Raw genomic sequence first — 57671 nt, 5'->3', positions numbered from 1 at the left:
GCCCATACAGGTAAATCACGTCCATATACATTACACTTAACTTCGCTAGCTTGTAGTAATTCCAAAAATTTTAATCGGCGACGATGGTTAACAGTCCGGCTAATACCAGAAGTTATCCAACTGCAAGGAAAGACTTTTTCGGGGACAGGCATTTCATTTAGTTCCCGAAATGAGTTGTTGTGATACCAAATTGCCGGCATATAATCAGGCGTAGGGGCAAAATCATCAGGGCCAGAAATATAACCGCAATACTTTTTTGCTTCTTGATAGTAGCGTTTATTTTTTTCTACAATCTCATCTAGGGGAGGTTCGCGTAATAGATAAATAATTTTTTCTTTGGGAACATTCCTGAGTAGAGATTCAACACTGATTTGTGGATTTTGTAGTTTGCGCTTTAGCTTATCTATCAAAGATGTTTGCTGATTATCTTTAGGAAAATCAAATTGATACATTAACAGAAAATCTGGTTTTTCCGAAAGTGCTTGTATTTGAATATTTTGCCAAATACCAAATTGTTGGGGTGTTTGTTGCCACAGCCAATCTGCTCTTTTTGCCAGATTGCGGTAGCTGGTAATCATGCCAATTTTCTGTATGTGCATAGAGCCAATATTCATTATTTATAATGTAATTTTAAATTTAAGCTATGAGTGGCGGACGAAAAGATTCATCTACATAACTGAGGATTTTTTCGGCTCTATTTTCCCAAGAAAATGGTTTAGCTAATGCAATATTATTTGTGTAACCTTCTATTTGTCTCGGATAAATTTCTAATGCTTGTTTCAGTGCTTTAGCCAGTTGGTAAGGATTATCCGGTTCACACCATACAGCAGCTAAAGGCATATCTTTAAAAAGCATTAACGGAGGGATTTCTGTAATTACTATGGGAGTTCCAGAAGCCATGTATTGGAAAAATTTCACTGGATTGGTGAAATTAGCGGATTTGCCAGAACAGTGGGGATGAACCAAAATATCAGCAGCTTGAAATAGACTAACTAAGCGTTGGCGAGGCAATATCCAACCTAGAAACTTGACATTTTCTACTTGTTTATCTTTAGCCAATTGTTGATAAGCTGTCACTTGTTCTGTCTTACCGCCTGTAATAGCAAACTGAACTTGTGGTAATTCTTTGGCTGCATCAATTAAAACATCAATACCTTTAAAAGGGTATAAAGCACCAGAATAAACCACTAGGGACTGATGTTCATCTTTGAGTAATTCTTTGCGCCATGCTGTGGCTTGTTCTGATTGTCGTAGTAAAAATGATTGATCAAATCCGTTATGTACCCAAACAACTTTTTCTGGGGGAAATCCCTGTTCAATCAAACTTTGTCTAATAATTTCTGATTGGGTGACAGCAACTTGTAGAAATGGGCTTTCAACAATGGCTTTGGGAACTTTTTCCTTTTGGAAGTAGTGTCGTTCGTAGATAGTGGGAATGCGATTTTTGATTGCTGCTTGGACAAAGTTCCAGTCTCTAGTGTGAACGATTTTTGTATATTTTAGGAGATGAAATGGTAAATAATATCGCGTTACCACTGTACTAGAGGCTGTAAATTTACCCCCTACACAATCAATCGGCCAGGGCATTGGTAAAGATGCCACTTTTAGCTTATCTTGCACATCGTAAAAATCTACAAAATTCTGATCGGGCTGTTTTGGTTGGAAAGGATTAAGTAAATCTAATGTATTCCCTGAACCTCGGTTAGGTTCTGGATATACTAAAACAGAGGCATATCCTAAATTAGCTGCGCCATTAGCACAAAGAACATCATGAATTTCGTGAGCCGTATCTGGTTTCTGGGAGATTATTCTACTATAGAAAATATATTTATTTTTCATTGTTTACTTTAGGGCAAATAATTCTGTGAGCGTTTTAGAAGATGCCTGTTTCAACATTTTCTAAACAATCGAGTAAATTCATCGATACATTTAGAGATTCTTTTAACAATAAATACTCACTTTGTTCTAACTCTCCTGTGCTATCAGTTAATGACCGCAGGGAGACTAATATATTGTTGAACTGTATCCGAAATTCATTGATATTTTTCAGGTGTACGATTAGGGTATTGTTATTTTGATTATCCTCCAATAGTGACGTAGATAAATAATGGACTTGCTGTTGTAGACTATCTTCAAAAATGTCTAAAGTATTAATGATTTTGAATGCTGACTTATATGAGTCTTGAATCAATTCTTGGTGTTCTTGGCTATTGTTTGTAACATCATCCAATAACAAGCGTAAGACACCAATCATGGAGTGGAGGCGTGTACGGATTTCATGGGAAATTCGTAATAAGCTTTGATTGGTTTTATTTGTCGTTTCAGAATTATTGCTAAACTGCATTCCATAAAGGCGTGAATAGTAACCACCTTTTTGTAATAACTCTTCATGGGTTCCCACCTCTACAACTTTTCCTTGCTCCAAGACAGCGATTTGGTCGGCTTTGCGGACTGTAGACAGACGGTGAGCAATAACTAGAGTTGTCCTGTCGCGGCTGAGTTCTTCTAGCGCTGCTTGTACTAAACGTTCAGAAACGGTGTCTAAAGCGCTAGTTGCTTCGTCGAGAATCAGAATATCAGGGTTTTGTAAAAGAGCGCGAGCGATCGCTAATCTTTGTCTTTGTCCTCCCGATAACATGACACCGCGATCGCCAATCATCGTATCAAATTGTTGGGGCAGTTTACTAATAAATTCGTAGGCATTTGCCCGTTTAGCAGCTGCTACAACCTCTTCTTCTGTGGCTTCTTGTTTGCCATAGGCAATATTATTTCGCACTGAATTATTGAAGAGAAAAGTATCTTGGCTGACAACTCCCATACACTTACGTATAGAAGTGATATCAAACTCACGCAAGTCTACATCATCTAAAGTTATACAGCCACCAGTTGGGTCATAAAATCTGGGTAACAAGTCTGCCAAGGTAGATTTCCCTGCACCTGACCCTCCTACCAGTGCTAATGTTGTGCCACGGGGTAGTGTTAAAGTTACATCTTTGAGTACCTGTTTATCATGACCAGGGTAAGTGAAGGAAACAGATTTAAAATTAATTCCTGTTTGTAAGCCGTTGTAGGCAATTTTTCCATTTATTAAAAATGGTTTATCATCTAACCTCAGCAGTTCAGTTACTGAATCCACACTAGCATTCATACCAGCAAAGCCACTCCGGAGGCTATTGAGTTGAGAAACTAGGGGTAGCAGACGTAATAATATTAATAGATATGTTAAAAGAACAGCCGAAAGTGTACTGATTTGATCAGCGAAAAAAGTTTTACTTAACAGCACAATTATCAGCAAAGATGTAACTCCCAAAAATTCACTTAAGGGAGTGATGGCGTTGGAGTTCATTTGAGCTTTAAAATCTGCGGATTCGCGCTCACGAATTAGTCGTTGAATTCTATTAAATTCTTTTCTTTCATTCGCTGTGGTCTTGACAAGACGAATGCCATTGAGAGTTTCTAGCACAGCTATAGAGTAGGCTTTCGACATTTCACTCAATATCTTGCCAAACTTACGAGAACGGCTAATTGCAAATTGATTAACTAATGTTACTAGCGACAGCAAGATTGTCGCCATGATAGTTAATTGCCAAGAAATTGATAGTAATAGACAGACAAAAACGGAAATTGTAACGCTGACAATAACTAATTTGATGATATTACCTACATAACTAGCGGCACGGCCAATTTCACCTCCCAAACGATTGATTAAATCACCAACTTTGGTTTTGGCGTAATAGTCTATATCAATATTGAGTAATAAATCGATGCCTGCCTCTCGCATATCCGCAGTCAGCCTGCGAGTTAGAGAACTTGATGATAGTGTGCTGGTATATGTGGCTAAATTTTTTAAGGCAATTGTCAAGATGATTGCTCCTGCCATTGCGGCAATCCGATAATTTTCTGGCACATTATCGAATGGAGTCATAATCGCTTTGAGCAACCCCGGAGCGCCTTTTAAGTCTACTGGTTGTCCTACTATTCTTAAAATTACTGGTACAATCAGTGCTGTACTAATCCCGTTAAATAAAGCTCCAGAAAATCCTAATATTATCGTCAGTAGAATTAATCCTGGGTAGGGTTTCGCAAATTTTAGTAAGATGCGTCTGGTAGGCATTTAGTTTATGAGGGTAACACTAGAGTCATTTTTAACATAAAGCATCAAGGCATTCACTAATTTCTTATTATATTTGCTAGCAATTATCCCCCTTTATCTATTTATACTTACAAGTTAGCAATAACCGACTGTAGAGTAGTTGCCATAGCAGATATACTGTACTTTTCTATACATCTTATTCTAGCTTGGCGACCGCGATCGCTGGCTCCATCCAAATCTGCAAATATCAACTTAATTTGCGTTGCTATTTCTTCAGGACAAGCCGGTTCAACTAAATAAGCTGTTTCCCCAACGATTTCGGGAATATCCCCTACTTTTGTCGCTAAAATTGGCTTGGCCATCGCCATCCCATCGGTTAATTTTAAGGGAAACTGTGCTAAAGCTGCTGGTGTATTCCTTTGGGGAACAACAATAATGTGAGCAGCAGCCACAATTTTCGGCATTTCTGTTGGTGGAGATTTTGGTAACTGGATAATCCAACGTCCCCATTTTTCCCTAAGTTGAGCATCATAGTCATCATAAGGGCTACCACCAACAATCACTAGTCTCAAATCAGGCTCATTGAGAATGTCTAATGCCATTAAGACATCTTCCACACCTTTATATGGTCTGGGTGCGCCAGGAAACATTAAAATTCTGTAGTCCGATAACCCATAACAAACTCGGCTTTCTTCTGCATCGTAGTGAATAGGATTAAATAAATCAGTATCTTTACCATTAGGTATATATACACCACCGAAGCGTTCTTGTAAAAATTTAGTATGAATAGTAACTACATTAGCTTTTGGCGCAATTCCTTCCACAAATTTTAAATACAAAGGATGATCAGGATTGCGTAATGCTCCATCCGGCTTGAAAATATCTCGATAAAGTTGTTTTAATGAAGGGCGATATTGCCAATTTTCTCCACCATGCCAACCTAGTTCCCAATCATCTATATCTAAAATTACTGGCTGACGAGTACTGATTTTTTTCCATAAAGATAGACCTAATGTTGTAGGTTTAGGCCGCATCGCATAAATAATATCACCATCAATTTTTTTTAAGAGTTGATTGGCTGAAACTAAAAATTTTGGATAATTATGACCTATGAATTGATTAATCTGAATTTCTGATTGGGGAAATACTGCTGCTTCACCAAAGACAAATCCTAAAATTTCGACTTGATAGTTTAGCTTTTGCAGCGCTTGAGCTAAAAGAAAGGAACGTACAGAACCACCTCCCCATCTTCCTGCTCCAGCACTGGATAAGTCGCTGACAACTATGGAAACTTTTAGCTTGGATTTGTTAGCCTGTAGATTCACGATGCAATTTTGTTGTGATAATTTAACTAAGTCCTGGTACTAATGATAAATCTTGATCTGGGATTTATACTTTATGTTTGAAATATATCTAGGGTAGGCAATAGCCATCAAGATAATCATATAGGGAAACATTGCCCACCCTTATGAAGATACTACTAATAAATTTTTATACTACCAGTTAATTAGCTTTAATTGCCCTGTCTGAATATGGTCAAAAATCCGATTAATTTGGCGGCGTTCTTGTTCATCAATATCATGATGATTAAAAACGGCAGATGTTAGTAAAGCATGGTCTTGGGGACTCATTTTACCGGAACGTAAGATTCGATCTACGATTTGCTTAACTGAAGTTTCTGTTTGACTATAAACACTGGTGTAAGTGTATCTGTAGTCAGTAGTCATATATGCTCCTATATTGGTGAACTTATCTGGAAACGAGACTCTAATCCTCTGGCTAAAAAGTAGATACGTAGAAAATATTGCAACTTCATCAAAACTTATAATTAAAGATAGAAGTTAATATCTGTATATTTATAGATTTTCGGCATTTTAGGATAAAAAAAGAACACATTTAATCTAACTTTACAGTTATACTTCCTCCCTGAGAATTATCACTGATAAATAATGGGTATACTTATGATTTTCGAGTACACATCCAGTATAATTACGGTTGTATAATATCATGGTTTATCAAGAGTGAAACGGCAAAAATAAAATCCTAGTATTTTATATGGCTTTTCTCAAGCTGAAGTTAATGACCAAATAACCAGAGTTAGCGATCGCTAGTAGACTAAAAATATTGACTGGCTACGGAGATCAAGATTATGCAGGTGATTCGCTTGGCCGCACTTTCAGACAATTACATCTTCTTATTACACGACAGCCAAAAAAATATTGCAGCCGTTGTTGACCCAGCAGAAGCCGAGCCAGTACTTAAGCAACTTGCACAGCTAAACGCAGAATTAGTGGCAATTTTTAACACACACCACCACAATGATCATGTAGGTGGCAACCAGCAATTAATCCAAAACTTTCCTCAAGTGAAAGTTTATGGCGGCGCTAAGGATAAAGGCAGAATCCCTGGACAACAGGTGTTTTTAGAACCAGGCGATCGCGTCCCATTTGCTGATAGAGTAGCTAAAGTTATCTTTGTACCCGGACATACCCGCGCTCACATCGCTTACTACTTTCCTCCCCAAACAGCCGATACACCAGGAGAATTATTCTGTGGCGATACTCTGTTTGCCGGTGGTTGCGGCCGTTTATTTGAAGGTACACCGGCGCAAATGGTGGAATCTTTAACTAAGCTGCGTTCCTTACCAGAAAATACCCGTGTCTGGTGCGCTCACGAATACACCTTAAAAAATTTACAATTTGCACTCAGTGTAGATAGTGAGAACACCGAATTACAAAAACGCTTTGACGAAGTTAAGACAAAGCGCAGTCAAGGAATAGCCACAGTCCCTTCCTTATTGGGAGTAGAAAAGCTCACCAATCCCTTCCTCCGTTGGGAACAACCCTCATTACAGTCAGCAGTTAATAGTAATGACCCTGTGCAAACTTTTGCCCGCATTCGCGGATTGAAAGATAAGTTTATTTGATTAATTAAAGTTTGTCGAACAATTCAGAAGCACTACGTCCCCAGTCTGCACCCTGCCCTAAACACCAAGTATATACATAACAAGGAAAATGCCCTTTAGGTGCATCATATCCTTGCTTGAGTTTATGATATTCAACATACTTATCATCTACACGCCAGCCGACTTTATCACAAAACTTAAACCAAGTTTCAAAATCAGCTTCACGGTTACCACCTATACTTCTCCAGATCCATTTCTGTACACTAAAACCAAACCGTTTATTACTATGAGTCATCCACATTTTATCTATAGTCGATAACTCTGTAGTGGAACACTTGCGGATAGATTCAATATCTAGCCATCGTTCCCTTTGTCTCCCAGCTATTTTGAGTAAAACCTTGATAGTTTTTTGATCTGCTTCTAGCCATTTTCGAGCTTTGAGCGCATTCTCAAGTTGGAGATAATCTGTTTTTATATCTATTTCCATACTAGAGGAAGGCGCTTGAATCACAGATGAATTCAAATGAGCCTGTGTACTTTGAGGTTTGTCTTGTGGCTCTGGTGCTATCTCTTGTAAAATTACCTCATTGAGTTTATTGTTCAGGGTCGGAACAATAACTTCTGGAGGAACTAATTCTTCATGATCATGGTGGGCAAAATCTTCCTCTAGTGCGGAAAAAGATTCTTGAATAGATAATAAATTCAACCAATCCTGCATGGTTTGAGGCCTATCTTCTGGCTTGAATGCCATACCTTGAAGAATTGCTTCGTTGAGTGCATCGTTGAGAGTCGGGACAATTAATTTTGGCGGTACCAATTCTTCACCATCACTACGGTCAAAGGCTTTGGTAGGACATTTGCCTGTGATTGCATAGTATAAAGATCCAGCTAAACAGTAAACATCGACTGTTGGGTGACGAGTTCCTTTGCGAATTAATTCATAAGGTGCAAATGTTTTGTTACCAAAAGTTCTAGATAGGGTACTAGGTGGAGACATATCGCCAGCAATACCAAAATCTATCAATACGGCTTTGGCAACTTGAGGAACCCCCTCATCAAAATTAAGCATAATATTAGGGGGAGTTACATCAAGGTGAAATACACCTTTTTTATGTACATATACCAAAGCTGAACCGATTTGGTATATGTATTTTACAGCTTCAGTTTCCTGTAAAACACCTTCACGTTGTACATAATGCCATAAAGTCTCACCAGGTATATACTGCATTTCTAAGTAGCAGCACCCATCATCTTGAAAAAAATTAAAGATTTGCACAATGTAAGGATGGAAATCTGCACAGCACATTGCTAACATCTGTGCTTCTTTTTTAAAGCGTTCTACATACTTTGGATACTCTGGGTCGCGTTGGATGCTAATATTAGGAGTTTTAATTACAACTCGGCGTTTCAACTGGGTGTGGAACGCCTGATAGGTTACGGCAAAACCACCACCACCCAAGTATTTTTCTATTCTATATTGACCCTTATATATTAAATCTCCTTCTTGCCAAAACATATAATTTTTCTAATAACTAATGTTAGTTTGTTTATATTTTTTGATTATTATACGGCTTATACGGTTGAGTTGGAGACAGTGGAGTATTGCGTTGATTGGGGTTGTTAGGAAAAATATCTTTCCACAAATCAAAACCGTCCTTAAATCCTGATATTAAAGCAGCGAATAAAGCTAAGACACCCATAATTTCTAATATCCATATCCAAAGGGGTTGTATAATAAGTAGTCTTGAAAAAGGTGACCAAGAGGTTTTAAGTCCTAACTCCCTTAGCCATGCTGCTACAGTTTGAGGGCGTTGGTCTGTTTCTAGCTCCATTGCATGAATAATTGCATCATTGACACGCTTACTGATTTGATGATTCAATTCCTGAGGTGGAATTAATCGCTCATTTTTATCTTTACGATCAATAGCACAGACAGGCTGTTGCCCTGTTAATAACACATATAAAGTAGCGGCAAGAGAATAAACATCAGTATAAGGCCCACGCTCTGCCTTTTTTACCGCAGAGTTGGAATAAAGCTCTATTGGTGTAAATCCATGATTTTGCCGGCCACGACTTGTTAAAGGGTTATCAAATTCTCTAGCTAGATCAAAGTCAATTAAAACGGTTTCATGTTTACCCGCCCTAATCATAATATTTTCTGGTTTGATATCTCGATGCAAAAATCTCTGTTTGTGTACTTCTATTAAAGCTTGCCCAATTTGTTGGATGTAATTTAGGGCTTCTTTTTCTGGTAGAACTCGATTTACTAAACTAGCTAAATTGGTTCCTTGAATGTACTCCATCACCATACACAGTAATTCACCTTCATGGAAAGTTTCAAATACTTCGACAATATGAGGGTGTTTGCATATAGTCAGTTTACGAGATTCATCAGCAAAACCTGATTTTAAGTGATCGCGTTCCTCGTTTCTTAATTGATTAAGTATAGAGGGATTTAATGTTTTAATTACTACTTTTTTTCCATTCCTATCCTGTGCAAGATAAGTAATAGCAAATTGTCCACGTCCCAGTTCCTGTTTAATTTCGTATTTATCACGATATAACTTATGTCCAGATTGCCAAATCATAGATTAGTCATTTTAGAGAGTATTGAAAAAATCGTACATATTATAAAAATAGTTATTAATAGAAGCTGAAGCTATAGGAATCCGACTTGATTTATGAAAAATTCTCAGTATCTGTGGGGTGGGCAATGCCCACCGGCTCATGGTTTTGGTGGGCATTGCCCACCCTACGCGTATTTCCAAAATCAAGTATGAGTCCTATATTAAAGTTTGACTTATCTGCTCCATTAGCACCAATCAAAATGTTCGCTCTAGAGATTTTCAGTCTACACTTGGCAATCTACTTGAAGCCTTTTATAGCTATTATCGACAGTTGTTTGTCTTTGGTGTGCGACTAGACAAGTTTTTCGTCCTGAATTTTTCACACGTAAGGTGGCAAGGGTGAGAAGTCAAGAAAATATAATTCTTTTCCTCCCTCTCCCAGCACATCCCCTACATTCGCCCTTATTTTCACTTGTGAGAATAAGAGGTTGATCTGCTAGTGTCATTATCTATGTTTGTATGTTGAGTTTCCGTTGCTCCCCTCTGCCTATTTCCAATGCCCATTACCTCTTATCCTCAGTCCCGCTAAAAAATTTATAGTAAAGAGTTGCGATCGCCCCCGGCAGTTCGCTAGGATCTGTAAGCTTTAGGGTATAGAAATGCTGGGAATAAGGCTACACTAACGTGAGCGCTCCTGCTGCAACCCAAGTTAATGAGATTTTACAGGAAAAATAGAAAACATGGTGAAACGCGTACAATTAGTTTTAACTAAGGATGTCAGCAAGCTAGGCAGATCCGGCGACTTAGTAGACGTAGCTCCTGGTTATGCTCGGAATTATTTGATTCCTCAGAGTTTGGCAACTCATGCCACCCCTGGTATTCTCAAGCAAGTAGAACGCCGCCGCGAACAAGAACGGCAACGTCAATTAGAACTCAGACAACAAGCATTAGAGCAGAAAGAAGCTTTAGAAAAAGTTGGCAGCTTGAAAATTGCCAAGCAAGTTGGTGAAAACGAAGCGATTTTTGGTACAGTTACCAGCCAAGATGTTGCAGATGCTATCCAAGCAGCTACAAGTCAAGAAGTAGACCGCCGTGGCATTACCATTCCCGACATTGGCAAACTGGGTACTTACAAAGCTGAAATCAAGCTATTCTCTGACGTTACAGCACAAATTGATATTGAAGTTGTAGCAAGCTAAAGGAAGCAGGGGAGCAGAGGAGCAGGGGAGCAGGGGAGCAGAGGAGACTTAAACTTACTACACCCCTACACCCCTACACCCCTACACCCCAAGCCTGGTTTTTCTGCTCAAAGTGTAAAAAACCTACACACTGAGACTCCCCACTCCCCACCCTTATGGCTGAAGAATTGAGTTTTCAAGGCGACGGTAGTAACCGCCTTCCACCCCAAAACATCGAGGCAGAGGAAGCAATTTTAGGGGGCATTCTACTAGATCCAGAAGCGATTGGTCGAGTAAGCGAAGTTCTGATTACCGAAGCTTTCTATATTAGCGCCCACAGGGATATCTATCAAGCCGCATTGCGCCTCCACGCCCAAGGTAAACCCACAGATTTGCTGTCAGTCACAAGTTGGCTCACTGATAATGACTTACTGACCCGCATTGGTGGCAGGAACAAATTAGCCACCTTGGTAGACCGCACAGTTTCAGCTGTAAATATCGATGCCTTAGCAGGGTTAGTGATGGAAAAATACCTGCGACGGCAATTAATTAAAGCTGGCAATGAAATTGTCCATCTCGGTTACGAGACAGAAAAAGAATTACCTATAGTACTAGACCAAGCAGAACAGAAAGTTTTTGGCGTTACTCAAGAACGACCCCAATCAGGTTTAGTTCACATCGCAGACACCCTAATTAACAACTTCCAAGAAATTGAGGAGCGCAATCAAGGTATTGCTTTACCTGGTATTCCCTGCGGCTTTTATGATTTAGATGCTATGACCAGTGGCTTTCAGCGTTCTGATTTAATTATCGTCGCTGGGAGACCGTCAATGGGAAAAACAGCATTTTGTTTGAACCTAGCTCATAATATCGCTGCTTCCATGAAGCTACCTGTTGCCGTTTTCAGTTTAGAAATGTCAAAAGAGCAACTGGTACAACGCCTACTTGCTAGTGAAGCCCAAATCGAAAGCGGCTATCTGCGGAGTGGTCGCCTCAGCCAAACACAATGGGAACCATTAAGCCGGGCGATTAGTATGCTGTCTGAGATGCCCATTTTTATCGATGACACGCCGAATATTACTGTCACCCAAATGCGCTCTCAAGCTAGAAGACTACAAGCCGAACAGGGTGTAGAACTAGGTTTGATAGTGATAGATTACCTGCAATTAATGGAAGGGGGTGGTGATAATCGCGTCCAAGAGTTATCGAAAATTACCCGTTCTCTCAAAGGTTTAGCTAGAGAATTATCTGTACCTGTAATAGCTCTATCTCAGCTAAGTCGTGGCGTAGAAGCGCGTACCAACAAGCGCCCTATGTTGTCTGACTTAAGAGAATCAGGTTGTCTGACTGGTGATAGTTTAGTAACTTTAGCTCCGGACGGTTTACAAATACCAATTAAGGAATTAGTAGGTAAGTCTGGTTTTGCTATTTGGGCTTTAAATCAAGCAACACTAAAATTAGAAAAAGCAATAGTTAGCCATGCCTTTTCTACAGGTGTAAAGCCTGTATTTACCTTAACAACTCGTAAGGGGTGCAAAATTCGTGCTACAGCTAATCACAAATTCCTGACAATTCATGGCTGGCATAGATTAGATGAGTTAAGTGTTAGACAACATCTATGTTTATCAATGAAATCTGTGCAATTAACAACAAGAGAATTGCATTCAAATATTGGTACATCTTATTGTGGCTTGGCACTTTACAAAGCAAATTTGAGTCGAGAAAGAGCGTTGAAAGTTGCTGAAGTTGTTCAATCTAGTGAATTACTTACTCTTTCCAAGAGTGATGTTTATTGGGACGAAATAGTTTCAATTGAATATAGTGGCGAGGAAGAAGTATTTGATTTGACAGTTCCTGGGCTACATAATTTTATTGCTAATAACATCGTTGTTCATAACTCCATTGAACAAGATGCGGATTTAGTTATTATGTTATACCGTGATGATTACTATAACAGTGATACACCCGATCGCGGTCTGGCGGAAGTAATTATAGCGAAACATCGCAACGGCCCCACAGGCACAGTAAAACTCTTATTTGATCCACAGTTTACCAAATTTAAAAACTTAGCCAGATCAGGCTATTAAATGATGAAGACAGTCAACAGTCAACAGTCATTAGTTTTTACTATTGACTATGGACTATTGACTATAGACTATTCCCCTACTTCACCTCTAGCAATTCCACATCAAATAGTAGGGTTGAGTAAGGTGGAATCACCCCACCAGCACCACGAGCGCCATAACCCAATTCTGAAGGGATGATTAATTGACGACGACCACCTACTTTCATGGTGCTAAGTCCTTCATCCCAACCTTTAATTACTTGTCCAACGCCGATGGTAAAGCTGAAGGGACGATTGCGATCGCGTGAACTATCAAACTTGGTACCATCTTCTAGAGTACCAGTGTAGTGAACTACAACGGTTTGTCCACTTTTGGGAGTCACACCAGTCCCCTCTTTTATTTCCACATATTTGAGGCCAGAATCGGTAGTGACAGTCGGCTTAGAGGCATCAGACATAATATTGCTCTTGATTGGAGTATTGTTTTCAGTAACGCTAATGGTGGCTAGTGGAGTTTGAGGTAGATTAGCAGCAATAGCAGAGTCCTGTTTATTCCCTACTTGTGCCAACACCAAAACCACAACACAGACCAGCATCAAACCTATGCTGAGTAAAATTGCTTTCAAAATTAGCCCTCCCCACTGAGGTAGTTTGGCAATGAAAATTACCAACAGGACACAATTAGTTTAAATCAGTAGCTTATCCTAACGCCAAAGCTTATTTTCTAAATCACGTACTTGACGTTCTAAACGGTCAATTCTCCCTCGTAATTCATCCACTTCCGACTGACGCGCTACCCCTAAATCCTGCATCATATTTCGCATTTGTCTTTGCATTTGGGCATCCCATGTTCCCTGCTCGGTCTTTAACTGCTGTACAATGTCATCCATGACAGCTTTGGCTTGCTCTGGATTGAGCTTACCGTCCTTGACCAATTCATCACTAACCTCCTTGAGTTTTTCTGCCACCAAAGAAGTTGTACCAATACCAAGCATCATTATTTGTTGCAACCAGTTGTTGCTGTCCATACTCTTTCCCTATTCCTTATTTCAAACCAGCCGACCCTTGCTCCTGAGTGTATGCAATCAAGCTATGCTGGAAGCGTAGTTATTCTAGCCTACAGTTCTATTTTGGCAGATTGGCAAACACAAGGGATGAATGGGTGTGGTTATAGAATTTCTGAGGTTTAAAGTTGAAGCTAGCCTGCGAGAGAGTTATATCCAAAAGGATGCAGAGATTTGGACAGCAGCATTGGCAGAGTATCCGGGGTTTTTAGGTAAGGAAGTTTGGATAAATCCCCTAGAATCGACAGAAGTAATTTTTATCATTCATTGGGAAACTAGAGAACACTGGAAAACCATACCAGCAGCAGATTTAGAGACTATTGAGCAACGGTTTAGGCAAGCTGTGGGGGATATTTATGAGTTAGTGGAATCTGGGGAGTATCAAGTACGGAAATTTCTCCATAACTAGCAATAGCCCCACAGCGTCAGAAATCAGCAACTAAGCAGACATAATGTAATGTCTAGTATTTTTGACTTTACTACCATAAATGATGAATTTGTGTCGTACATTTCATCTACAATATGTATACCCAATCTGCCTAAAATCCTACCCAGACAATTTAGAGCAACCCTCCATGCACAATAAATTAACTAACGCAAATATTGAAAATTATCACGTTCTCTTAACTCCAAACGAAGTAAAAGAAAAATTACCGTTAACAGAAACTGCGGCAGAAATAGTTTTACAGTTTAGATGCGAAATAGAAAAAATATTAGATTTTCAAGATAGGCGCAAATTTATAGTAGTTGGGCCTTGTTCTATTCACGACCCCAATGCAGCATTGGAATATGCCCATAAATTGAAAAAATTAGCTGAACGTGTCCAGGATAAACTACTGTTAATTATGCGGGTTTATTTTGAAAAGCCTCGCACAACTGTAGGCTGGAAAGGATTAATTAATGATCCAGAAATGGATGATTCCTTTCATGTGGAAAATGGTTTATTACTGGCCAGAGATTTACTGATCAAGCTAACAGAGTTAGGGTTACCCACCGCTACAGAGGCTCTAGACCCTATCGTACCGCAATATATTGGTGAATTGATCACATGGGCGGCGATCGGCGCACGCACAACAGAATCCCAAACTCACAGAGAAATGGCTAGCGGTCTATCTATGCCTGTGGGTTTTAAAAATGGCACTGATGGTAATATTCAAGTAGCTTTAAATGCTTTACATTCTGCCAGAATGGCTCATAATTTTTTGGGCATTAATCCTGAGGGACAGGTAAGTGTATTTGAAACGAAGGGTAATGCCTACGGTCATGTTATTTTGCGTGGAGGAAATCAACCTAATTTTGATTCTGAAAGTGTTAAACAAGTAGAAGAAAAATTAAAGCAGGCTAAATTACCTCCGAGAATTGTCATTGATTGTAGTCATGGTAATACTAATAAAAATTACAGGTTACAATCTGATGTTTTAGAAAACGTTGTGCAGCAAATTGTTGATGGTAATACATCGATTGTGGGGATGATGCTGGAATCAAATTTATATGAAGGTAATCAACCCATTAACTGCAAACGGGAAGAGTTGAAATATGGGGTTTCTGTAACTGACCCCTGTATTGGTTGGGAGCAAACGGAAAAAATTATCTTGGCTGCTTACGAAAAACTTAATTGAGGAGCTTCCAGATAAAAAAATATCCAAAATGTAGTGTGCGTCAATAGGAATAATTTCTGAGCATAGTTAGGTTCTATGGCACTGACGCACCCTACTAAATCATGAATTGCGGATAATTTATTTTTTGTTGTTCCCTGATGTAATTTTGTGGAGATGTTGCACTATAACGTCTCCACGATGTTTTTATAGGACGGTGCCAATTTCTTTGAGATAAACTCGTGTGAATGGTTCATCTTCACCTAATGAGTAGTCTTCTATTAGGCCTTTGCGGCGAATGGAAACATCTTTTTCTTTTTTAATGACGATGGTAGAACCATCGAACACATCCCGCGCCAACATCATTTCTGTTTCGCTGGGATTATCCAAAACTACCAAGTTACTCCCTTGATAAAACATTCCGTCTTCTTCTAGGGTATCTTCTGGATATTCGGCAATTAATAAATCGAGTTTGGGATGACGTAGCAAACTTTGAATGTTGCTATTGTAATCGTCGCGCAGTACCTTTTGCGATCGGTTGACAAAAACGGCATCACGACAAACAGCGCCTATTGTCCATTCTGGATGTTGTAACAAAATGTGGTCAATTGTAGTTTGCAATTCCTCCACGGAGATTTTATTAAAGGTAATAATTGGGATTCTGGCATCTAAACCAGACTGAAAAAATGTTTCTAAAATGTGAGAAGGTACGTCAACACTTTCACCTACAGCTGGGTTAAGGTGCATCATTACACCTGGTGCGGCGTTGATTTCGATGATGGCAAAGTTACCAGCTTTCCAAGACTCAGAAAGGTCTTCAGTTATGACATCAATTCCCAGACAAGTCAAACGGAAATATTGAGCAATATCTTGCGCCAAGATAATGTTGTCATCATGGATAGTATGAGTAGCATTGATACTCATCCCTCCGGCTGAAAGATTAGCAACTTTTCGTAAGTGAACAGTTTCACCTTTGTCCAGTACTGTTTTTAATGACAAGCGCTGTTCTTCTAGGTAATGTTCCATTGCGTCATCAACGATAATCTTACTCATCGGTGAAGTTGGAGTGTCTAAACGCGCTGCTTTGCGGTTTTCTTTCTGAATTAATTCCCCAATTGTTGAGTCACCATCACCCACTACCGATGCAGGATGACGTTCTGTGGCGGCGACAAATCGACCGTTAACACACAGCAAGCGGAAATCTTTGCCTTTGATACTTTTTTCAACAATTATCCGTGCGGGTTCGTTTTCAGGAATCGCTTCTAATGCTCTATCATAAGCAACTTCAAGTTCGTCTACCTCTTTGACATCTGCGGTGACACCAATTCCTTTGTGACCTACCACTGGCTTGACTGCTACTGGATAGCCGATTTTTTTGGCTACTTGTCGCGCTTCTTTTTGCGAATAGACGATTTCACCTTGTGGTACTGGAAAACCTAAGGTGTGGAGAAAAGCTTTGCAGTCATCTTTACGAGTGGTGAAGTCAGAATCAATATGGCTGTCACAATTAAAGGTGGTGGCTACACCCCGGATATGTTTTTTTCCCCAGCCGTATTGCATTAATCCTTCGTCCCACAGATAAAAGGTAGGAATACCTTTTTCGTAGGCTGTTCGCAATAAGGCGTAAACTGTGGGGCCTCCGTATACAGATTGACGAAACCGATTTTGCAAGGTGACAAGCTGGTCATCCCAGAAAAAGTCGTCATCTTGGTTAATGGCTTCAAACCAGTCCCACACTAGATAAACTACTGATCTGATTGTACGTTCGTGCAGTGCTTGAACAGCTATTTTTGTATATTCACCATACGATTTTACACTCCAGCGATGGAAGTGTAAATTCATGTCTAGTTTGCCCACTTCTGATACAGTTTGGGCAAATAAATGGGCGTAAGATTCGTAGTTTTGCTCTCGTAGATGGGGATAGCGATCGCTTACTCTAGTAACATAATCTTGGATAGGTAAAGGCTTTCTATCTTCCACCACAGCAAAGTCAAACACTAATGCCCCTGTATCTAGATAAGGATTTGAACCAACATAATACCGACAGTTGAAGAGATCAAATACATCTGTCTTTCTGGCATTAATTCGGACTAAATCGGTGCTTGTTTCCTGAACCATTGATGCTAAACCTCTGGCTAAACACCCAATAAATGTAACGTTTAATTTCCAGCAATGAGTCTTAATAATTTTAGATGATCTTCTTACATAATAATTTTGCAAGTTTTAAATCTACAGTTGCTCTGGCTGAATCTAACTTTAATTATAGGTTTCTGCACCTATCCCAAGACATAATTAAATTAATACCTAACCCAGTATATAGCCGTTCTATAGAACCAGCGTTTGATTTCTAAAATACACTCATAAATATTGGTAGATTAGGCAATACTCACCACAACTATCATACGGTGGACATTGTCTACCCTATAGATACTTAGATATTTCTAATCATCAAATTGGACTCGTAGATGTGATTTATAACTAATATAGTTGGGTAATGATTAATGGGTAATATATTATTGAATATTGGCTGATTAAGCATAAAAAATCTAACCTTTGAAGGGTGTAATATCCTCAAAAAGTTGGTAAAAAAGAAGGGATGGTTACGCGAGATAATCAAGATATGAATAGCACACAAGCTGATCTAAGGGACGAAGTTAGACAACTTGCAGAGGAAGCTTTTCACCTAAAACTCATTTCTGGACACGGGGACGGGCCAGATATGGAAGAGTATCAAATTGTCTATCAAGGTAAACCTAGACATTTGCCATTAGAACAGGCAAGGTTGTTTCTCACAAACTTACTCTACAGGAATCTTATTCACTAAAAGTCTTTAATTAACTCAGCACTTTGCATAATTTTTAAATCTTTGTTAACAGAATTTCAACCAAATAAAACACCTTAGTAACATCGCATTACTAAACTGCTGGTGAGATATATAACATCCCTAAGTTATACAATAATTTGGGGATGTTGCACATTTAGATTTAATTGCATATCAGGGAATATATTATTCGTTAATAACGATAATTTGGGTAATACTTCCTAAGAGATAATTAAGTTATTTTTTAAAGTACTTTAATCAGTCTTATGGGCGATTTTATACATACGAATGTCATGCTTTATTGATATTACATAAATAAATCTATGGTAGGAGATATTATGACTGCAAGTGAAGACAAACGGCAGTTGGTAATTATTGGTGGTGCAGAAGATAAAGATGGTGACTCGCAAATATTGCGGGAATTTGTGCGGCGTTCTGGTGGTACAAAAGCCTACATTGTAATTATGACGGCAGCGACAGAACTACCCAGAGATGTGGGAGAGAATTATATTAGAGTGTTTGAACGTTTGGGTGCGGAAAATGTTCGCATAATTGATACAGAAACCCGTGAAGATGCGTCTTCATCAACTGCACTAGAAGCGATCGCCAAAGCAACTGGTATATTCTTCACTGGGGGAGATCAAGCTCGCATTACCAGCATCATCAAAGATACCGAAATTGATGCAGCAATTCACAAACGCTTCTCTGAAGGTATCGTTGTTGGTGGTACAAGTGCTGGTGCGGCAGTCATGCCAGATAAAATGATTGTGGAAGGTGACTCAGAAACCAATCCCCGTTTAGAGATTGTGGAAATGGGGCCAGGTTTGGGTTTTCTCCCTGGGGTAGTCATTGACCAGCATTTTTCTGAACGCGGACGCTTGGGACGCTTAATTACAGCATTGATTAGAGAACCAGCCGTACTAGGGTTTGGGATTGATGAGAATACTGCTATGGTCGTGACTGACAGCCAAATTGAAATCATTGGCCAAGGTTCGGTCACAATTGTGGACGAGTCAGATTCTACATACAACAATATGGATGAAATCCTCAGAGATGAAGCTTTAGCAATTTGTGGCGCAAAACTGCACATTTTGCCACATGGCTACAAATTTGATCTGAAAACTCGCAAGCCTATTTTAACTAATGGTGCTGCGGTGGATGCTGCTGTACCAGTTGGTTCTGCAACTATTTCTGCGGCTGTTTAACTAGCCATTATCAGATACGCTCATTAAGACAGATTAAATAGGGGTTAGAGAAGCATCAATTCCAGATCAAAGCATCTCTTTCCCCTATTCCCATTACCTAATTCACCACTTGACTACCATGACTGCGAGGATCGTCTTGACTACCGATAGGTGCAACTGGTGCGGAGACCTGAGAAACTTGTCCACTAGTTTGAGCATGAGGTAAAGGGGAACCAGTCACCAAGGCTTCTAAATTACTTGCCATAATGGTATGGGGTTGATCGCCGATCGCCTGGGCTAGACTTTCCCCTTCTTTGTTTAAAAATACAAAGTGAGGAATACCATCTACCCGATATTTCAGCATTTCTGGCAACCACTTGGTATTATCTACATTAAGCATGACAAAATTCACCTTGCCAGCATACTGTTGTTCAAATTCGGCAATATCTGGAGCCATTTTTTGACAGACAGTACACCAGTTAGCGTAAAATTCCACCATAGAAGGCTTACCGTTGCTGATAGCTACTTCTAGAGGAGTAGAAGCTGCATATAATTTATCCAGAGATACAGCAGCCGTTTCCGTCCGTAGCCCTAAGACTAAGGCAACAGTAAGAGCGATCGCCACAATTGCAACTAAAAAGTTTCGCAACCGCTCTCCCGCAGTAGTTTCCGGCTTAATAGGTGAATCAGTACTCATAACACAATTTATTAAATCTTATTAAGTAATCTTATTTTTAGTGTAACTGACTGTTGACTGTTGATTGATGACTGATGACTGTTGACTAATACTTTACGCTAGAACAGAGAAATAAAGACTCTGCTAAATCTGTGAAAAAACGAGTTACCCTCACTTTTCCCAAACGTGCTATACAAATGCCTGTGACTTATGTGCTGGCCAAAGAGTTCAATGTGGCTGCTAATATCATCCGCGCTCAGGTTGCGCCTAATCAAATTGGCAAACTGGTAGTGGAACTATCGGGAGATATTGATCAGTTAGATGCAGCTATTGAATGGATGCGATCGCGCCATATTAATGTTTCTCTAACTTTAGGGGAAATTGTTGTTGATGAAGATGTATGTGTCCACTGTGGTTTATGTACTGGGGTTTGTCCTACTGAAGCCCTAACCTTGCACCCAGAAACATATAAACTAACATTCACGCGATCGCGCTGCATTGTCTGTGAGCAGTGTATTCCTACTTGTCCAGTACAAGCAATATCTACGAATCTTTAACCTAGTGGAAACACATCAGCGATAACGCTAGCATCACCCACTAGCCTAGTCTTGGCTGGAGAGTCATACACTACCAATATGGAAGGTACACCGGATACATCCTCAAATAATGTTATACCTTCAGCATGATCATTGCGATCGCTATAGGGAATTTTTTGGACTAATTCTGGTCTATTGAGAATATTTTCTTGTAAATTTACACCATTTTCTAGTCGATAAATTTGTACAGGCCCATCTAAATCCATAGTTGGCCCAGCTAAAATTAACAAGTCTTTTCCAGCCAGACATAAGTCACGAATTCCTAAGCCATTTAACCAAACAAAATGTTTTTTGTAAGTCTTTCCACCTTTTTCAGACTCCCATAGTCTCATCAAACCTGGCTGGGAATCTTGTAGTGCAATTTCCAAAATAATCGCCCAACCTCGCAACACAGGCCCACGTAAACCCAAGAAAATTTTGTTTTCGTACACAGCTAAACCTTCAATATCAAAGCCATTATCTTTACCAGGTATTGCAGCTTTGACAAAGAAACCTAAATGCGGATCATCAGCCAAAGCTGACATCAAAACATTTCCTTGCTTGATTAACTCTAACTTCGCAGCCACTAACTGCTTATTTGCATCTTGTGGATCAGGGCAAGATTGTAATAATTGACCATTTACAAGCGGAATTCGTCCTAATATGTAGCGATTATCTTCCGATGTAACTTTGGCTAACCGAGAAATATTTTTTTCATCTGTATTGTCTGATTTAATATTTTTACGCTTGTAGCTATGAGAACCTGTGAACCACAGGTAATTATCAGCATAAGCTAATCCTTCAATATCAATTTCTTCATCTTCTGGTGCTGGTAAATCAATAAATTCAGCCACTCGAAATTGTTTGTGATCACTAAATTTATCTCCATCAACCAAATATAAACGCTCAATTGTGGCAGTTTCATCCGACCCAAGCCATAAATGCTTTTCTTGAGTCAGTAATACAGCCGAGATATCTTCCCTGTGTTGCTGAAAAGTATTATTAAATGTCAAGTTGACTTGTTGAAGCAGATGGAAGTTTACCATGTAGCCCAGCCTCCCAGGTTAAGGATAAGTTAATAAGTTGTTTTCTGGACTGATTCCATACGCAGCAAGAAACCAGTCCCCAAGATTTTCCCTATTTTTCTTTGAGTCCAGTTAATATGCAGTGTAATTTTATCTATCCAGCAATTCATGGATTTTATACACAAACTATGTAAAAACCCCTCTTTCTTAGCTCTGAATCTTTAATATCTATACCTTTACATCCATAAAGCAGCACAATAATACTCACAAAGAAATAACTTTCTTAAAAAGACATATCAAAGGTTAGATATAAATTTTTCACAAATCCTATCATTTGCTATCATTCAATAATCTGTTTAAATAAGTAAAGAATTACTATCAGCAATGACGTTAGCTACAGAACCAACAGTAAAAACTCTAGGAAACTACGCTTACGAAGCTATTCAAAAACACTTTAAGAAAACCTTGAAGTGGGAAAAAGCTGTTAAGAAAGATGAAGACCCAGAAGCATTACACCAAATGCGAGTAGGAATGAGACGCTTACGTACAGCTATTAGTAGATTTGACATAGCATTAAATTTATCAAAGCCCGCCAGTGATAAAAATATTGGTAAAATTGCCCGTCGGCTTGGTAATCTCAGAGACTTAGACGTATTAAAACAAACCTTAGAAACCCTTTACCAACCACATTTACCAGAAAAAGAGCAAAAAACTCTGCAAAAAGCTTTTGACGCTTTAGCTAAACAACGAGTAAGTGTACTTGATAAAACCCAGGAAACATTGAAAGATGATTCTTATAAGTCCTTAAAACATACATTAGAGGAATGGTTAGAAAAACCTAGTTATCAACCCTTAGCTTCTCTACCAATAAAGCAAGTATTACCAGATTTATTGTTACCTGAAGTCAGCAGTTTCTTGCTACATCCTGGATTGTTAGTAGGAACCGATATTATAGATTGTGAAGTTAAAATTATTACTGATTGGCAAGCCGAAAAGATAGAACAACAACTGTCCGCAAAAGGCGAAACAATTCATAGCTTAAGAAAACAAGCCAAACGCCTGCGCTACCAAATGGAATTATTTACTGAGTTATATGATGATTCTTATGCCGCCTACATTACAAAGGTCAAAAGTATCCAAGATATTTTAGGTAACATTCAAGACAGTGTAGTGATGGGTGACTGGCTGGTAGATGTATTCAAGTCAGATATCCACAATCAATTACCAACACTTGCTAATCTACTAGCCGAAAATCGCTACCAGTGGTGGCAACAGTGGCAACCTTTACAAGAGCTGTACTTAAAAGCCGAGAATAGACATAACTTTCATTTAACAATACTCCACCCTGTTTAAAAACTGGTGATGAGTCAATGGTTATTAGTCCATAGTTGATTTTCCCTTTGTTCTCCTAGTCTCTCTATCCTCTCGCTCTTGACACTAGGGCGAAGACAAAGTACTGACTTATACCAATTCTCCAAAATTAGACAACAGATGCAAAGCTTGAAACCCAGATGGTATCTGACTTTCTGAATTGCGAGCTGCGAATTGCGTTGGCGTTAGCCTTGCCGCAGGCTATTGCGAATTGGTATTACTCCCCTGATTAAAAACCTAGGGGAAACTCATGGGTATGTTTAGAGCAAAGTAATCCATCCGTTGTTCCACACCCTTCTTCCTGCTTCTTTGACTCTTAACTACACCGCAAAAATCCTTGGCAACATAAATTCATTAACAGATGGAAATTCACAGAAGATGAAAAAAACAATCTGTGAATTTTCCTGAAAAATTGATCTGATGAAACATTTATTAATAATCCAGATTTTCGTGAGCCAAATTGATGATGGTTCACTATTCACCCATTTCTAGCATTTATCATTTAGAAAATACAGCTAAATACTTACAAAATTTCTTGATAAAACTCATGATTTTTTGACTTTTGTCACAGACTCCGTTTTGAGCGATTTCAAAAAGAGTAATAATAGTTTCTGTGATCCTTATCTGATGAGACTTGATCAAAGATTATTGGCTTAAATAGGGGGTCATACCCCTCTTTACAAAATCACCAGTAAAGTGTTTTTAAAGCCGAGCATTAACTAGTAAAAATGCGTTAATTGCTAATGCGAATTTGTTGAGTGCTTGTTGTCTAAGCAGTTATACCAAAGGAGGTTCAGATGAGTCGTCTTCTTTATGAAAATTCAGTTTCATATCAAGGATATCTCATCATTCCATTTGTTTTTGGCAAAGCAGATAGGTATGAAATCTATTCCTATAAACTTTTGTCAGAAATTGGGCAAAAAAGTAAGCTGCATAAAGCAGAAAATCCAGCAAAAATATATGGCAATAGCATTAGTAATATCATTGAGATAGCTAAAGAGCATATTGACCAAAACGCCGATTTTGTGAGTCAAAAAGATAGCTTTCAATCTCGCTATATCTACCGCAACAATTTGATTATTGTCTTTCATGAGAATGATCGATACTTTTATGACCATTACCCACCAGATTTATTGAATAATATTGCTGCACCCAAATTATTCAAATCTGAGTATGAATGCCTCAGTTGGATTAAGCAGGGGTTAGATGGTAGATATATGCGGCAACAGGCGAGGTAAGAGGTAGGGAGCAGGGAGCAGGGGGAGTAAGGGGAGTAAGGGGAGCAGGGGCTGAACGCCCCGCTAACAGCACTCCCCACTCTCTAATTTGTTACTCTTTCAATAGTAGGTAATATATAGAGCCAGTAGTAACGGTAATACCAGCGCGATCGCCTGCTAAGTCACCATAACCAAGGAAATAATCCACTCTGCCAGGGCCTTTAATGGCGCTACCTGTATCTTGATCAAGGACAAAACGGCTGACTCTGCGCTGAATTAATTGATTACGCTGTCCCGGATAAGGAAATGTCGCATTAATTACAGCCAATGCTCCTGGTGGCATGAGAGATTTATCAGTGGCAATAGAACGTTCTGGTACGAGAGGTACGCTGATACTGCCTGTAGCTGGTTCACCTTTAGTTTCCTTAAAGAAAATAAAGCGTTCCCAACGTGGTAAATAATTACTCATAGACTGGGGACTTTTGCGGAAATACCGAATAATCCCCGGCATATTTAATTCTTCTTTAGTGAGTTTGCCATCTTGAAACAGCAGCCGCCCGATACTTGTCCAAGGGTAATCCGTTCCCCGCACAAAACCAACACTAGTTTGAGTCCCATCAGTTAGGTTGAGTTTAGCAGAACCTTGGATATGGATCATGTATGCTTGAAAGCGATCGCGTAACCAAAACATCTCTAAACCCCGTAGCTGGCTTTTTTCTCCCAACAAACCATCCACCCCTTCTAATTCAACTCGTTTGGGGTGGGGTTTAGTCCATTGCTCAAAATCCGGTGGTACTCGATAAATTGGGTATTTATATTGGGCAGTGCGTACACGACTGGCTTGATAAATTGGTGCGTAGTAGGCGGTAAACTTGACCGTACCCTGTCCATCATCACCAACTGATTTGTAAAAAGCGAACTCCCGCCGCACCGCCGCTTGTAATTGTGCTGGTGATTTAGCGGTAGCTACCAACTGACGAAAACGCCGCAAACTCCGACGCACTCTGTCGCGGGTAATTTCTTTAATTGGGTAGTTATCGTAAGCTGTAATTGCTTTTGGGGTTTCTAAATAACGCAAACTGTTATCTATTGAGTTTAATAGACCTTGGCGATCGCTTTTTAAACCCCTATGTCCTGAAAAAAGTTGCTCATCCCAACCCAAGCAAGCATGATGAGGAGTGCAGTTAGTACCAACATCAACAAGTTTTAAAGGTGGTGCTGTAGGTGATACCTGACTCACAGCAACTTGCAGTGGGTTAAAAAGGGTAATTCCTAAACTCAGGGAAAACAAAGCCAGCGTTTTTCTCATGTTCGTATCTCTATATATTCAGACTTTAGGACATTAACCCACGGCTTAAGTTTCCGCTAGTAATATACTGTAGCGATCGTCAGGTACATGACGTTGAATCAACACAAGAGTATTTCCGCCTGTGTTATGTCATTCGTCGTTACAGATTTAGAGCAGCCTTAAATTAAAGCATTAAGTATAAATCAGGGGACACGCCCTATTTCTCTATTCGCTATCTTAGACTTGTTAGTGAATATACGTAAATAGTAATTCTGTAAGAAAGTTTTTTTACTAGGGTGATAGATCACAAATCACAACTGGGTAAGTTTGTTGTAGAACGGAGCGATCGCATTCTACTAACCCCAAACTTCAGGAGAAACCCATGCTCAAGCCAGAATTGCAAGCTAAATTCCTCAGCCACCTCAGCAACCGTAAGAACAGAGAAGAAGAAGGTTTTACCTTAATTGAATTGCTAGTTGTAGTAATTATCATCGGTGTACTTGCGGCGATCGCGTTACCTTCGCTACTTGGTCAGGTCAACAAAGCTAAACAGTCAGAAGCGAGAAACTACGTAGGTACAGCTAACCGTTCTCAACAAGCCTTTTACTTGGAATACCAAAGATTTGCCACTGACCTCTCTGAATTGCAAGTAGGGATTAGAACACCATCCGAAAATTATAGCTATGATATTTCAACCTCGAATGCTAGTGGTACTGTTGCCAGTGTTGCTCAATTTAGAGGACAAGCTACCAAAACTGCACTAAAGTCATATTACGGATTAGTAGGTACACAACTTGGTAATAGTGCTACCTCTGAGGCACTGACAATAGCAATAGCTTGTGAATCGGCTGCGCCTTCTCAGACAGTGGCAGCCATCAGTACCTTCAGTACAACCTGTGCTACCAGCTACGTTTCTTTGTCTAGATAAGAAAAGACAAAAGTTTTCCTGCTCATCCTCTTGAGTAATGTGACATTAAAGTTTTGTTTGATTGGGTAGTGTTTCAACACATTACCCAATTTTTGCAGTTTACTCACTATGACAATGCTGATCTACGAGGCATTCTAAAATTTTCTAACTCTAACAATTTAGTATCAATATGCTCTCTTTCACTACCCCTAACGAATGGCATCACCAAGCTGAAAAATATTTTCTTGCAGGTAATTATTCTCAAGCAGCTAGTCTCTATGAAGAAGCAATTACTCTAGAGCCTGATGTTAAATCATACTATTGGTATTTAGGATTAATATTATTGTTGCAAGGACAAGATGTAGAAGCTCAAACAACTTGGCTTATGGCCATGATGGAAGGAAAAACAGAACAAGTTGAAATTTGGAACAATGAATTAGTTAAGGTTTTACAGACAGAAGCTAAACGTAGAGAATCTTTGCAAGAATATACAATTGCCGAGAAAATTCGCCAAAGTATTAAAGAATTTTCGCCTGAAGATATTAATAATTTATTACATCTCCTACAACTATCTATCACACTAGAAAATTACACAGGTGAAAATTTAACAGAACTTGGTATAAATAAGATTTTACAATCTAAATCAGCGCTAAAATTAGATTTAGAATTGTTACTATACACTCTCAAAACTGTTTTAAATTATGCACCAGCACATCCATCAAGTCTAGAGTTTACTGAATCATGTTTGCCATATTTTCAAGGTAATAATAAGGCTTTGTTGTTTATTCTATTACCAGTTGCATTAGAAATTGGTTATTCACAAAAACAATTCCATGCAGCAGCCCAAATATGTGAACTTTATTTACAATTAAGTCCTAACAATACAGAAGTTATTGGTCACTTGGCTAGTCTTTATCAAAATGCAGGAGAATATAAAAAAGGTATAGAAATTGCTAAATTATTTTTCTCATTAGTACAAGATTTAGCAGATAAAGTATTTGCAAACCGCCAAATTTTACGGGGATTAATGACAGCAGGGGGACATTGGGAAGAATCTTGCTATGTGTATGAAAGACAAGAATCACTGATAAAATCGCTCATAGAAGATAATCCTAAAGAGCTTAGTGCAGCTAGAATATCTAGATTATTTAATGCTAACTATTTTACTTTTTATATTGAAGATAACCCCCAAAAAAATAGAAATATACAAAATCAGTTGTTACAGATTTGTCAAAACAGTATAAATACTTTGGAGCGAGAATACATAACAAAATATTCTCAGGGTCATCTTTTCAGAAAAAAACAAACACAAATTAATAGGAAATTAAATATTGGATATATATCACATTGCCTGAGAAGTCACTCTGTAGGATGGCTGGCACGATGGTTATTTCAGCATCATGACCGTGAAAAGTTTCAAATTCATGGTTATTTTATTAATACTAACCCAACCTTGGATGCTTTGCATGAATGGTATCTCATTAAAGTTGACAAAATTTCTAAATCAGATGAATATTTACAAATTTCTGAACAAATTTATCAAGATGAAATTGATATTTTAATTGACTTGGATAGTATTACTTTGGATACTACTTGTGACATTATAGCCCTGAAACCTGCACCCATTCAGGTTACTTGGTTGGGTTGGGATGCTTCAGGAAGTCCATCAGTTGATTATTTTATTGCTGACCCCTACGTTTTACCAGATTCAGCACAAGAATACTATAAAGAACAAATTTGGCGTTTACCTCAAACCTATATAGGTGTGGATGGTTTTGAAGTTGGTGTTCCTACAGTTCGTCGTGATGAATTAGATATTCCTGATGATGCAGTAGTTTATCTGTGTGGACAAAGAGGCTTTAAACGACATCCAGATATTAGCAGACTGCAATTGCAGATACTCAAAGAAGTTCCCAATAGCTACTTTTTAATTAAAGGAATCTCTGATGAAGAATCGATCAAAATATTCTTTGATGGATTAGCGGAAGAAGAAGGTATTGATATATCAAGATTGCGTTTTCTCCCAATCGTGGCAACTGAATCAGTCCACCGTGCTAATTTAGGCATTGCCGATATAGTATTAGATACCTATCCCTACAATGGCGCTACAACAACCTTAGAAACCTTGTGGATGTGCATTCCTATGGTGACAAAAGTAGGAGAACAATTTGCAGCACGTAACAGCTATACCATGATGATGAATGCTGGAATCACAGAAGGTATTGCTTGGACTGATGAAGAGTATGTAGAGTGGGGTGTGCGCTTGGGTAAAGATAAAGCCTTAAGACAACAAATAGCTTGGAAGTTAAAACAATCAAGAAAAACATCACCCCTGTGGAATGGTAAGCAATTCACCCGCGAAATGGAGAAAGCTTACACCCAAATGTGGGAAATATATATGAATTCGCAGTGAGGAATTTATGACTCATCTCAAGGCTAAAGCTTTTATTACCAAATAGTGGGTTAAGTCCAGTTAATCTGAAAGTCTAAGGAGGTTCGTGATACTGTAGAGACGTTGTATGCAACGTCTCTACATCATTTATTTGGCGCAACTTCATAGAGAATTGATATAAAACTAGATAATTTTTGACTCAGACACAAGAAACTCTTCTTCTCTCACTTGGCTAAAATCGGCGAGTTCGCAAGATAGGAGTTTTTCTGCTTTCGCTTTTATTACTGCGTCTTGATTTTCATGTCCTAAAACAATTCGTGCATGAATACGAGGCAATAAAGCCTTCCACTGAATATCACTCAAACTTTCTACCAAGGAAATGTCTAATCCCTCAGTTACATCTACATCCTCTTGCATCAGCAGATTCATCGCTACAGCCGATAACAACATTTCCACATCATCAACAGCGATATTATTGATATTGATTAATAGCGTAGTTTTTTCACTATCAGGATTAGTCGCAACGGTTTTAATTACCTGTTCCAATTCTGAAGCAATCAATTCTTCTGGTTGTGACCAATCAGGGAAAACTATAAGATTGATATCCTTTAAGCGTAAATTTTGACTGAGAGTATCTGCAATATAATCACTAACAAGTTCTTGAAATAAGCTCCCCATTTTAGCTGAATAAGCGCGACTATCCAAAAAACTAGGATTACCTTGCATTCTTTCCTTGATTTCGGCGCTCTTTTGTTGCCTTAATGCAGAATTATTACCTAATGTAACGGCTAATTCAATGTAAGATTCATCACTGGTAGCAACTAAACCAGGAACATTCAACGTTTGTATTATCGCTGCTCCCATTGCAGAACGAAAGTAATTTCCTTGTCTAGCAATGACGGGTAAATTAACCTGTAATGGTTCTATTAATGAAGTTGTACCAGCAAATGGGTAGGAATCTAAATAAATATCAGCAATTTTATAATATTCTTTCATATCCTCACGGTCTGGAACTGGTTGAGGATCTAAAACTATTAAGCGTTCAGTTGTTAACCCATACTTATAAAATATTGAATTTAAGTGATTAATAAATTCTGTTTTCTGGTAATTCTTTGACCAATTCGGGCCAAATGGTAAAAGCAGTAAAACAGAATTTGGTACTCTAGCTATGATTTTCGCCCATGATTCCAGTAATTCTGGAATCATTTTAAAGTAGTTAGCACCAGAGATGAAAACAACAGCATCTTCGGCAATTCCTAAGCTATTTCTTTCAAGTGGAGTTGTCGATTTACCTTCTTCTGTACCATAACTAAAACAGTGAGCAGTTCCTTCTAATTTAATTAGCTTTTCCTGATAATGGTCTTGCGCTGTTGGTGAAGGATCAGTTAATGTGCCGGAAATATAGTAATCCATATTTCTTATTCCTGTCGTCACCACAGAACCACCACTAGTAACTTGTATTCTAGCTAATCTATGGATTGCTAACAGGCAGATTTGGTTAGTTACTACAGTTACGTTAGTAGCTATAAACAGTATGTCCAAATCATCATTACGAATAATATCTACTTGTGCTGATAATTGCTGCGGTAGAACTTTAAATAAATTGGCAGAAAGCTGGCAATATTGCTCTAGTTTATGACCTCTTTCTGTTAGCGAATATAAAATTACCTCAAAATCTCGATTTATGTATTCATAAACAGGGAGGTATGCAAATGTTTCTGCTGAGGGTGTAAAATCTGCTGCTAGTATACCAAGCCGGATTTTTTTTCTATTTGTAGGTCTATCTGCAAACTTATAATCAATTTCATGCCCATTTAATTTTAGGCAACACTCTATTATTTCTGCTCGTTTAACATATATTTCTTTTAGATTATTTTCATTAAAATAAATATTTACAAAAAAAGCAAATTGAGTGAAATAATCCAGAATTTCATAAGATGAAGAATAATCTAATTCTTGGAAAATATATTTATGCAATAAATTAACGCATTTCTCCGTGTATTCATAATATTTTTGTGAATTTCCTAATATTTCAAAATAACCTCGTGACGATAATAAAAATTCTAGATAGTCACATAACAGCCATTTAGGTATTTGCGAAAAGTTAGTTAGTAACTGATTAAAATCACTAGACAACATAGCTACTAGTAAATGTTGAATAGTTTTTGTAGATTGAGGTTGCTGAGCAATGATTATCTGATTAAAGAGAGTTTTATTATCTAAATTTCTATCATTAATGTTACTACTGAGGAGTATTTTATGTGTTTTCCCCAGCAAACCCTCATACATCTCGGCTAATTTTTCATCAGGAATACTAAACCATTGTTCTGCTGTTTGTTTTCGCAACCGATTTAATTCAGTATGATCATTGCTAAAAATAGCATATCTAACAGCAGCCATTTGTCTTGTCATATCAGGATAACGGCCGTCATCAGCAATATACTGAAAAAGCTTTTGATAATCTAATAAAATAGCATCTTTTAAAGCTATGTTCCGGCGCGTTTGTTGTTGGGGATGTATATGAAAATGTGATAGAACTTGATTAATAAATCCAATTTTGTATTGGCTCATAATTCTGAGCCACATTTCTAAGTCTACAAGCTGACAAAGTTCAGTGTTAAATAAGCCTACTTTATCAAAAACTTCTTTTTTAATTAAAACTGTACTTGGTTCGCCAATCTTATTAATAGGATTATCAAAAATGTTGGGGTCTTGTAAAAGCTCTTCTCCTGGTTGAACTGTTTTTAAATTCGACCAATATTTATGTACATCTTTAGCTTCATGATTTTCTAAATATCTTGGACTATAGTTAGCATCTTTAGAGTTAGAAAACAGTTTACGAGGTGAGAATACTAAACCTATTTCCTCATCTTCTTCCGCCAATGCAACCATTTTTTTAATAGCATCAGGCTCTAAAATATCATCTTGGAATAGAAATTTAATGTATTTACCTTGAGCTTGAGAAATGCAGAAATTCCAATTATTAGCTAATCCATATCTTTCATGAGTTAATACATTAATAGTCCTTTTTGTATTTCCCAGAAAATGATTAATTTTTCTTATTATCTCATCAGTTGAATCATCATCTGAAATGATAATTTCTATATTATTATATGACTGAGATTCAATGCTTTGGAGCGCCATTTCAATAAAAGCTTCACCATTATATGTCGGAATACAAATGCTAACTAATGGCTCATCTTGAGTCAGATATGAATTATTTTGTAATTGATCTCTGTTTTTTTCTACATCAATTTGATTTTTATCAGTAGAAAATATATCTTTGACTTTTAAAATATGAAAATTTCTGTATGGTATTTCCAAATCAGCACAAACTACGCTAACCATATCATTTACAAAAGAATTAACGGATTCTTGACCATATTTAACTTGAAGTTCCTGCTGATATCGCACATTCTGCAATGTACTTCGTGCATATTCTACTTCTTCTAAACCGTAAGCTATTCCATTCAGATGAAATTCTCCAGCTTTCTCTAAAATTAGTGAAGTAGATAAGCTTCTAAACCATTGATCTTTTGTGGTTCCTGCCATCGGTACTACTATAGGAACACACCCGCATAAAGCTGCTATTATGCAAAGATACGAGTAAGGATCATAAGAGATAAGATATTCTTTTCTATTAAAGATTTCAATCAGAATATCTGGAGATAAATTATCTTCCAAAAAAAGAGATTCCGACGGATGAATATCTTTTAATGATTTGTGAAATTTATGAGCTTTTCTAATTATATGACAATATCCATCTCTCGATTTGCCATAATTCTTGAATGCCGGATTTAAGTAAAGTGGAGAAAGTAAATTATAATTTTTTACATCTTTTTCAGGATTGAAAGAACAGTAGTGATAAACAAAATCATCTTTCCCCCAAGTTAGATATATATCTTGGGGGCAATGAACACCAAGTTCACAGAGAACCCATCTAACCACATATTTTGCATTTAAAGGATTGCCAGATATGATTTCTGGATATACGACAACTGTATTTTCATTAATATCATCTTCTGTTGCGTATTTTTCAAAGATGCTATTAGGTAACATCAGTTTATTCATATCAAAAACTTTACAACAAAAACCAGAATCATCAATGCTGTAAGCAAGATTATAAAGAGCGACTATTCCACCTACATGAGCTTGAAATGCTGGAGAGAATACGATAAAATTTAATGAATATGGATACTTTCCTGAATTTTTATTCATGACTTTAGGCTTATTATTTAGTAATTTACATTCTTGTATGCAAAAGTTAAATTTTAATTTTTAACCAGTCAACAATATTAGAACTATTAGTGAGTTTTTGCATCAATATGCTCTCTAACACTTGAGCAATAAATCTATTATTGTTATATGTAATACTTAAAATACTAACCTTCATTTAACTTTTCCTAAGTATTAATGCTTGATATAAGTTGTAAATTACTCAATTTGTCTTGAAAATAGGTTTTGTTCTCTATCGCCAGCTTAATAATATCTACGATATTAGTGATATCTTCAAGACTGATTGATGTTCCAGTAGGCAGAGAGATTACTCTTTGAATAAGCTTTTCTGTTTCTGGCAGCAATAATTTAGAATAAGGGAAATATGAATGGTACGGTTCCATGTTATGGCAACCAGGATAAAAATATCTTCTAGCCATTACGTTTTCAGCGTGCAATATTTCTAATAATTGGTCTCTACTAATTCCAAGAACTATCTCATCAATTTCTAAGACAATATACTGATAATTAGATTTTTCAGATTCATTGTAATTAGTTAAATTAATACCATGAATCTCTTTTAATTGTCTTTCATAATATTTATAATTACGATAGTTAATGAAGACAAATTCATCTAGATTATCGAGTCCTGTTAAACCCATTGCGGCTGAGACTTCAGTCATTTTGCCATTAGTGCCGATATATATAACTCGGTCATAACCCGCAAAACCAAAGTTGGTCATTAAGCGAATTTTCTCTGCCAATTCATCACTATTTGTAACTATCGCGCCTCCCTCAAAGGTATTTAAAAATTTAGTAGCATGAAAGCTAAAAACTTCAGCATCACCAAAGCTACCTATCATGCGCCCTTGATGTGAACAGCCAAAAGCATGAGCAGCATCAAACATTAATTTCAAATTGTGGGTATGAGCAATTTCACTCAAAGCCTCTACATTACAAGGGCGACCCCACAAATGAACGCCGATAATACCAGTAGTGCGAGGGGTTATGCTTTGAACTATTTTGTTGGGATCTATATTATGAGTACGGGGGTCAATATCACAGAAAACAGGTATTATTTCTTGCCATTTGAGAGCGTGTGCAGTAGCAATAAATGTGAAAGAAGGAATAATCACTTCACCAGTGAAACCTACAGCACGAATGGCTATTTCTAAGGCTACTGTTGCATTACACGTAGCTATGCAGTGTTTTACTCCAACCAATTGAGCAATTTGTCTTTCAAATTCCTGTACATAAATACCATTGTTCGTTAGCCATTTCCTATCTAAAATATCGTTGATACGCGATAATAAATTTTCGCGGTTACCCATGTTCGGGCGACCAACGTGTAATTTATCAACAAATGTTGGTGTTCCACCAAATATGGCTAAATCATTCAATCTTTTTTTCATTTGAGATAATGTTTTAATTCGGCACTTGAAAGAATGTTATGGAATATTTTAAAACTACTGCAATAGTTAAATCTATTTTTGTGCTACTACAGTATAGTGAATTGGCATTAATTGACGCTCTGGTGTCTCAATAGCATTTAATTCTAAAATATAAAATTTTTCTAATAAGACTCTTAAGCCATGCTCTGTAAAACGCCAACAATCAGGAAGTGGCCCATGTATCCTAAAATTGAAAGGTACGCTGAGAAATAATTTCCCATTTGGTTTAAGTATTCTTAGAATTTCGTCTACTGCTTTAAAAGGGTGAAGTGTATGTTCTAGAACTTCAGTACAAACTATATAGTCGAAAGTGTTGCTTTTCAAAAAATCATTGTATTGACAAATGTCACCAATGTAAGTACACCCAGAATGAGTATCTATATCAAATGTTTCTACCTTTATATATTCTGAAAAATAAGGTCTAGCGCCTGAATGAATTTGAGGTGCAATATCTAATAAAATACCTGGCTGATGAGCATAATTCACGGCTGTATATTTCATAAATTCGATTATATTTTTGCGAATTATTTTTAAATAATGAATATCATTTTGGCTAATTATACTATCTGACATATTTACTTATTTCCTATCATCTAAGAGCATTTCTATCATACTATTATCAAACGTAGGAATACCTAGTTTTAAGCTTATAGACTTACGTTCTTGAAAACTGTCATCAATAAATATTGCAGGACTTTCAATTATATATTTTGCTTTATCTTCTAATTTATTTATCTGAATAATATTATCAAAAATACCTTGAATTCTATACTTTTTAAGAAAATCATATATATCTCCTGTATGCTTCGTCAATAGAACTATCTTTTTCGTATTATTTATACACTGATATAAAAATTTTATTAAATCCAAATTAACTTTATTACTGATAACCAAAGTGTCATCTAAATCCACATATACCGTTTTATAATCTACATTATGTATATACCGATTTATTAAAGCACGATCCATTGTTAGGTCAAATTTATTATTAATAATTTCGATTGGAACTCTTTCTTGCTCATATATACTCAAAAGAGGAAAATTTATTCCTTGTACTCGATGAAATGCCATCGCACCTGCTACGCGAGGAGCCACCTCTAAAAGTTTATATTCACCATATTTATCTCGCTTTAATTGAAAAAACCAAACACCATGAAAATTTAATTTTTGTGTAATTAGTTCGGCATATTTAATAAACAATTCTTGATCTATGTTTGCATTAGAAATACTCATTGATATGCCAGATTTTGTTCTGATTCTTTTCCTACCACTGCAAAATACTAATCCTAAGTCACGATGAGAAAAGCAATCAATTGTATATTCGTCGCCGGGAAGATATTCAGTAATAATATATTCATTTTTCTTATCTAAAAAAAATGAAATATCTTGAGAATTATAGACAATATGTGTATCTTGAGAACCTTGACCTTTATCTGGTTTAACAAATACAGGGAATTGTTTTATTTCATGTAAACTATGATATGTTTCAGGAACTGGAATAGTTCCAAATAATACTTTATATGTTTTAGATTTAAATCTAGTAATTAAACAGGTTTCTAGGGGTGAAGTAACTATTTTAGCCTTAATATACTGAGATTTTTCTACTAAAGCGACAATTATATCGTCATAAGCTGGAAATATATAATCTATACTATTAGCATCAATTACCTGATTTAAAGCATTTATCCATCCAGGCTCATGAATACTAGGAATCTTAAAATGTTCTGTAAAAACATATGGGGCGTGATTTGAAACATCTAGACCAGCCGAATATAACTGAATATCTTTGCAGTCACATAAAGCTTTATGAATTTCTAAACCAATTTCCGATCCTCCTGGAAATATTAAGACTTTATATTTTTTCATTATGTTTTTAATTAAGGATAAAGATAACAGTAGTTTGCATTAATACTTACTGTCGGATTGCTTCTTCATATCTGCCAAAACAGTTTTATAATCTTGTCTATCAGGATGCTGCTGTACTAATTTCTCCATCAGGGCGATCGCTCCCTTTTTATCCTTTAAACGTAACCGTATAAGAGACAGCTTCTCCAATGCTGTTTGATTATTTGGCTCTCGCTGTAAAACTAACTCGTAACCCTTGGCTTCTTCTTGCAATGAAGACTCAGCAGATACAGTTTGAGCCACTGGCTGCGGATTTTGGATCGCTCGTTGAATAGCTGGGACAATTGCAAAAACTGAGGAACCAACGAAACCCACAAAAGAAATTATCGTTAAAATCCTTTTTTTCCTGGCAATTTGCTTCTGACGAGTAGTTATGTAGTCTTCACCTGAACTAGCCATGTTTGCATCCGGACTGTGGTAAATACTTAGTTACAGTAATCTCCTAAATAAGAGATTACCCATTACCTCACGGAAACTAACATCTCAACTAAAAATTTTTTATGCTGGAATTCGGCTTAAAGTAAAGATATGTTAACCCCGTAGTAGTATTCTTAATCAAAAACGATTTGCTACCTTTTAGCTAATGCACATAAAGAAGAAATGACGATAAGCTATCCTGCTTTTAAGTTGCTCAATCCATCGTGAGGGATCTTGACTGTTAATAGTTATCCCTCTTCTGTCACTTTCCGAGTATTCTGAATAAAAGGATTAAAAGAAAAAACTCTGAAAGGTAAGCAGGGCAATGGATGTAGAATTACAAATCCTAAAACATTTGGCAAGAGATGCCCAGCCAACAGTTGCGCTCGTAGATGAATATTGTGCAGAGTATAAAGGCCTGTTCAAAGAAGTAAGAAATTATGAATGCTTCAAATATTTACATTTAGGGATAATTGCACCAATAAAAAGAAAATCATTACCAGAAATAGCCAAAGTAGTAAGTATAAATTCGGCACAGTCATTACATCATTTCATAGCCTATTCAGATTGGTCAGCAAATAAATTAAAGAGCCGAAGATTAGATAAATTAAAGAAAGCATTAAATGGTTAGGCGATAACCGTAGTCATAAATGAAACTGGAGATAGGAAAAAAGGTAAAAAGACAGATTATGTTGCAAGACAATATCTAGGGAGTGTAGGAAAAATAGATAATGGAATAGTATCAGTCAATGCTTATGGAGTTTATGAAAATGTAACATTTCCGCTATTGTTCAAAGTATTTAAACCGAAAGGGACGCTCAAATCAGGAGATAAATATAAAACCAAAATAGAGTTAGCGTCAGAAATTATTACAGAATTAATAAATGAGGGGTTTAATATTGAATTAGTATTAGCCGATAGTTTATATGGTGAAAGTAGCGAATTCATCAAAAAGCTCAATGAATATGAATTAGCGCTCGCTCTCATTCATGCTATTGAAAATCGGGCTAACAAAGCTAATTACTCCGTTAAGCGTTTTATATTTAATCATGTCTAGCTACTTACTAGATCCGTTCGCAACTTTTTATGCAGCTTATGCAGCGATTAAAAATTCTGGGAGGCTATTTGGTGTATTTGGATGGCTATGAAAACAAAAAATCAAGGGTTTGGACAAGGGTATAGGAATATAAGAGTATAGGAGTATAAATGTCTAAAACCCTTACCCTCAGCTTCCACAGACAACTTGGGTACATTAGCTATCTAACCCGTTAGCTATATATTGCCACCTGTATAAATGTATATTTAATTAGCTTATGTTACGTAAATTTGCCAGTCGAGACGAATTAATAGCTTACCTGCGTGAACAATTTCCCCAAGTCGCAGAAAGAAGCGATTGTGTTAGTGATACCAAGGGTGGAAGGCAAGCAGCCCAAAAAGCTCTACAAAAGGTTAACCCTGCCACCTACGCAAAAACACGCAACTTTTTGACAGGAGATGTAACCAGACTTTCAGCCTACATCCGCTATGGAGTTTTGAGCCTGGGAGAAATACGAGATTATGTATTAGATAATGTCAAACACCCTGATGATGCTACAAAACTCATTAATGAATTAGGTTGGCGGGATTATTGGCAGCGATTGTATGTCAAGCTTGGCAATGGTATCTGGGAAGACCAGGAAGAATATAAGACAGGTTACACTTCCGCAGAATACGCATCTGATTTAGCCACAGATATCAAAGAAGGCAAAACAGGATTAGTTTGTATCGACAGCTTCAGCCGCGAATTACAAGAAACTGGCTACTTACACAACCACATGAGAATGTGGCTAGCTGCCTACATTGTCCATTGGCGGCGTATTCGCTGGCAAGAGGGAGCCAAATGGTTCCTAGAACACCTCTTAGATGGTGATCCTGCTAGTAATAATATGTCCTGGCAATGGGTAGCCAGCACCTTTAGTCAAAAACCATATTTTTTCAACCGCGAGAACTTGGAACGCTATACAAAAAGCATTTATTGTCAAAAATGCCCTTTATATGGTCGTTGTAATTTTGAAGGTAGCTACGAAGAATTAGAACAGCAACTTTTTCCCAAAAGAACATTTAGCAAGCAGCCCAATAGTCAAAGTTGGCAACGTGGGAAGAAAAAGTAGTTATTGATAATTAGTCAAGTCGCTTCTCTACGAGACGCTACGCGTTAAGCGAAGCTATGCCGCAGGCTTTACGCTCCAATTCAAAATTCAAAATTCAAAACAACTGCTCCCTACCTTATTCCAACAATAATTATTTACGCCGACTTACTTATTTCCGCCATTTCCTAATTTCTCCTCTCCATTTCTAATATGAATAAACCAATTGTGTGGATACATGGTGATTGTCTCAGTCCCCTCAACCCAGCCTTACAAGAATACCCGGATGCTCCGGCTATTTGGGTTTGGGACGATGCTTTAATAGAAAAATGGCAATTAAGCCTAAAACGTATCACTTTTATTTATGAGTGCTTGCTAGAGTTACCTGTGGAAATTCGCCGTGGTAATGTGGCACAAGAAATTCTAGGTTTTGCCAAAGAACATCATGCTGATTTAGTGGCGACAGCCAATAGTCCCAGCCCCAGATTTGAGAATATCTGTGATGAAATTGAGGGTTCTTTAAAATTAGAGGTTTGGGAAGTAGAACCGTTTTTTGACTACGATGGTTACATTGACTTAAAGCGATTCTCTCGCTATTGGAAAGTAGCGGAAAAGTATGTCTTTGAATAGTGAATCTTATTGCGCTTCCCTGCGGGACGCTTTGCGTTAAGCGGAGCTATGCCGGAGGCTTTACGTGTGTCAGTGGTCAGTGGCAAAGATATGTAAAAACCACCCACAAGGGGATGGAGTTTTTATTAATTTATTTCACACAGAGGGGCAGAAGTACAGTGATTTTCATCAGCTAGCAAAAATCACCAATCAAATAATTATGTCCACAGTGTGCATAAATGAATCGGAGTGATATGTTAAGACATACATCTATTCACAAAAATCAGAGCTTGTATAAATCATTGACTAATTTGTAGTACTAAATACTGTGGCTTAAATAATTGAGTGTTTTGTCGCAGTACCGAAAATTTTTGCTAGATGTAGGTTAGCAATTTCTTTACTTTTAGAGTATCCTTTGTCAGATTACCTTGGCACTTAGCCAGACTTAGGCGAAGAATCTACCTTTGTTTCCTCGGAGACACTATGCAAATGAATAAAGTTCTAATTAATGACACTACACTACGCGATGGAGAGCAAGCGGCTGGTGTTGCTTTTAGCGTAGAGGAAAAAATAGCGATCGCCAAATTTCTCGATGCAATTGGTGTGCATGAAATCGAAGTGGGAATACCCGCAATGGGTAAAGCAGAACAAGAGGCGATCGCTAATATTGTAAAGTTGGATTTGTCAGCAAATTTACTTGGTTGGAACCGCGCCGTGATTGCTGATATTCAGGCTTCTATAGCTTGTGGTTTACAGCGAGTACATATCTCTATTCCCGTTTCTACAATCCAAATCGCCGCTAAATTTCACGGACAATGGCAAGTAGTTTTACAAAAACTCCACGACAGTATTAGCTTTGCTGTTGACCAAGGTTTATTTGTATCTATCGGTGGTGAAGACTCATCAAGAGCGGAAGAAAGCTTCCTCCTTGATGTAGTGCTGGCTGCTCAAGAATGGGGTGCGTCACGATTTCGCTTTTGTGACACAGTAGGTATTCTTGACCCGTTCACTACCCACGCCAAAATAAAACAATTGGTGGCATCTTTGACAATACCTGTAGAAATGCACACCCACAATGATTTTGGTTTGGCAACAGCCAACGCTCTCGCAGGTATTAAAGCAGGTGCTTTATCGGTAAATACAACTGTGAATGGATTAGGTGAAAGAGCCGGGAATGCTGCTTTAGAAGAAGTGGTTATGGCTCTCAAGCACTTGTATCACCACGACTTAGGAATTGATACACGGCGTTTACTGGAAATATCTCAACTTGTAGTATCAGCATCAGGTCATCCTGTACCACCTTGGAAAGCAATTGTTGGTGAAAATACTTTTGCTCACGAATCCGGGATTCATGCTCATGGTGTAATGCAAAATCCTCAAACCTACGAGCCATTTGCACCAGAAGAAGTAGGGAGAGAGCGCCGTTTAGTTGTGGGTAAACATTCTGGTAGACATTTACTCTCTAGTATTTTGCAGCAATACAATATTATTCTCAATCACGAAGAAACCCAATTTGTCTTAGATGCAGTTAGACAAGAATCAGCAGAAAAAAAACGTAGCCTCACACCTCAAGAACTTTTGCATTTAGTGCAGACAAAACAACATTTTCGTGCCTGTTGAAGGAAGTTTTTAGAATTGTCCAGGACTTACGCAACTGGCATATTAGTAGGATGCGTCAGGTATCAAGAATCTGTTTATTGAGAGCATTCGAGCCGTCTGACGCACCTTAAACAATACATATAGCTGTCGTCAGTGGTGTTAGGACATCAATAGATGATACAACCTAGACACAACAAGACTTTTAACCCACTCCCCAGACCCCAGCTATATCATGTGACATAATTTCAGGTGTATTGTACAGTTCACCCTTGTTTATCCAAAATATAAACTGTCGCTGTATCTGTTTCTAAAAAAACCTTTGCTGGTCTAGTAATTTTGGTATTATCAGCAATTTTAAATATTGGCCATAGATTCTGCAAATCTGATTGTGTAAATTTTACGTAGTATGGTTTTTCATAACTCGTGTCATTGAGATAAGCGCTCTCAAGAAGCAATAATCTTTTAGGATGGATGACATAATTGCCAGCCTCACAAATGTTAACAAGTTTAATTCCCTTACGCGTAATATTACTATCAATATAATTATATTGATTATGAATTTTTCTCCTCTTCCTAATTCTGGGGTCGCAGAGGACTGCATCTGACGGTAATTTACTAATCATTTCCGTCATATCTGCTGTGTTCATCACCCGATTGCTACTATATTTACTTAATAAAAACTGATATTCATAAAATAAATTACTAAAGCAGGAAATTGTAATAATGATGCCACTAAATATATAAAGAATCCGTTTCTTACCCAAGGAAAATTTGTTGTAAGCCAGAGATGTAATTGTTAAAACAATGGGTGCAAATACAATGAGTAACTTATAATGAAAATAAGTTATTTCTGAATCAAGGTTAGAAGCAGCATATAGATAAATGCCCCATGTCGCACACAAACTACCCCAAATATATTGATTTCCCTTAAATTTAATTATCCCCAAATATGTAACTAAAGAGATAAAGATAATAGTTATGAGGAAGTAAATCCAAGATGGATGCCAAAGATATGCTTCTTGAAATAGCTTGAAATAGTTTAGAAATAAATTGCTTAGTCTTTTACCCAGGCTCATCAACAAAGAATTATCTGATGCTGACTTAGCCTTAAATATAGTTTTAAGAATATACTTTGTATTTTTAAAACCCCGTCCAAATTCACCTATCCAATACGGCAATAATACAATTGCGCTCGCTAAAATACTGATTATAGGTAAAGTTATTAATGAGTAGCTTTTTCTTTTAACTGCTTTATATATAAAAATACCGCAATTAATAATAAATACCACGGGCATGACAAATAGCGTGGAGGAGTGCAAACTCATTAATATAGCTAAAATCACTCCATATACTGCCCAACATATTGCTTGTATAGGGAAAGAAAATTTACCCTCCATTTGAAAATAGTACAGCAATGTAAAAGCTATTAAAAAGAAGGGAACAGAACTTGGATTCCATTGAAAGTTACTAATAAATATTTCCCCGTAAAGCACACTGTACCAAAATCCAGCTAAACCACTTAGCATAATTCTGGTTTGTGGTTCAACATTTTCTAATAATTTATAAACTAAGTAAACTAATAAAGGGATAGATAAAAAAGAGAAAAAGGCATTCGGGAAAGCTTGAAAAACCGGAGATGCTCCTAAAAGGGTGAAAGGAAAGAAAAGATAATAATAGAGGGGCAAAATATGGTGTCCGCCTACAGCAGCTTGGGGGCCAAGTGTAGGCAACTCTCCTTTCCACATATTGATAACGGTAAAGGCATCTTTAATTTGATCAGGTGCTGGGCCAATATCAAATGAAACATATTGAAAAACAGCGATGATTCTGGTGACAAAACCTACAGCGATCGCTAAAAATATCAGACCGTATCCTATAAGCGTAATTTTACTAAGATTCTTTAACTCTGAGCTAAGTTTAAACATGATAGTTATATTTTGAATAATGATGATGTGAAACTGAATACTTAGTGTTTAAGCATTTATTTTTAGTATCATACATCACGAGTTTATGAATTTTTGTTTTTTTATTGCTATGTATCCATGAAGATACTTAGGGGATAAAGCACTGTTTTAGAGTGATAGAAAACACGTCAACTTTCTTGGGTAGGACGAGAAGCGTAACAGTTTTGCGTTTCTCGTCTCAATTTACTGACTTTATCTAATACTTGCGCTCCTGTGGCTCAAACATGGTAATGGTGACTGGGCGATATTGAATATCAATCCCAGCAGGTGAATAGTAAGCCATTGTGTGTTGCAGGAACTTGGTATCATCTCGCTGTGGGTAATCTTCGCGGAAGTGTGCGCCACGACTTTCTTGACGATTTAAAGCTGAGGCTAAAATCGTCTGTCCGACTATCATTAAACTCCGCAACTCTAAAGCTTCTACTAGTTCAGTATTCCAACAACTGCCTTTATCGTCTAAGTATATTTGACTGTATTTTTGTTGTATTTCTGTAATTTTTTGCCAACCTTGACCCATTAACTCTTGAGTACGGAAAACGCCACAGTAATCTGTCATTGCATCTTGGAAAGCTTGGCGGACTTGGTTGATGCGGTACTCTCCTGGTTGTTCAAGTAGGGCTTGGATTTCTTGCTGGGCTTGTTTGATGTAACGTTGTTCATCTATGGCAGGTAATTTACGGTTCTGCACATATTGAGTGATCGCTGCCCCAGTTCGTTTACCATAAACTACACATTCTAATAGAGAATTACTACCGAGACGATTTGCCCCGTGGACAGATACACAAGATGTTTCACCAGCCGCAAAAAACCCTTCAACTAAGCCATCACCACTACTGCGGACTCTACCATCAGTGTTTACAGGGATACCACCCATACAATAGTGAATTGTCGGACGGACTGGCATGGGTTGAGTGACTGCATCCACACCGACTAAGCGATGGGCTTCTTCCCAACAGAAGGGAACGCGACTCATGATTTTTTCTTTGCCCATGTGGCGCAAATCCAGATAGACAAAGGGGCCGCCTGCACTTCCATCCAAATTTACACCACGTCCAGCCCGAATTTCATAAGCGATCGCCCGTGAGGTAATATCGCGGGGTGCTAGTTCCATGCGACTGGGTGCATAGGTCGCCATAAAGCGATCGCCTTCACTATTAATTAAATACGCCCCTTCCCCCCGTACAGCCTCGGAAATCAAGACACCCACCGGATACAAACCCGTGGGATGGAATTGGACAAACTCCATATCTTCCAGAGGTAAACCGGCGATCGCTGTCATCGCTAAACCATCACCAGTAGAGGCATAATCATTGGAAGTAGTGTTATAAACGCGACCATAACCCCCTGTGGCAAACATCACCGCCTTAGCTCGGACAACCTCTATATGCCCGTCTAACAAGCTGTACATGACTAAACCCTTCGCCTCATTTTCTTCCAAAATCAGGCGCATCACGTACCACTCTTGGTAAATCTGCACACCATAACGCCGCAAATTATTGACCAACTCGTGTAGAATGGCATGACCAGTCTTATCAGCTGCGTAACAGGTGCGGTTGTGGGAGTGTCCACCAAAAGCCCGTTGAGCAATGCGACCATCAGGGAGACGTGAGAACAAAACCCCCATGTGTTCCAGGTCTATCACCACATCTGGGGCTTCCTGAGTCAGAATTGCTACTGCATCTTGGTCTGCTAAATAATCAGAACCTTTGACAGTATCAAAAGCGTGAGCCTCCCAAGTATCAGTAGAATCTACATTTTTCAGTGATGCAGCCATACCACCTTGAGCTGCAACAGAGTGGGAACGAATGGGGTGAGTTTTGGCAACCACTGCCACATTTAAACTAGGGTCATTACGGGCAATTTCCACAGCCGCCCGACATCCCGCCAGCCCACCCCCGACAATAATCACATCATGCTCTAGCATATTAACCACCGACTGCAAAACACTGCTGTTCTATTGTAGAGAGGTGATTCACTCAGCAGTTTTGCATTTAAAAAAAAATTCCCTGCCAGTAGACAGGGAACTTACAAAATTCAAAATTCAACATTAATTAATAATATCAACTTGTGGCTTGTACAGGTTGTTGTTGGGAAACATTACCAGGAATAGGTTCTGTCTTTGTTCCTGGTTCTACCGCCATAACTTCAATATGATTTAATAATGTCGTTACAAATGCAAACAACAAGAAAGGTAGAGATAAAAGCACAACCAGACCTACAGTTGCTAAAGCATACACTGGTCTTCTCGCGCCCATTAGTGCTAAAGCTGATGCCAAACTGACGGTAACAGTAATTAACCAGACAATTATTTGACCGTAGATATCACCAAAGGTCAAAGTACAGATAAAACGATATTTTTGATTATTATTTTTGCTCATTTATTTTTGCCTCAAGTCTCTCCTATAGGTTCTACGTTAAAACCATGTTTGACAGGCAGACAATTTCTCAATATTTTTCCAAGGTTTGTAATATCACTTCACATGATCTCAGTGATGACTGTTGAGGGTTGACTGATGACTGATAACTATTCACCAATGACTTATTACAAAAGATTACAAGATTTATCATATATTGGGTTTGCACCCGTCTTTATGGGTGTCTATTTTTATGTGCAGCGAATAAAATTCGCTTGAATAAATAAACCCATGAGTCAAATAGTCTGGATCGCAAGACACGCCAACCGCCTCGACTTTGTTAACCCCGACTGGTTTCTCACCGCAGAACGACGCTATGATCCACCCTTGTCTGATGATGGGATGGTACAAGCGAAACAGCTCGCTCAACGTTTGCGAGGGGAAAAAATCGCTCATATTTTTGCTTCTCCTTTTCTGCGAACGGTACAAACAGCTAACGCCGTAGCAGAGGTCTTGGATTTGCCCATAAATCTAGAAACGGGTTTGAGTGAATGGCTTAATCCTGCTTGGATGACTGAAGAACCAGAAAAACTATCAACTCCAGCCTTAGCAGAATTATTTCCCCGAATTGATCTCGGTTACACAGCACGCATAGCAGCCAACTATCCCGAAACCCATGAAGAAGTCAGGGCGCGTTCCGGACAAACAGCCCGATGTTTAGTAACTGAATGTTTTCCAGATAATATTTTGTTGGTAGCTCATGGCGCTTCTGTGCTGGGGGCGGCTATGGGGCTAGTAGGGGAAATTGCCAAAACTGAAGTTAAAGCTTCCTTATGTTCCCTAGTCAAAGTTGTGCGTTATGGCCCGGATTGGTTGCTAGAACTAAAAGGAGACACTTCTCATTTGGCTCAGGTAGAAGAAGTTATCCGATTTGCATAGGTTATTGACTGTTGACCACTAACTAAATTTACTGGTAATTTTTATGACTTTATTGTTAGCAGGAGATATCGGCGGGACGAAAACTATTTTGCGATTGGTAGAAATATCAAATTCGTCGGAACTGCACAATATTTATGAGGAAAGTTACCAGAGTGGGGATTTTCCAGATTTAGTGCCGATGGTGCAGCAATTTTTAGTCAAGGCTAATATACCTAGTCACCCCGAAAAGGCTTGCTTTGCGATCGCCGGCCCAGTGGTGAATAATACTGCCAAGCTGACCAATTTAGTCTGGTTTTTGGATACTGAACGACTAGCACAAGAATTAAGTATCCCCTTCATTTCCCTAATTAATGATTTTGCTGCTGTTGGCTATGGGATTTTTGGTCTAAATAAACAAGATTTGTTCACCTTACAAGCTGGTAAACATCAACCAGAAGCGCCTATTGCTATTATTGGTGCTGGTACTGGATTGGGACAAGGATTTTTAATTAAACAGGGAAACCAATATCAAGTTTTCCCCTCGGAAGGTGGACACGCCGACTTTGCCCCCCGCAACGAGTTAGAGTTTCAGTTGTTGAAATATCTGCTAGATAAACATGATATCCAGCGCGTCTCTGTGGAACGGGTGGTTTCTGGACAAGGGATTGTCGCCATTTACCAATTTTTACGCGATCGCAAACTCGCTACAGAATCGCCAGAAATTGCCCAAGTTGTCCGCACTTGGGAACAACAAGCAGGACAGGCTGAAAAAACCGTTGATCCTGGTGCAGCTATCGGTAAAGCCGCAGTCCAAGGAAGCGATCGCCTTTCGGAACAAGCCCTACAATTATTTATCGATGCTTATGGAGCAGAAGCGGGAAATCTTGCCCTCAAACTCCTACCATACGGCGGTTTGTACATTGCTGGTGGAATTGCCCCTAAAGTCTTGCCATTGATTGAAAATAGCAATTTCTTGCTTAATTTCAGCCAAAAAGGCAGAATGCGTCCTCTGCTAGAAGAAATACCGGTGCATATTATTCTCAATCAGCAAGTGGGACTCATAGGTGCTGCTTTGTGTGCTGCTAGGTTATAACAGCTAGCATCATCAGTGATATCAGCATCTGCGAATGCTAAAACCATGACACCAAAATTTGTCTTACCATTAATCGCTGCTACCATAGTTTGTAGTGGTTCCATGATTGTAGAAGCACGTCAGCCGAAACCTGCTTCTGTGCCTGCCAAAACAGTAGTGTCTCAAAAGAAACCTGCTCAACCAGTCCAATCAGAATGGAAGTTATTTACTGCCCCAGATGGACGCTTTTCTGTATTGATGCCAGGAATACCTAAACAGGATTCTCAGACCCAAAAAACTTACATGGGAGAAATTAACCTAGAGGTATTTTTAGCCCAACCACCAAAACAGGAAGTAGCCTATTTAGTGGTATACAATGAATTTCCCCATAGTTATGGGAAAATAACAGACCCCCAAGAAATATTGAATAATGTTCGGGATATGGCGCTCAAGACTACCCAAAGTAATTTGTTGAATCAGCGCAATATTCGCAGTTCTAATGGTCATCCTGGTAAGGAAATTGCATACATTAATTCTGGTGGCAAAATTACCAGAAGCAGAATTTACTTAGCTGAAGGACGCTTGTATCAAGTAATGGCTATAACTACTAAAAAACAGCAGCAGAATTTAGCTAAAACCATTACGGGATATCTCAATTCTTTTCACCTAGTTCTGAAAAAGTAAAAAAATATCAGGGTGTGAGGATATAATCCTGACACCCTTAAACACTCCTAAAATAAAGAATTTGGCTGCATAAGTCCTAATAGAATAATCAAAGTATTTGTTTTACCTAATTCAACCGGCCAAAAACTTCTATGAATCCTCAGGAAAGTGATACGAAACAAGCCTCTACACCATCGAAAGCATGGCGAGGTTGGCAAGAAAATTTAACGCTGATAGCGATCGCTTTATGTTTAGCCCTATTAATTCGGACATTCATAGCCGAACCCCGCTACATACCTTCAGAATCGATGGTTCCTACTTTATATGAAGGCGATCGCCTAGTAGTGGAAAAAGTCTCTTACAATTTTCAACCACCAACAACTGGGGATATAGTCGTTTTTCAGCCACCCGCAGAACTACAACGCCGGGGATACCCCAAAGATCAAGCTTTTATCAAACGTGTGATTGCTACACCAGGAGAAATCATCAGCGTTAACAATGGCAAAGTCTACTTGAACGGGAAAGCATTACCAGAAGAATACATTGCAGAACCACCTAATCAACCATTTCCACCAGTCAAAGTCCCAGAAAACCAATTCTTCGTCATGGGAGACAACCGCAACAACAGCAATGACTCCCGCTACTGGGGCTTTTTACCTAAGGAGAATATCATTGGTAGGGCAGTATTTCGCTTTTGGCCGCCTAATCGTTTAGGAATAATTTAAATAGGACTTACCCATGAAAACAAAAAATCAAGGGTTTGGAAAGGGGTATAAGGGTATAGGGGTATAAATGCACCCCTATACCCTTGCACCCTTACACCCGGCCTCAACAGAAAATCTGGGTGCGTAAGTCCTAAAGAATTAAAACCTCAGAAAATACATTAACTGGGCGATCGCCTCACCAGGCAGTTGTAATCTTCGTTGGAAATCAGCTAAATTACGGTAAGCTCCCGCCGAAGCTCGATTTTCTACCACAGCCTGGGCTAAAGACACATCCATGTATGGTATTTGGACTAACTGTTCAACTGAGGCGGTATTGGGATTAACTAATTGCGTAGAACCAACTAGTGATTCGTGGTCATAATAACTAAAAATCAATAAAGGCTTTAACGGTTCCAGTCGTGGTGCTGGTAGCCCCAAAGCCGCAGCAATATCTTCAATACAGTAAAATTTAACACCAGAATGGGAAAGTTCCACAAGCGATCGCGCTTGGTGAATCGACAAACCCGGTAGCCGCAACCAATCATCTACAGTTGCTTGGTTAGTATCAATACGAATTCCCAATTCTGCTGCAATCTGAATCTCCTCCCCAGACTGTAGTCGATAGTATGGGTCATTGAGCAGCTTGGTACGAAGTTTTTGTAACTTAGAATTCCAAGGAAGCCATTTAGTCATTAGCTAGTTGTCAGTTGTCAGTTGTCAGTTGTCAGTAGGGGCGGGTTTATGAAGATCATCGTCCAAGAGTGAGGATATCTGTAAACCCGCCCGTACAGTTGTCAATTTTCTTCCCCTACTCCCCCTGCTCCCCCTGCTCCCCCTGCTTCCCCAGCCTCCCCAATCCCCATCAAGAAATCTGATCTAGCAACTGACGGCGCTTTTGTTCAAATTCATACTCAGAAATCAGGCCATCTTGACGTAGACTATCTAATTCGCGTAAGGCATCAGCGATCGCTCCCACCTGATTGACTACATATGGAGATTGCTTGACTGCGGGTTTACCCAAATTAAAATTTCTGTCAAAAGCTTCTTCATCTTGGGCTAAATACCAAACTCCTTCAATAGCGCTAGCTACCTTAGGAATAGGTGTCCAAGAGAGTAATACATACAACAACCCCCAAAGTGGCTGTCCTAAATAAAACTTATGTAATCCAGAGATGCTCACCGTCCCAGCAAAAGCTAAAATAGCGGCAATACTTCGACTCTTACGCTTAGTTAACATATCCCCTATTAATCTACAATTACCACAGTTTTGTCAATCAGAGTGAGATCGTCGCAAAACACCTAAATGAATACGGCTTGAGCAAATTTTATCTCCCCAGCAAAATATAAATATATTTTATTAATTTAAACCCCAGGTAAATATTAATCCCTAACCCCGCTCCTCAGATCCCAATCCCCACACCTCGATGCTATCTTAAAGTTTTCATCTGCAAATCATAATCAAATGTCACAGACTTTTCTCCCCGCAGAATGGCTGAAGCAACTCTCTGACCCCTATGCTGTGTTAGGGATTCCTGTGACTGCTGATGAGAAAAAAATTCTCACCCGCTATCACGTTTTAGCAAAACTATTACATCCTGACCGCTATACGAAAAATAATCATCTAGAGAAAGAATTAGCCACAGCAATCTTTACCTGTTTGGTTAACCCTGCTTACGAGCAATTGAAGAATCAGCAAAAGCGTCAGAACATTTTAGAATCACTGCGGTCAGAAGCGATCGCCTGGAAAAAACAGTCCCTATATCTGCAAAGTGCCGTAGCCAAGCAAATGATGGCAATGTCTGCACGAGAAGCAGATTCGTTTTATCAACAGGCGATCGCCACCTGTGCTGAAGCTCAGTATAAATATCCGCGCAAGTGCCATCAAGTAACTAGACAAATAATTACCCTCAATCTAGCTTACTTATCCTTGCAAAAGTCCGATCCTTTAATTTTGGAAGTAAAACCATCTGTAAAATCCCAGGAAAAACCTCAACCCGTAGAACCCCAGGAAAGAGAAATTACATCAGATGAGAAGGCTAGTGTCCAACCCGCAGTCATAAATTATGCTCCACGGCACTACCAGCGTGGCCTTCAGTATACAAAACAAGGTCAATGGGCTAGTGCGGTGCAGGAACTACGGGATGCGATTAAGCTAGAACCAAGTAACAGCGATTATTATGCCTTATTAGGCTTCGTTTATCTAAGACAGAGTTTTGTGGGAATGGCAAAAGTTTATATGCGCCAAGCATTAAAACTAAATCCCCGGCAGGAACTAGCTTTAAAATATGCCAAATATCTAAAAATTGAATGTATTGATAATCTTGATCCACCATCAGTAGCTAAAGCTTTAGGTATTGCTGCTATGTTAAGCAAATTTGTTACCAAATTAGAAGCTAACATCAGTCAAGTGTTGAAATCTCGGTAAAAAACCGTACTGAGACCGAAGTTTAGTTATAAGATGAATCCCCTAGACTAGAATGAAAATAGAGGCAAAACTATAAACTGCTGAGTGATATTACTCAGCCCAATAGAGGCACATGGGATTCTTTGACTCTGAGATAGTTCAGCAAGAAGCAAAGCAGTTGTTTGAAGATTATCAAGCACTGATTAAACTAGGCAACAACTACGGCAAGTTTGACCGTGAAGGTAAAAAGTTATTTATTGAGCAAATGGAAGCAATGATGGATCGCTATCGCGTCTTTATGAAGCGATTCGAGCTTTCAGAAGACTTTATGGCACAAATGACCGTAGAGCAGCTCAAAACTCAATTAAATCAGTTTGGCATAACTCCTCAACAGATGTTCGACCAGATGAATCTGACTCTAGAGAGGATGAAATCTGAGCTGGAGAAACAGACTTGACATTGGGACTGGGGATTAGGTACTAGGAAGCAATCACAGCAGCCGGGCGTACAGCCCAGAAGGGAGCAGGGGAGAGAAAGTGACTAATTTCTCCAATCCCCGATACCCAGTCCCCTAATTCGCCTTAGGACGCGGAAATTGGGAAGGCGGCTTGAAGTTCTGCACTGGTACGCCCTTGAGTGCCTTAGTCATAAAATCACGCCAGATAGGAGCAACTTTCCCACCACCAGTTGCACCACTGGCTAGCTGTCGGTTGTCATCTCTACCTATCCAGACAGCCGTTGTTAACTGCGGTACAGTACCTACATACCAAATATCTTTTTCAGATGAGGTTGTACCCGTTTTCCCAGCAGATGGGCGATCTATAGCAGCACCTTTACCAGTACCATTAGTCACAACTGATCGCATCACATCTATAATCGCGGCCGATGCCCAAGGATCTAACACTAGCTGGGGTTTGGGGGTATTATCTAATAACACATTGCCACTGCTATCAGTAATCCGAGCAATGACTGTCGGTGGTGATTGCCAACCATAATTGGCAAAAGTCGCATAAGCACTAGCCATTTCTAGTGGCGTGACACCAATCGCCCCTAGCGGTAGGGAGGTCACAGGTTCCATTGGACTCATGATTCCTAAAATGCGGCAAGTTTCCACTACTTTATTCATGCCAATGGTTTTACCCAGTTTAATCACGGGAATGTTACGTGATTGCGCTAGGGCAGTGCGAATGGACATGGCACCGCTAAAGCCACCATCATAATTTCTAGGACTATACCAATTATCGCCATCACGATATCTCACTGGAGCATCTATCACCGTGCTATCAGGTGCAAATTTACCGGTGGCGAAAGCAGCGTAGTAAACAAACGGTTTAAAGGAAGATCCCGGTTGACGTAGAGCTTGTGTAGCTCGGTTAAACTCACTAGATCTAGAGTCTACGCCACCGACTAGGGCTTTGACAAAATGAGTCCTGGGGTCAATAGCTACCAGTGCAATTTGATTTCTACTTAATCCTTCACCGAGTAGAGTTTTATGCCATTTCTTCACAGTGTCTTCTGCCATGATTTGGAAACTAGCATCGACTGTGGTTTGTACCCGCATACCACCCTTCAGCAGGGTTTCACGACCAAACTTTTTCGCTAGCTCCTGGGACACGGTATTGGTTATATATGGCAGCGCGCTACCTTGAAAAGACTTAATTCTGCCGAATGTTAGTTCTTCCCTGAGCGCATCATCATATTCTTTCTGGGTAATCCAGTTCAATTCCAGCATCCGTCCCAGCACTTCTTTTTGTTTCTGCTGGGCTAACTTTTTGCTAGCAAAGGGGCTAAATTCTTCGGGCGCTTGGATTAAACCCGCCATCATCGCTGATTCAGCGATCGTTAAGTTCTCGGCTGACTTATTAAAGTAACTCCGTGCGGCTGTTTGCACCCCGTAATTATTGTGACCCCAATACACTTGATTGAGGTACATTTCTAAAATTTGGTCTTTTGTAAGAATTTGTTCTAACCGAATTGCTAGCACTCCCTCGGCTAGCTTCCGAGTAAAGGCACGCCTACGAGTCAAAAATAGGTTTTTCACCAACTGCATGGTGATGGTAGAACCACCTTCTTTTACACCACCCGCCGCTAAGTTAGTGACGACAGCACGTCCTACACCAGTGGGGTTAATACCGTGGTGATAATAGAAATGACTATCTTCACTGGCGAGTACAGCCCGTTTCAGATTGGGGGAAATTCGATCTAACGGTACGACTTCGCGGTTGGCTTCCCCGTGGACACTAGCTAGTAGTTTGCCTTTAATGTCGTAGATGTAAGTTGTTTCCGATGGGAAGAAATTACGTAGCTGTCTGACATCTGGTAAATTCCGGAAACTGATCGCTAAACCAACAAGCCCTCCAGCTACAATGGAGCTTGTCAACATCGTCAGTGATAAAAGAGTCCCGCCAGCTATCTGGCCTACTCCTTTAAAAAATTCAAATCCCGACGAAGTACGACGTTGCGGTTGCTTTTGTTCAAAAGTCCTAGACGACACGGCGATTTCACTTCCTCACTTGTAAATATTACTGTAATTCATTCTTTGAAGCAGGGCGGTTAATTTTTTGCAATTATATTAGTTTGGCAGATGAAATAACGGACAATTTGTCTCGTGAACATAACCAACCCAATTTCTCTAGTAAAAAACGTAGTTAATAGCGAATCTCTTAAAGTATGGCGGAAAATTTTTCTTGGCTGCATCGTGGGATAGCGGAAGTTTTCCCACAACCTACTGATGCTGAAAGTGACATCGAGAGTCTAGAGAAACGCCTAGCAACTACAGATCGACCTCTACGGGTTAAATATGGTATTGACCCGACAGGAGCCGATATTCATCTTGGTCATAGCATACCAATGCGTAAACTGCGAGGGTTTCAAGATGCTGGTCATACGGCAGTGTTAATTATTGGTGATTTTACGGCACGTATTGGCGACCCGACTGGTAAGTCTGAGATGCGTCGTCAACTGACAGAGGAAGATGTGAAGCAAAATGCTCAAACCTACCTCGACCAAGTGCGTCCTATTTTGGATTTTGACACACCCGGAAGATTAGAGGTACGTTATAACTCAGAATGGCTTTCCCGGCTTGATTTGGGAAAAATTACTGAGTTACTTGCCACCATGACCGTGGGGCAAATGTTAGCCAAAGAAGGCTTTGCCGATCGCTATAAGAAAGAGAACCCAATTTTCCTGCATGAGTTCCTTTATCCTTTGATGCAGGGGTATGATTCGGTGGCTATTGAGGCAGATGTGGAATTAGGCGGCACAGACCAGAAGTTTAACATTGCTGTTGGTCGTGATTTACAGCGCCATTTTGGTCAAAAGCCTCAGTTTGGAGTACTTTTGCCTATTTTGATTGGCACTGATGGTGTGCAGAAAATGTCCAAGTCTTTAGGTAATTACGTGAGTTTGTCTGAACACCCAGGACAAAAATACCAAAAGTTACAAGGTGTTCCCGATCAAATGCTGGAACAGTATTTTGAACTACTGACTGATTTACCAATAGACAAGTTACCAGCAAATCCCCGCGATCGCCAAATGCTCTTAGCTTGGGAAATCGTCAAACAATACCACGGCGAACAAGCAGCACAGGAAGCCAAAGAAGCTGCCAAGAGTGGCGGTAAAGAAGGCGCAGTCCCAGAATTTTCCTTAGCTGGTGTACCCCAATTCCCCGTTAAGTTGGCTTATTTACTTGGTGCTACTGGCTTGTGCAAAAGCACAGGGGAAGGCAAACGAAAAATCCAAGAAGGTGGAGTACGCTTAGACGGCGATCGCATTTCTGATGCTGATACCACCTTCCAGCAGCCAGATGAACTGCAAGGGCGAGTGTTACAAGTGGGGAAAAATAAGTTTGTGCGCTTAGTACCTTAGAAGAGGCAGGGGTGTAGGGGTGCAGGGGAGCAGGGGGAGCAGGGGAAGCAGAGGAGCAGAGGAGCAGAGGAGCAGAGGAGCAGAGGAGCAGAGGAGGCAAAGAAGAATAACTATGGACTGTTGACCAATAACAATTGACAACTGACAACTGACAACTGACCAATGACTAATAACAAAATAATTGTGGCTTTGGATGTGCCGGATACGGAGAGTGCGATCGCTCTCATTGATAAGTTAGAGTCGGTGACTTTCTGGAAGGTTGGGTTGGAATTGTTTACTAGTTCCGGCCCGAAAATTCTAGAAGTACTGAAATCTAGACAAAAGCGTATCTTTCTCGATTTAAAATTTCACGACATCCCCAATACAGTGGCTGGGGCTTGTCGTGCGGCTGCTAGTTACGGGGTAGATTTGATGACAATTCATGCTACCTCTGGCAGAGATGCCCTCAAGGCTGCGAAAGAGGCAGTAGAGGAAGGATCTGTACAAGCGGGGGTGAAACCGCCCAAGTTAATCGCTGTGACGGTGCTAACTAGTATTTCTGCTAGACAGTTGGCGTTAGATTTGAAAATTCCTTCAGAATTGCCAGAATATGCTTTAGATATGGCAATGATGGCGCAAGAGATGGGGTTAGATGGGGCTGTTTGTTCACCCCTGGAAGTGGCGCAGTTGCGGCAAATTTGCGGGGATGATTTTGTGCTGGTTTGTCCAGGGGTACGCCCAACATGGGCAGAAGCAGGAGACCAAAAGCGATCGCTCACCCCGTCCCAAGCCATCCAAGCCGGGGCTGATTATTTAGTAATTGGTCGTCCTATTACTGCTGCGGCTGAACCTGAGTTAGCTTGGAAACGCATTTCTCAAGAGTTAACGACAGTGGCATGAGGGTAAAAATGGGAGGGCATAAAGGGAGCAGGGGGGGCAGAGGAGCAGGGGGGGCAGGGGAAGGATTTATTACTCAGTACGCTGCTCAACTCCCGTTAACAGCACTCAACTTTGTTAAAAAGACAAGTTATGGTTTTTGGCTGCTGACTTTGGGTTTTTGGCTGATTATTTCCAATACTTTCGAGAAAGCGGCGGTTTCACAAAATCTCTCTCCTCAACCCTCTACACAACCTGAGAAAAAGTTTGTTTGTGATCAGCAAAGTTTAGAGACTTTTACTACTCAGTTATTGCGTGATTTACCGAGTTACGCCAATCGCGCCACTCAACGCGGTCGCCGACTCCGCCGAAGTAGCGATATTTATAGTTATATTTTGGTAGCTGGTAGACCAGAATTTCAGCCCTTGCCCCTAAATCTTGATGTTTCCAGCACAGATGGACAAGAAAAAGCTACCTCCGATGTTGAGCAAGTTTTCTTTACTACCTTAGAAAGGCAGTACATAGATAAAAAAGCTGTGGAATTACAAGAATTTCATTGGCTATTACTGACGAAAACTTCAGGCGATCGCCGTTTTGTGATGATGTTTACTCAGACTGGTGCTTACCCCCAACAACAGCCACCATCACCGCCACGAGATAGTAGTAACGGTAGTATTGCCCAAGGCATCAAAACTTGGTTACGAGATTGTCAGGCAGGAAGTATTCGTATGCGCTAACCAAGGGTAATAAAGTAACTCACATTTTTTTCATCATGGCGGCGGTGGGAAATACCCTACCGGACTGATCGGTATGCACACCTCTAGATATAGCAGTAGACAAAGCTGTTAGGAAATATACTGAGAAAATACAATCTAAAGATTGATAAAGCAGATGGCTAAACCCTACAGTTATGACTTACGGCAAAAAGTAATCAATGCGATCGTATTAGATGGGGTGAAGAAAACGGAAGCGGCTCAAGTATTCCAAATCAGTCGCAACACTATAAATCTGTGGCTACAAAGGTATGCCCAAACAGGGGACTACCAACCCAAGCCGAATCGCCCCAACACAACAAAGGCCAAAATCACTGACTGGGAAAAGTTTAGCCAGTTTGCAGTGATGCACGGGGATAAGACACAAGCTCAAATGGCACAACTGTGGTCAGGCAACATTAGTAAGAGAACAATTTCACGCGGGTTGAAAAAAATAGGTTGGTCGCGAAAAAAAAGACTTATGGATACCGAGAACGAGATGAAGCTAAACGTGCCAACTTTATCCAGCAATTAGATTTAATCCCAGAATCACAACAAGTGTATGTAGATGAATCAGGAATGGATGCACGGGATGATTATGCTTATGGCTGGTGTAAGCGAGGTCAAAGGTTTCTTGCATTCAAATCAGGACGCAGAACTGGTCGGGTCAATATGATTGCTGCATACTGTCAACAACAGTTGATGGCACCATTTACTGTAGAAGGAGCTTGCAATCGTGTTGTTTTTGAAACTTGGATTTCGACTTTAGGACTTACGCATTGACAAAATGGCAAAAGAGTGGATTGATAAAAAGTATCATCTACTCACTAGGTATCGAACAATCAGAGAAATCAGCAAACCCTCGACAGCACA

Annotated in this window: 48 protein-coding genes and 2 pseudogenes (1 of these 50 running past the window's edge); 26 read left to right on the top strand and 24 right to left on the bottom strand. The window is 39.1% G+C overall.

Annotated features, from left to right (window positions below; genetic code table 11):
* The 5 genes from H6G14_RS18030 to H6G14_RS18010 form a co-directional block, all read right to left on the bottom strand.
* Positions 1-614: the 5' portion of a glycosyltransferase family 10 domain-containing protein gene (locus H6G14_RS18030; protein ID WP_190568711.1), read on the bottom strand. The gene continues 361 nt to the left of window position 1, outside the view; the window shows 614 of its 975 coding nt (coding positions 1-614); the start codon lies at positions 612-614; its stop codon lies beyond the left edge, outside the window.
* A 22-nt stretch (positions 615-636) separates the two neighbouring features.
* Positions 637-1839: a glycosyltransferase gene (locus H6G14_RS18025; RefSeq protein WP_190568710.1), complete on the bottom strand. Its 1203-nt coding sequence runs from the start codon at positions 1837-1839 to the stop codon at positions 637-639.
* A gap of 34 nt (positions 1840-1873) precedes the next feature.
* Positions 1874-4114, bottom strand: a complete 2241-nt coding sequence (locus H6G14_RS18020) for an ABC transporter ATP-binding protein (protein ID WP_190568709.1) — start codon at positions 4112-4114, stop codon at positions 1874-1876.
* 107 nt (positions 4115-4221) lie between these two features.
* Positions 4222-5418 carry a glycosyltransferase gene (locus H6G14_RS18015; protein WP_190568708.1) on the bottom strand — a complete coding sequence of 399 codons (1197 nt, stop codon included), beginning with the start codon at positions 5416-5418 and terminating at the stop codon, positions 4222-4224.
* A 171-nt stretch (positions 5419-5589) separates the two neighbouring features.
* Positions 5590-5820, bottom strand: a complete 231-nt coding sequence (locus H6G14_RS18010; RefSeq protein WP_190568707.1) for a hypothetical protein — start codon at positions 5818-5820, stop codon at positions 5590-5592.
* A 422-nt stretch (positions 5821-6242) separates the two neighbouring features.
* Between H6G14_RS18010 and gloB the strand changes: the two genes are divergently transcribed.
* Positions 6243-7019: a hydroxyacylglutathione hydrolase gene (gene gloB, locus H6G14_RS18005; RefSeq protein ID WP_190568706.1), complete on the top strand. Its 777-nt coding sequence runs from the start codon at positions 6243-6245 to the stop codon at positions 7017-7019.
* 4 nt (positions 7020-7023) lie between these two features.
* On the opposite strand, the gene H6G14_RS18000 is transcribed toward gloB, so the two are convergent.
* Both H6G14_RS18000 and H6G14_RS17995 read right to left on the bottom strand, forming a co-directional pair.
* Positions 7024-8514, bottom strand: a complete 1491-nt coding sequence (locus H6G14_RS18000) for a serine/threonine-protein kinase (RefSeq protein ID WP_190568705.1) — start codon at positions 8512-8514, stop codon at positions 7024-7026.
* A gap of 31 nt (positions 8515-8545) precedes the next feature.
* Entirely contained in the window at positions 8546-9586 is a 1041-nt protein-coding gene (locus H6G14_RS17995) for a serine/threonine protein kinase (RefSeq protein ID WP_190568704.1), read from the bottom strand.
* Positions 9587-10305: 719 nt separating this feature from the next.
* Here H6G14_RS17995 and rplI point away from each other — a divergent pair.
* Both rplI and dnaB read left to right on the top strand, forming a co-directional pair.
* Complete coding sequence (gene rplI, locus H6G14_RS17990) at positions 10306-10764, top strand: 50S ribosomal protein L9 (protein WP_011317215.1); 459 nt, start codon at positions 10306-10308, stop codon at positions 10762-10764.
* Between the two features lie 155 nt (positions 10765-10919).
* Positions 10920-12830 carry a replicative DNA helicase gene (gene dnaB / locus H6G14_RS17985; RefSeq protein WP_190568703.1) on the top strand — a complete coding sequence of 637 codons (1911 nt, stop codon included), beginning with the start codon at positions 10920-10922 and terminating at the stop codon, positions 12828-12830.
* A 76-nt stretch (positions 12831-12906) separates the two neighbouring features.
* Here the strand turns inward: dnaB and H6G14_RS17980 are convergent, their stop codons facing one another.
* A complete protein-coding gene (locus H6G14_RS17980; RefSeq protein WP_242053471.1) occupies positions 12907-13434 on the bottom strand; it encodes an FKBP-type peptidyl-prolyl cis-trans isomerase in 528 nt (175 codons plus the stop codon).
* Between the two features lie 78 nt (positions 13435-13512).
* A complete protein-coding gene (locus tag H6G14_RS17975; protein WP_010994752.1) occupies positions 13513-13836 on the bottom strand; it encodes a phasin family protein in 324 nt (107 codons plus the stop codon).
* A gap of 130 nt (positions 13837-13966) precedes the next feature.
* Between H6G14_RS17975 and H6G14_RS17970 the strand changes: the two genes are divergently transcribed.
* Both H6G14_RS17970 and H6G14_RS17965 read left to right on the top strand, forming a co-directional pair.
* Positions 13967-14281, top strand: a complete 315-nt coding sequence (locus H6G14_RS17970) for a TIGR03792 family protein (RefSeq protein ID WP_190568702.1) — start codon at positions 13967-13969, stop codon at positions 14279-14281.
* Positions 14282-14447: 166 nt separating this feature from the next.
* A complete protein-coding gene (locus H6G14_RS17965) occupies positions 14448-15491 on the top strand; it encodes a 3-deoxy-7-phosphoheptulonate synthase (RefSeq protein WP_190568701.1) in 1044 nt (347 codons plus the stop codon).
* A gap of 183 nt (positions 15492-15674) precedes the next feature.
* Here H6G14_RS17965 and H6G14_RS17960 read toward each other — a convergent pair whose 3' ends face one another.
* Positions 15675-17585 (bottom strand): acetate--CoA ligase family protein, encoded by a 1911-nt coding sequence (locus tag H6G14_RS17960; RefSeq protein WP_190568700.1) that lies wholly within the window; start codon positions 17583-17585, stop codon positions 15675-15677.
* Positions 17586-18087: 502 nt separating this feature from the next.
* Between H6G14_RS17960 and H6G14_RS17955 the strand changes: the two genes are divergently transcribed.
* Positions 18088-18291 carry a hypothetical protein gene (locus H6G14_RS17955; protein WP_190568699.1) on the top strand — a complete coding sequence of 68 codons (204 nt, stop codon included), beginning with the start codon at positions 18088-18090 and terminating at the stop codon, positions 18289-18291.
* Between the two features lie 335 nt (positions 18292-18626).
* Positions 18627-19493 (top strand): cyanophycinase, encoded by an 867-nt coding sequence (locus H6G14_RS17950; RefSeq protein WP_190568698.1) that lies wholly within the window; start codon positions 18627-18629, stop codon positions 19491-19493.
* 97 nt (positions 19494-19590) lie between these two features.
* Here the strand turns inward: H6G14_RS17950 and H6G14_RS17945 are convergent, their stop codons facing one another.
* Entirely contained in the window at positions 19591-20169 is a 579-nt protein-coding gene (locus H6G14_RS17945) for a thioredoxin family protein (protein WP_190568697.1), read from the bottom strand.
* Positions 20170-20300: 131 nt separating this feature from the next.
* Between H6G14_RS17945 and H6G14_RS17940 the strand changes: the two genes are divergently transcribed.
* A complete protein-coding gene (locus H6G14_RS17940; protein WP_010994745.1) occupies positions 20301-20705 on the top strand; it encodes an NIL domain-containing protein in 405 nt (134 codons plus the stop codon).
* Here H6G14_RS17940 and H6G14_RS17935 read toward each other — a convergent pair.
* Complete coding sequence (locus H6G14_RS17935) at positions 20702-21769, bottom strand: DUF3616 domain-containing protein (protein WP_190568696.1); 1068 nt, start codon at positions 21767-21769, stop codon at positions 20702-20704. The two genes, H6G14_RS17940 and H6G14_RS17935, sit on opposite strands and share 4 nt — an antisense overlap.
* 363 nt (positions 21770-22132) lie before the next feature.
* Between H6G14_RS17935 and H6G14_RS17930 the strand changes: the two genes are divergently transcribed.
* Together H6G14_RS17930 and H6G14_RS17925 are read left to right on the top strand one after the other, a co-directional pair.
* The gene (locus H6G14_RS17930; protein ID WP_190568695.1) at positions 22133-23101 is read left to right on the top strand and encodes a CHAD domain-containing protein; all 969 of its coding nucleotides are present in this window, start codon (positions 22133-22135) and stop codon (positions 23099-23101) included.
* A gap of 815 nt (positions 23102-23916) precedes the next feature.
* Positions 23917-24357, top strand: a complete 441-nt coding sequence (locus H6G14_RS17925; protein WP_010994741.1) for a hypothetical protein — start codon at positions 23917-23919, stop codon at positions 24355-24357.
* 91 nt (positions 24358-24448) lie between these two features.
* Here H6G14_RS17925 and mltA read toward each other — a convergent pair whose 3' ends face one another.
* Positions 24449-25645: a murein transglycosylase A gene (mltA, locus tag H6G14_RS17920; protein WP_190568694.1), complete on the bottom strand. Its 1197-nt coding sequence runs from the start codon at positions 25643-25645 to the stop codon at positions 24449-24451.
* Between the two features lie 361 nt (positions 25646-26006).
* Here mltA and H6G14_RS17915 point away from each other — a divergent pair, with 361 nt between their 5' ends.
* Together H6G14_RS17915 and H6G14_RS17910 are read left to right on the top strand one after the other, a co-directional pair.
* Positions 26007-26552 (top strand): type IV pilin-like G/H family protein, encoded by a 546-nt coding sequence (locus H6G14_RS17915; protein WP_190568693.1) that lies wholly within the window; start codon positions 26007-26009, stop codon positions 26550-26552.
* Between the two features lie 169 nt (positions 26553-26721).
* A complete protein-coding gene (locus tag H6G14_RS17910; RefSeq protein ID WP_190568692.1) occupies positions 26722-28944 on the top strand; it encodes an O-linked N-acetylglucosamine transferase, SPINDLY family protein in 2223 nt (740 codons plus the stop codon).
* A 162-nt stretch (positions 28945-29106) separates the two neighbouring features.
* Here the strand turns inward: H6G14_RS17910 and H6G14_RS17905 are convergent, their stop codons facing one another.
* From H6G14_RS17905 to H6G14_RS17885, 5 genes are all read right to left on the bottom strand, one after another.
* Positions 29107-33141 (bottom strand): O-linked N-acetylglucosamine transferase family protein, encoded by a 4035-nt coding sequence (locus tag H6G14_RS17905; protein ID WP_338421200.1) that lies wholly within the window; start codon positions 33139-33141, stop codon positions 29107-29109.
* A 185-nt stretch (positions 33142-33326) separates the two neighbouring features.
* Positions 33327-34550 carry a DegT/DnrJ/EryC1/StrS family aminotransferase gene (locus H6G14_RS17900; RefSeq protein ID WP_190568691.1) on the bottom strand — a complete coding sequence of 408 codons (1224 nt, stop codon included), beginning with the start codon at positions 34548-34550 and terminating at the stop codon, positions 33327-33329.
* A 72-nt stretch (positions 34551-34622) separates the two neighbouring features.
* Positions 34623-35162, bottom strand: coding sequence for a methyltransferase domain-containing protein (locus tag H6G14_RS17895; protein ID WP_190568690.1), 540 nt, complete (start codon positions 35160-35162; stop codon positions 34623-34625).
* Between the two features lie 6 nt (positions 35163-35168).
* Positions 35169-36455, bottom strand: a complete 1287-nt coding sequence (locus H6G14_RS17890) for an ATP-grasp domain-containing protein (RefSeq protein ID WP_190568689.1) — start codon at positions 36453-36455, stop codon at positions 35169-35171.
* A 39-nt stretch (positions 36456-36494) separates the two neighbouring features.
* Positions 36495-36893: a tetratricopeptide repeat protein gene (locus tag H6G14_RS17885; RefSeq protein WP_190568688.1), complete on the bottom strand. Its 399-nt coding sequence runs from the start codon at positions 36891-36893 to the stop codon at positions 36495-36497.
* Positions 36894-37236: 343 nt separating this feature from the next.
* Between H6G14_RS17885 and H6G14_RS17880 the strand changes: the two are divergent.
* From H6G14_RS17880 to nifV, 4 genes and pseudogenes are all read left to right on the top strand, one after another.
* Positions 37237-37887 (top strand): annotated as a pseudogene (locus H6G14_RS17880) (IS701 family transposase); the annotation flags it as partial.
* 337 nt (positions 37888-38224) lie between these two features.
* Positions 38225-39061, top strand: a complete 837-nt coding sequence (locus H6G14_RS17875; protein WP_190568687.1) for an FAD-binding domain-containing protein — start codon at positions 38225-38227, stop codon at positions 39059-39061.
* Positions 39062-39250: 189 nt separating this feature from the next.
* Positions 39251-39667, top strand: a complete 417-nt coding sequence (locus tag H6G14_RS17870) for a hypothetical protein (protein WP_190568686.1) — start codon at positions 39251-39253, stop codon at positions 39665-39667.
* A 468-nt stretch (positions 39668-40135) separates the two neighbouring features.
* Complete coding sequence (gene nifV / locus H6G14_RS17865; RefSeq protein WP_190568685.1) at positions 40136-41266, top strand: homocitrate synthase; 1131 nt, start codon at positions 40136-40138, stop codon at positions 41264-41266.
* 242 nt (positions 41267-41508) lie between these two features.
* On the opposite strand, the gene H6G14_RS17860 is transcribed toward nifV, so the two are convergent.
* The 3 genes from H6G14_RS17860 to H6G14_RS17850 form a co-directional block, all read right to left on the bottom strand.
* Positions 41509-43170 (bottom strand): hypothetical protein, encoded by a 1662-nt coding sequence (locus tag H6G14_RS17860; RefSeq protein ID WP_190568684.1) that lies wholly within the window; start codon positions 43168-43170, stop codon positions 41509-41511.
* A 235-nt stretch (positions 43171-43405) separates the two neighbouring features.
* Complete coding sequence (locus tag H6G14_RS17855; RefSeq protein ID WP_190568683.1) at positions 43406-45133, bottom strand: succinate dehydrogenase/fumarate reductase flavoprotein subunit; 1728 nt, start codon at positions 45131-45133, stop codon at positions 43406-43408.
* Between the two features lie 136 nt (positions 45134-45269).
* A complete protein-coding gene (locus H6G14_RS17850; protein WP_190568682.1) occupies positions 45270-45587 on the bottom strand; it encodes a hypothetical protein in 318 nt (105 codons plus the stop codon).
* 267 nt (positions 45588-45854) lie between these two features.
* Between H6G14_RS17850 and H6G14_RS17845 the strand changes: the two genes are divergently transcribed.
* The 4 genes from H6G14_RS17845 to lepB all read left to right on the top strand — a co-directional run bounded on the left by H6G14_RS17845 (position 45855) and on the right by lepB (position 48941).
* Positions 45855-46502 carry a histidine phosphatase family protein gene (locus H6G14_RS17845; RefSeq protein ID WP_190568681.1) on the top strand — a complete coding sequence of 216 codons (648 nt, stop codon included), beginning with the start codon at positions 45855-45857 and terminating at the stop codon, positions 46500-46502.
* A 43-nt stretch (positions 46503-46545) separates the two neighbouring features.
* Positions 46546-47574, top strand: coding sequence for a glucokinase (locus tag H6G14_RS17840; RefSeq protein ID WP_190568680.1), 1029 nt, complete (start codon positions 46546-46548; stop codon positions 47572-47574).
* Positions 47575-47619: 45 nt separating this feature from the next.
* Positions 47620-48237, top strand: a complete 618-nt coding sequence (locus H6G14_RS17835; protein WP_190568679.1) for a hypothetical protein — start codon at positions 47620-47622, stop codon at positions 48235-48237.
* A 131-nt stretch (positions 48238-48368) separates the two neighbouring features.
* Entirely contained in the window at positions 48369-48941 is a 573-nt protein-coding gene (gene lepB / locus H6G14_RS17830) for a signal peptidase I (protein WP_190568678.1), read from the top strand.
* 138 nt (positions 48942-49079) lie between these two features.
* Here the strand turns inward: lepB and H6G14_RS17825 are convergent, their stop codons facing one another.
* Both H6G14_RS17825 and H6G14_RS17820 read right to left on the bottom strand, forming a co-directional pair.
* Positions 49080-49613 (bottom strand): ComEA family DNA-binding protein, encoded by a 534-nt coding sequence (locus tag H6G14_RS17825; RefSeq protein WP_190568677.1) that lies wholly within the window; start codon positions 49611-49613, stop codon positions 49080-49082.
* Between the two features lie 169 nt (positions 49614-49782).
* Positions 49783-50157 (bottom strand): SHOCT domain-containing protein, encoded by a 375-nt coding sequence (locus tag H6G14_RS17820; protein WP_010997128.1) that lies wholly within the window; start codon positions 50155-50157, stop codon positions 49783-49785.
* A gap of 225 nt (positions 50158-50382) precedes the next feature.
* Between H6G14_RS17820 and H6G14_RS17815 the strand changes: the two genes are divergently transcribed.
* The gene (locus H6G14_RS17815) at positions 50383-51345 is read left to right on the top strand and encodes a J domain-containing protein (protein WP_190568676.1); all 963 of its coding nucleotides are present in this window, start codon (positions 50383-50385) and stop codon (positions 51343-51345) included.
* 112 nt (positions 51346-51457) lie between these two features.
* Complete coding sequence (locus H6G14_RS17810; protein WP_011317781.1) at positions 51458-51781, top strand: DUF1825 family protein; 324 nt, start codon at positions 51458-51460, stop codon at positions 51779-51781.
* 114 nt (positions 51782-51895) lie between these two features.
* On the opposite strand, the gene H6G14_RS17805 is transcribed toward H6G14_RS17810, so the two are convergent.
* The gene (locus H6G14_RS17805; RefSeq protein WP_190568675.1) at positions 51896-53818 is read right to left on the bottom strand and encodes a PBP1A family penicillin-binding protein; all 1923 of its coding nucleotides are present in this window, start codon (positions 53816-53818) and stop codon (positions 51896-51898) included.
* A gap of 176 nt (positions 53819-53994) precedes the next feature.
* On the opposite strand from H6G14_RS17805, the gene tyrS reads away from it, so the two are divergent.
* The 4 genes and pseudogenes from tyrS to H6G14_RS33645 form a co-directional block, all read left to right on the top strand.
* Positions 53995-55191: a tyrosine--tRNA ligase gene (gene tyrS / locus H6G14_RS17800; RefSeq protein WP_190568674.1), complete on the top strand. Its 1197-nt coding sequence runs from the start codon at positions 53995-53997 to the stop codon at positions 55189-55191.
* Between the two features lie 162 nt (positions 55192-55353).
* Complete coding sequence (gene pyrF, locus H6G14_RS17795) at positions 55354-56070, top strand: orotidine-5'-phosphate decarboxylase (RefSeq protein ID WP_190568673.1); 717 nt, start codon at positions 55354-55356, stop codon at positions 56068-56070.
* Between the two features lie 8 nt (positions 56071-56078).
* Positions 56079-56783: a hypothetical protein gene (locus tag H6G14_RS17790; RefSeq protein ID WP_242053470.1), complete on the top strand. Its 705-nt coding sequence runs from the start codon at positions 56079-56081 to the stop codon at positions 56781-56783.
* 154 nt (positions 56784-56937) lie between these two features.
* Positions 56938-57557: pseudogene (locus H6G14_RS33645) on the top strand (IS630 family transposase); the annotation flags it as partial.
* Positions 57558-57671: the final 114 nt, after the last annotated feature.

This window comes from Nostoc parmelioides FACHB-3921, assembly GCF_014696625.1.
Taxonomy (GTDB): domain Bacteria; phylum Cyanobacteriota; class Cyanobacteriia; order Cyanobacteriales; family Nostocaceae; genus Trichormus; species Trichormus parmelioides.
The sequence above is the reverse complement of the archived record's forward strand: the minus strand, read 5'-3'. Positions and strand labels throughout refer to the sequence as shown.

What these genes read in the sequence shown, in the direction of transcription:
- tyrS (WP_190568674.1), top strand. Translation starts at nt 53,995, where the DNA reads ATGGCGGAAAATTTTTCTTGGCTGCATCGTGGGATAGCGGAAGTTTTC.
- H6G14_RS17995 (WP_190568704.1), bottom strand. Translation starts at nt 9,586, where the DNA reads ATGATTTGGCAATCTGGACATAAGTTATATCGTGATAAATACGAAATT.
- H6G14_RS17935 (WP_190568696.1), bottom strand. Translation starts at nt 21,769, where the DNA reads ATGGTAAACTTCCATCTGCTTCAACAAGTCAACTTGACATTTAATAAT.
- H6G14_RS17835 (WP_190568679.1), top strand. Translation starts at nt 47,620, where the DNA reads ATGACACCAAAATTTGTCTTACCATTAATCGCTGCTACCATAGTTTGT.
- rplI (WP_011317215.1), top strand. Translation starts at nt 10,306, where the DNA reads ATGGTGAAACGCGTACAATTAGTTTTAACTAAGGATGTCAGCAAGCTA.
- H6G14_RS17890 (WP_190568689.1), bottom strand. Translation starts at nt 36,455, where the DNA reads ATGAAAAAATATAAAGTCTTAATATTTCCAGGAGGATCGGAAATTGGT.
- H6G14_RS18010 (WP_190568707.1), bottom strand. Translation starts at nt 5,820, where the DNA reads ATGACTACTGACTACAGATACACTTACACCAGTGTTTATAGTCAAACA.
- H6G14_RS17945 (WP_190568697.1), bottom strand. Translation starts at nt 20,169, where the DNA reads ATGAGTACTGATTCACCTATTAAGCCGGAAACTACTGCGGGAGAGCGG.
- nifV (WP_190568685.1), top strand. Translation starts at nt 40,136, where the DNA reads ATGAATAAAGTTCTAATTAATGACACTACACTACGCGATGGAGAGCAA.
- H6G14_RS17955 (WP_190568699.1), top strand. Translation starts at nt 18,088, where the DNA reads ATGAATAGCACACAAGCTGATCTAAGGGACGAAGTTAGACAACTTGCA.
- H6G14_RS17790 (WP_242053470.1), top strand. Translation starts at nt 56,079, where the DNA reads ATGGGAGGGCATAAAGGGAGCAGGGGGGGCAGAGGAGCAGGGGGGGCA.
- dnaB (WP_190568703.1), top strand. Translation starts at nt 10,920, where the DNA reads ATGGCTGAAGAATTGAGTTTTCAAGGCGACGGTAGTAACCGCCTTCCA.
- H6G14_RS17960 (WP_190568700.1), bottom strand. Translation starts at nt 17,585, where the DNA reads ATGGTTCAGGAAACAAGCACCGATTTAGTCCGAATTAATGCCAGAAAG.
- H6G14_RS17875 (WP_190568687.1), top strand. Translation starts at nt 38,225, where the DNA reads ATGTTACGTAAATTTGCCAGTCGAGACGAATTAATAGCTTACCTGCGT.
- H6G14_RS17820 (WP_010997128.1), bottom strand. Translation starts at nt 50,157, where the DNA reads ATGTTAACTAAGCGTAAGAGTCGAAGTATTGCCGCTATTTTAGCTTTT.
- H6G14_RS17885 (WP_190568688.1), bottom strand. Translation starts at nt 36,893, where the DNA reads ATGGCTAGTTCAGGTGAAGACTACATAACTACTCGTCAGAAGCAAATT.
- H6G14_RS17930 (WP_190568695.1), top strand. Translation starts at nt 22,133, where the DNA reads ATGACGTTAGCTACAGAACCAACAGTAAAAACTCTAGGAAACTACGCT.
- H6G14_RS17860 (WP_190568684.1), bottom strand. Translation starts at nt 43,170, where the DNA reads ATGTTTAAACTTAGCTCAGAGTTAAAGAATCTTAGTAAAATTACGCTT.
- H6G14_RS18020 (WP_190568709.1), bottom strand. Translation starts at nt 4,114, where the DNA reads ATGCCTACCAGACGCATCTTACTAAAATTTGCGAAACCCTACCCAGGA.
- H6G14_RS17925 (WP_010994741.1), top strand. Translation starts at nt 23,917, where the DNA reads ATGAGTCGTCTTCTTTATGAAAATTCAGTTTCATATCAAGGATATCTC.
- H6G14_RS17975 (WP_010994752.1), bottom strand. Translation starts at nt 13,836, where the DNA reads ATGGACAGCAACAACTGGTTGCAACAAATAATGATGCTTGGTATTGGT.
- H6G14_RS17965 (WP_190568701.1), top strand. Translation starts at nt 14,448, where the DNA reads ATGCACAATAAATTAACTAACGCAAATATTGAAAATTATCACGTTCTC.
- H6G14_RS17915 (WP_190568693.1), top strand. Translation starts at nt 26,007, where the DNA reads ATGCTCAAGCCAGAATTGCAAGCTAAATTCCTCAGCCACCTCAGCAAC.
- H6G14_RS17825 (WP_190568677.1), bottom strand. Translation starts at nt 49,613, where the DNA reads ATGACTAAATGGCTTCCTTGGAATTCTAAGTTACAAAAACTTCGTACC.
- H6G14_RS17810 (WP_011317781.1), top strand. Translation starts at nt 51,458, where the DNA reads ATGGGATTCTTTGACTCTGAGATAGTTCAGCAAGAAGCAAAGCAGTTG.
- H6G14_RS17870 (WP_190568686.1), top strand. Translation starts at nt 39,251, where the DNA reads ATGAATAAACCAATTGTGTGGATACATGGTGATTGTCTCAGTCCCCTC.
- H6G14_RS17905 (WP_338421200.1), bottom strand. Translation starts at nt 33,141, where the DNA reads ATGAATAAAAATTCAGGAAAGTATCCATATTCATTAAATTTTATCGTA.
- H6G14_RS17895 (WP_190568690.1), bottom strand. Translation starts at nt 35,162, where the DNA reads ATGTCAGATAGTATAATTAGCCAAAATGATATTCATTATTTAAAAATA.
- mltA (WP_190568694.1), bottom strand. Translation starts at nt 25,645, where the DNA reads ATGAGAAAAACGCTGGCTTTGTTTTCCCTGAGTTTAGGAATTACCCTT.
- H6G14_RS17910 (WP_190568692.1), top strand. Translation starts at nt 26,722, where the DNA reads ATGCTCTCTTTCACTACCCCTAACGAATGGCATCACCAAGCTGAAAAA.
- H6G14_RS18025 (WP_190568710.1), bottom strand. Translation starts at nt 1,839, where the DNA reads ATGAAAAATAAATATATTTTCTATAGTAGAATAATCTCCCAGAAACCA.
- lepB (WP_190568678.1), top strand. Translation starts at nt 48,369, where the DNA reads ATGAATCCTCAGGAAAGTGATACGAAACAAGCCTCTACACCATCGAAA.
- pyrF (WP_190568673.1), top strand. Translation starts at nt 55,354, where the DNA reads ATGACTAATAACAAAATAATTGTGGCTTTGGATGTGCCGGATACGGAG.
- H6G14_RS17845 (WP_190568681.1), top strand. Translation starts at nt 45,855, where the DNA reads ATGAGTCAAATAGTCTGGATCGCAAGACACGCCAACCGCCTCGACTTT.
- H6G14_RS17855 (WP_190568683.1), bottom strand. Translation starts at nt 45,133, where the DNA reads ATGCTAGAGCATGATGTGATTATTGTCGGGGGTGGGCTGGCGGGATGT.
- gloB (WP_190568706.1), top strand. Translation starts at nt 6,243, where the DNA reads ATGCAGGTGATTCGCTTGGCCGCACTTTCAGACAATTACATCTTCTTA.
- H6G14_RS17970 (WP_190568702.1), top strand. Translation starts at nt 13,967, where the DNA reads ATGGGTGTGGTTATAGAATTTCTGAGGTTTAAAGTTGAAGCTAGCCTG.
- H6G14_RS18000 (WP_190568705.1), bottom strand. Translation starts at nt 8,514, where the DNA reads ATGTTTTGGCAAGAAGGAGATTTAATATATAAGGGTCAATATAGAATA.
- H6G14_RS17900 (WP_190568691.1), bottom strand. Translation starts at nt 34,550, where the DNA reads ATGAAAAAAAGATTGAATGATTTAGCCATATTTGGTGGAACACCAACA.
- H6G14_RS17850 (WP_190568682.1), bottom strand. Translation starts at nt 45,587, where the DNA reads ATGAGCAAAAATAATAATCAAAAATATCGTTTTATCTGTACTTTGACC.
- H6G14_RS17815 (WP_190568676.1), top strand. Translation starts at nt 50,383, where the DNA reads ATGTCACAGACTTTTCTCCCCGCAGAATGGCTGAAGCAACTCTCTGAC.
- H6G14_RS17840 (WP_190568680.1), top strand. Translation starts at nt 46,546, where the DNA reads ATGACTTTATTGTTAGCAGGAGATATCGGCGGGACGAAAACTATTTTG.
- H6G14_RS17950 (WP_190568698.1), top strand. Translation starts at nt 18,627, where the DNA reads ATGACTGCAAGTGAAGACAAACGGCAGTTGGTAATTATTGGTGGTGCA.